Origin of the sequence: Agrobacterium burrii (assembly GCF_017313405.1) — a bacterium.
In the GTDB taxonomy this organism is placed as follows: Bacteria; Pseudomonadota; Alphaproteobacteria; order Rhizobiales; family Rhizobiaceae; genus Agrobacterium; species Agrobacterium burrii.
This window is the reverse complement of sequence record NZ_JAFLNA010000004.1, coordinates 115344-173014: the sequence shown is the minus strand read 5'-3', so window position 1 is coordinate 173014 and position 57671 is coordinate 115344. Positions and strand designations below refer to the sequence as shown.

The following is a 57671-nucleotide window of genomic DNA, read 5'->3' as shown; positions in this document are numbered from 1 at the left end:
CAGATCGTACCCGGCGGACGACTTGCGGGCGCGGCGTGCCGTGCGGATTTCCTCACCATTGGCGACGACGGCGGTGACGGCCAGCACATTGTCCTTCATCGTGCCATAACGCACGGCATTGGTGCCGGAGGCGCGCGTCGAGGCCATGCCGCCGATCGAGGCATTGGCGCCCGGATCGATCGGGAAAAACAGGCCGGTATCGCGCAGGTAGACATTCAGGTCCTCACGCGTCACGCCCGGCTCCACCGTCACGTCAAGATCTTCGGCATTCACCTCAATGATGCGATTCATCCGGCTGAAATCGATGCAGATTCCGCCACTCGGCGCGTTGACCTGACCTTCCAACGAAGACCCCGTTCCGAAGGGAATGACCGGCACCTTATATTGCGCACAGGCCTTCACCACGGCTTTCACATCGTCAGCGCTTTCGGCAAAGACAACGCCATCCGGCGACTGCAGGGTCAGGTAAGTTGTGGTGTGGCCGTGCTGCTCGCGAAACGCCTGTCCAGTCTGGAGCCTTTCGCCCAGCTGCTGCTTTAGCACTGCGAGCACTGAGGCAATACCCTCTTCGTTCCGCTCACCCGCCACCACATCTTTCAGCGCCATCATCCATCTCCACAGCAACATCCGCCCGTAACGGAGCAGATCCGTCACGAAATTCCGTCAGGTGGTATGGGATAAGGTTAACCCTTTGTCCAGCATCGGAATTGCGCCGGACGCGGTTTAGCGAAAACCTCGTTCTACTCCGCAGCCAGCAGCGGCTTGTCTTCCTCCAGCGCCTTGCGGCGGGCCGCAAGTTCGAGTTCGCGGTGGAGGCGGATTTCCTCATCCGCCTGCGGTTTGGCGAAGCGGGCGATCAGCAGGTAGGAGACCGGGGTGATATAAAGCGTCACCAGCGTCGCAAAACCGAGACCGCCGACGATGACCCAGCCGAGCGCGATGCGCGCTTCCGCACCCGCCCCCTGCGCCAGCACCAGCGGCACGCCGCCGAGAATGGTGGCGATCATCGTCATCATCACGGGGCGCAGGCGGATGCTGGTGGCCTTTTCGATGGCTTCGCGCACGGTTGCGCCCTGATCGCGCAGATGGTTGGCGAATTCGACGATGAGGATGCCGTTCTTGGCCATCACGCCGACGAGCAGCACGAGACCGATCTGGCTATAGACGTTGAGGCTCGATCCGGTAACCAGCAGCGCGATGACCGCGCAGGCAAGACCGAGCGGCACCGTGGACATGATGATAACCGAACTCAGCACGCTTTCGAACTGTGCGGCGAGCACGAGGAAGATGATGGCGATGGCGAAACCGAAGGTCAGCAACATGCCGCTCGAATTTTCCTCAAGCGTCGCCGCTTCACCGAGCGGCAGCAGGCGGGCGCCGGGCGGCATTACCGATTGCGACAGCTCATTCACCTTTTGAAGGGCCTCACCAAGCGAAACGCCGTCCTTGAGGTTGGCGGTGAAGCCGACGGAGGGAAGCTGCTGCTCGCGGTTCAGCTGCGGGGCAACTGCATTTTCCTTGAGCGTGGCAATGACCGACATCGGCACGATCTTGCCGTCGCCCGTTTTCAGGAAAACGTTTTCAAGATCGGTCGGATCGTTGATCGGCCGGGTAGACGATAGCAGCCGCACCGGGATCGCATCGCCATCCACGAAGACATCGACGATCGAGCGTCCTTCCAGCAGCGACTGCATGGCGCGCGACAGGCCGGTGATATCAATACCGAGATCCGACGCGCGTTCACGGTCGATGGAGACGGAGATTTGCGCCTGATTGGGCTCGTTGTCGAAGCGCGGCGTGTCGAACAGGCCGCTTTCTTCCATGGAAAGCAGCAATTTCTGCGTCGCCGCCGTCAGCGCCGGATAATTGCTGCCGACCATAGCCATCTGCAACCCGTTGCCGGCACCGCGAATTCTGAGGCTGTTCGGCTGCATCGCATTGCCGCGCAGCGCCGGTACGCTGTTGGCAGCGGAGGTTACGTCGGTAGCGATCTGGTTCTGCGTGCGCTCACGATCGGCCCACGGGGCGAGCGTCAGCACCATGAAACCGGTATTGGACGAACCGTTCATGCCGGTGATGGAGTAGATATTGCGGATTTCGCCACTGTCGCGCAGCGGCTTCAGGTTTTCCTCGATCCGCTGCAACTGGTCGCGGGTATATTCGAGGCTGACGCCCTGCGGCGCGGTGACCCGCATCATGATCGAGGCGCGGTCCTCGCGCGGCGTCAGCTCGTTCTGGATCATGCCGAAGGCGATCCACGACAGGCCGGAAAAGATCAGCGCCACGACGATGACGATCAGCGGATTGTTGAGGCAGGCGGCAAGCGTCGTCTTATAGGTGGAGGCAAAGACATTGCCGAACCAGGCAAGCGGTCCCGTCGGTTCCTTCAACCCTTCCTTGAGCATGCGCGAGGCCAGCATCGGGCAAAGCGTCAGAGCCACAATTGAAGACAAGCCCACCGCGAAGGCCAGCACAAACCCGAATTCACGGAACAGACCTCCAAGCTGGCCCGGCAGGAAGGAAAGCGGAATGAACACGGCGGCAAGCGTCGCCGTCGTTGCGATGACCGCGAAGAAGACTTCCTGCGTGCCGAGAACGGCTGCGGCCCGCGGCCCCATCCCCTCCGTGCGGCGGCGCACGATGTTTTCCAGCACCACGATGGCGTCGTCGACAACCAGACCGGTCGCCAGAACGATGGCGAGCAGCGTCAGGATGTTGACCGAAAAGCCGACCATATAGATGGCGACAATGGTGCCGATCAGCGCCACTGGCATGGTGATCGCGGGAATGAGTGTGGCGCGCCAGTCGCGCAGGAACAGGTAAAGCACCACGACGACGATAAGCGCGGAAAGTCCGAGCGCCAGTTCGACCTCGTGCAGCGCGCCTTCGATGAAGACGGCGTCATCGCTGGTGACAACGATACGCGTGCCTTCCGGCAGATTGGCCGACATGGCATCAACAGCGGCCTTCACGCCCGTGGAAATACTGAGCGTGTTCGACTGCGCCTGCCGGATGACGCCGAGACCGACGCCCTGCACGCCGTTGGAACGCAGCGAGGTGGATTCATCATCCGCACCCAGCATGACGGTCGCGACGTCCCTCAGGCGAATATTGTTCTTGATCAAAAGATTGGAGAAATCTTCGGGCTTCGTCAGGCTGGCCGTGGCGCGCACGACAATGTCCTGCGTCGTGCTTTTTAGCGATCCCGCCGGCACGTCGAGGGCAGCACTCGCGAGCGCGTTCGAAACATCCGTGACCGTCAGCCCACGGCTGGCAAGTGCCGCCTGATTGAGATCGACGCGGAAAACCTTTTCCTGATCGCCGTAAAGCTCCACGTCCGCCACGCCGTCGACGGCGGCCAGACGGTCGATGATCTCGTCATCCACCAGCTTGGTCAGGTCTTCCATGCTGAGCGTGGTCGAGGTGACGGCAAGGCGCATGATCGGCTGGCTGTCGGAATCCGCCTTGATGATCTGCGGCTCGTCGGCATCGTCAGGCAGCTGGTTGGTGACGCGGCCGATGGCATCGCGCACGTCGTTTGCGGCAACCGGCAGATCGACATTGTCGCCGAATTCCAGTGTCACACGGCTTGTGCCGAACTGCGAATTGGAAGAGATGGATTTGACGCCACTGACACGCGCAACAGCGCCTTCGATGGTCTGCGTCACTTCCTGATCGATGGTCTCGGGTGCCGCCCCCTCATAGGTGGTCCTGACACTGATCGTCGGTCGGTCGACATCAGGTAGTTCGCGCACTTCGACGCCGACCAGCGCGGCAAGGCCGGCAACAACCAGCAAAGTGTTGAGAACCGCCGCCAGAATAGGCCGGCGGACGAACAAGGCGGTAAAGGCGATCTTGGAATCTTGACCGGCAGGCGGTTGCGTCGTCATTGGCTGGCAACCTCTTCAGGCTTCGGCTGATTGCCGACACGGACCGCGCCGCCTTCTCTCACACGCTGCAGACCTTCGATCACGACAGGCTCGCCCTCCGCCAACTCGGCCTTGACCAGAACCGCATCGGGGTTGCGCTGCACGATCTGTACCCGCACCTTGTGCGACTTGTTGTCGGCAACGCGCCAGACATAGGAGCCTTCCGCGTCCCACTGCACGGCCAGAGGATCGACCGAGGCATAGGTTTCGCCGACAAAACGCATGGTGACGCCGAAGGACATGCCGGCCCTCAGCTCATCCTTCTCATTGCCAAACTTCGCCCGGATACGGATCGTGCGGCTTGCCTCGTCAACGCGGTTATCGACGGCCTCGATCTCACCCTTGAAGGTCTCACCGGGCCGGGAAATCGACGTCGCTTCCACCGGCATGCCGACCTTGATCGCGGTTACGAAACGCTCGGGAGCCCAGAAATTGACGAGAATTTCGGAGCGGTCGTCAATGCTGACGATGGTCGATTGCGTGGTGACATTGTCACCGATGTTGGCAGCGACGATACCCGCAACGCCTTCGATCGGCGCGACGATGTCGCGACGCTTGAGGTTCAGCTCAGCAGTGCTCAGCGCAAGTTTGGCAGCCTCTTCGGCAATCTCCGCATCCAGCACGTCAAGACGGGAGACGGATTTCAGGTTCTTATAGGAACTGGATTTTTCAACCGCGCTGCGCAGCGTGACCTGCGCCTTGTCCCGTTCGATCACCTGCTCCTCATCATCGAGCCTTGCAAGGACCTGCCCCTTCACGACGCGGGCACCGGAGGAGGTGCGGATTTCCGAAACGGTGCCGGAGACCTGCGGCATGACGACGACCGACTGGATCGCCTCGCCGTTGCCAATGGCATTCAGGCGATCATTGACCGTGCCTTTTTTGACGGGAGCCATCACCACCAGAGTCGCGTTGCTGTTGCGACGCGCACCGCCGGCATTCTGGCCCGCTGGCGTGCTAGGGCTTCCGGCGCCGGATGCGGCAACCTCGATCGCACCGGCCGGCATTTTGCCAAGCCCGATAGCAGCGAGAACATTGCGGGCTTCGGGCGAATAAAAGCCCCAAAGACAGAGCCCCGCTCCCACCACGGCAACACTGACACCCACCTGTTTCCAGACCCGCATATATTTCTCCGGTTGATCCGCTCAGTAAAATGGAGTTCCAAACCGAACCCCGTTGGAACGCGCAAAGTATTCCTGCTTGCCTTAACGAAGGCAACGCACAAAACCGTTCCTTACATAATTGTAATTTGTGATGAATTTTCGTCGGAAAGCATCGCGCAACCGTTTCTGTCGCAAATCTCCGCCGATCGGTTACTCTAAAAGCCGAAAACCATTCCCGGAGGAAGCCATGAGCACCGTGACGAAAGCCGAAAACCCGCAAGCCGACCCGCGCGTCAAAGCCGTGTTCGATGATATCCGCACCACCCGCAAATCGGATTTCATCAACAATATGTGGCTCTATCTCGCCTTTGATCCTGATCTGCTGGAAAAGACCTGGGCCGAGGTCAAGGCCGTGATGGCGACACCTTCGGCGCTCGATCCCGTGGTCAAAGAAATGCTCTATATCGCCGTTTCCGTCACCAATGGCTGCTCCTATTGCGCCCATTCCCACACGGTGGCCGCAAAAGCCAAGGGCATGACCCGCGAGCAACATGCCGATCTGATGCGGGTCATCGCCCTTGCCGCCAAGACCAACCAGCTTGCCGTAGCGCTGCAATTGCCTGTTGATGCCGCTTTCGACGCCGACAGGCAGGCTTGAGACGAAGAAAATGCCTTGGAATAGGCGTTTTGACTGACGATACCGGAATAAAAGCAGAACACGGTTCTGGCCTTTATATCCCGAATCACTACATTGGGCCGCATGAGCAACAGTTTTGACGATATGCCGTTCTTCGATGAAGAACCTGAGGTGCCGCGCAAGGCGACGAACAACGCCGATGCCGGCAAGGGCGGTGGGCTTGGCATTGCCGCGCGCGCCATGGCGGCACGCGATCAGGCGCGGCCCACACCCGATTATCTTTCCGGCCTCAATCCGGAACAGCGCGAGGCAGTGGAAACGCTTGACGGGCCCGTTCTGGTGCTGGCCGGCGCCGGCACCGGCAAGACCCGCGTTCTGACGACCCGCATCGCCCATATTCTGGCGACCGGCCGCGCCTATCCCAGCCAGATCCTTGCCGTGACCTTCACCAACAAGGCCGCCCGCGAGATGAAGGAACGTATCGGCGTTCTGGTCGGCGGCGCAGTCGAGGGCATGCCGTGGCTCGGCACGTTCCATTCCATTGGTGTCAAACTGTTGCGCCGCCATGCCGAACTCATCGGCCTGAAATCGGATTTCACCATTCTCGATACCGATGACGTGGTGCGGCTTTTGAAACAGCTCATCCAGGCCGAAGGTCTTGATGACAAGCGCTGGCCGGCCAAACAATTCGCCGGCATGATCGACGGCTGGAAGAACAAGGGCCTGACGCCGCCGGATATTTCGGAGGGCGACAGCCGTGCGTTCGCCAATGGCAAGGGCCGCGAACTCTATGCCGCCTATCAGGCCCGGCTGAAAACGCTGAACGCCTGCGATTTCGGCGATCTGCTGCTGCACCCGATCAGCATCTTCCGTCGTCACACCGATATCCTGAACGAATATCACCAGAAGTTCCGTTATATTCTGGTCGACGAATATCAGGACACCAACACGTCCCAATATATGTGGCTGCGGCTGCTTGCGCAGCGCCCGAAAGGCGAACCGCAAAACGTCTGCTGCGTTGGCGACGACGACCAGTCGATCTATGGCTGGCGCGGGGCCGAAGTGGACAATATCCTGCGTTTCGACAAGGATTTCCCCGGTGCAAAGGTCATCAAGCTGGAACGCAACTACCGCTCCACCGAACATATTCTCGGCACCGCCGGCCATCTGATCGCCCACAATGAAGGACGTCTCGGCAAGACGCTGTTCACCGAGCGCAGCAGCCCTGATGACGAAAAGGTCATGGTGCATGCCGCCTGGGATTCCGAAGAGGAAGCCCGCGCCGTCGGCGAGGAGATCGAGCAGCTCCAGCGCAAGAACCATAAGCTGAACGACATGGCCATCCTCGTTCGCGCCTCCTTCCAGATGCGCGAATTCGAAGACCGTTTCGTCACGCTTGGCCTCAATTACCGCGTCATCGGCGGTCCGCGTTTTTATGAGCGCCTCGAAATTCGCGATGCCATGGCCTACTTTCGCGTTGTCTGCCAACCGGCCGATGACCTTGCATTCGAGCGCATCGTCAACACGCCCAAGCGTAGCATTGGCGAAACCACTAAAAGCGCCCTACACGCCTATGCCCGTGTCCGCGATATTCCCATGCTGGCGGCGGCAGCTGACATCATCGAAACCGACGAACTGAAGCCACAGGCGCGCAAAGCGCTGTTCGATGTGGTGCAGAATTTTCGCCGCTGGCAGGGCCTCCTGGAAAATACCGAGCACACCACGCTTGCCGAGCAGATCCTCGACGAAAGCGGCTACACCGCCATGTGGCAGGCCGACAAGACGGCGGAAGCCCCCGGACGGATGGAGAACCTGAAAGAACTTATCCGTTCGATGGAATCCTTCGAAAGCATGCGCGGATTTCTCGAACACGTCGCGCTTGTCATGGACGCGGAACAGAATGCGGAACTGGATGCCGTGTCCATCATGACGCTGCATTCCGCCAAGGGTCTGGAATTCGACACCGTCTTCCTGCCCGGCTGGGAAGAAGGCCTGTTCCCGCATCAGCGGGCGCTGGACGAAGGCGGCCGCTCCGGTCTCGAGGAAGAACGCCGTCTTGCTTATGTCGGTATCACCCGCGCCAAGAAGCTTTGCCATATCTGGTTCGTGTCGAACCGGCGTATCCATGGATTATGGCAATCCACCCTGCCCTCGCGTTTTCTGGAAGAACTGCCGCCCGCCCATGTGGATGTCGCGGCATCCGACAGCAATTACGGCGGTTATGGCGGGCGCGGCGGCTACGGTCAGTCCCGCTTCGACAAGGCGGAACCCTTCGCCAATAATTATTCCACCCCCGGCTGGAAACGGGCGCAGGCCAACAAGTCGGACGCCACCCGCGATAACTGGGGCACACGCTCCGGCCATGCGGTCGAGCGGATCGGTTATGGCGAAAGCGGCCCGCGCACCCGCACGATTGATGGCGAGCTGGTGGCCAAGTCCGTTGCCGATACCCCGTCGAAATTCTTCGTCGGCGACCGCGTTTTCCACATGAAGTTTGGCAACGGCAATATCTCCGCCATCGAGGGCAACAAGCTGACCATCGATTTCGACCGCGCCGGACAAAAGCGCGTGCTGGATGGATTTGTGGAAAAGGTTTGATTCGAACGGTTAAGACAGGTTCAAGACAGCTTTTTCCATAGCCCACGTCATGCCGTTGCAATAAAGAAATTGCTACACGACAGTGAAAACCGGGCGAGGACCGCTTTGCATATTTTACCGAAAAGCCAGCGCAAGCTTGCCGTTTTCCTGATCAACATGGATAGCGCCACCAAGCGCCTTGAGGATATGACTGCCCGGCTCGACGCGATCGGGCTGCAGGCGGTGCGTATCGCCGGCGTCAATGGCCGCGAACTGAATTATCCGATCCCGGAATTCAGCGAGATTTCCTACATGCTCATGCATGGCCGGCGCACGTCACCGCCGGAAATCGGCTGTTATCTCAGCCATGTCGCCTGCGCCAATAAATTCATGGATGGCGACGCCGATATCGCGCTCATCCTTGAAGACGACGTGGTCTTCGACAATGATTTTCTGAATGCAATCGATGAGGCGGTGCTGAACGGTGGTTACTGGGATTTGCTGCGGCTGACGACAGTCAGCAACGGTCGCAAATTCCCGTTTCGCCCGCTTTCCAATGGCCGTTCGCTGGCCATTGCCCTGACGCGGGAAAAAGGCTCAGGCGCCTATCTCGTCAACCGTCGCGCCGGAAAATGGATATCGAAACTGATCCCCATGCGGTTGGCCTATGATATCGCATTCGATCTGGAATATCTGGCAGGCCTGAAGGGGGCTTTCATCTACCCGCTCTGCGCCACGCAGGATGCGGATGGGGAGAGCCAGATTCAGAACAATCTGCGCATTTACCGCCTGCCGCGCTGGCGTTATTTTACGGTACTGCCCTATCGCGCCTATCTGGAAACCAGCCGTTTTCTTCTGCGCGGCCTCCGATTCGCCATCGCCAGGCTGAGTGTCACGCTCGAAGGCGGCAAGGGCAAGACTGCTCCCGCCGGCAATTGAACAAGCTGGATCATGCCTCGCCGGGCGTGAAGCCGACGAGATAAACCGCCGCAATCACGGCTGCGAGAATGAAAATCGAAATGACGAAAATCGTCATCCGGTTCAATGGCTTGCGTGTCGTTTTCTTCATGCTGGAATAATGCGCGGCAGGGTCACTGGTTCCGTAGCGCACAGGATAATGCCACCTGAAGCCGAGAAACGGCGCAATTCGATTCCGCTTCAGGCACATATCGGCTAAAGCTCGGATATCTCTTCAGCTTTCCCGGCACGCCACAACAGACCCGCCATGACAGATATGACGCATCCCCGCCTCAACCCGCTGCATCTTGCCGCCGCCTTCGCGAGCGGTTGTCTTTTGACCCTGATGGTGCATTTCAACGGCCAGCTAGCCCATTACGGCAGTGCGCTGTTTTCCTCGTGGACGGCGCATGGCACAGGGACGGTGGCAGCGCTCATCTATCTCGCCATCATGCGCCCGAAGAAGGACCCCGCGGCACCGGCAAAACCAAAGGCGCCGCTCTGGGCCTATTGCGGCGGGGTCGTGGGTGCGGCCATCGTCATCCTCACCTCCACCGCCGTCAATTCGCCGCTGGCGCTTTCCGGCACCATAGCGCTGGGTCTCGGCGGGCAGGTGATCTTCAGCCTGTTGGCCGATCTTTTCGGCCTCTTCGGCCTGCCGAAACGGCGTCCGGATGTGCGGGACATGGCAGCGGTAGCGCTGATCCTCTGCGGCAGCGCACTCATCATTCTGGTCGGGAGAACGGCATGATCGTCTGGATCGCGATGGCCTTTGCCGGCGGCGTCTTCGTGGCGCTGAGTCGCCAGATCAACGGCCGCTTGAGCCTGTCGAACTCACCGCTTATCGCTTCCTTCTGGAACCATATCGTTGGCTTTGCCGTGCTGACCGTCATCGGCCTCATCGTCGGCGGTCTCATTCCGCCGGGCGCGGCCGATGCACCGTGGCTCGCCTTTATCGGCGGGCCGATCGGCGTCGTCTTCATCGCCTCGGGCAGCTGGCTCATCCCGCGCATCGGCGCGGTCAATACCGCACTTCTGGTCATCAGCGGCCAGATGGTGTCAGGCGTTGTGCTCGATCTTTTCAGCGATCATCCGCCAAAAATCTGGACAAGCGCGCTTGGTATTCTTCTCATCCTCGCCGGCATGGTGCTGACGCAACGGCGCAGCCGTTGATGAAATTCAAATAAACTCAGGAATCGTTGCCGCGCGAGAACATGCTGAGCAGCGTCTTGCCGCCACTTTTACCGCCGCTGCTGGCAAGCGTCGGTCGGTTACCGTTCAGTTTCGGCACCACGATCATGCGCTTGACTTCGCCGCGCTTGAAGGCGGCCAGGAAGCGGGAATAATCCCGGAACACGACACAGCCATTTGATTCGCCGCGTTTCGCCAGCATGTAGGTATGGGCAAGAAGTCCATCGCGGCCATGCGGGTTGACGCCATTTTCCGGTGTCAGGCGAATGGCTTCGACGCCATGAAACCGCGCTTCGCGCATCGTCAGACGATAGCTGGAGGGCGGCGTAGAGCCGCGCATTCTGACGTGAACAAAGTCGGGATTGTCGCGCATCTTGCCGATGCCGGAATGCGCTTCCAGCTTCTCGCCATTCGGCATGTGAACCGTTCCGGAGGAAATATCGTAAATCGCCGTGCCATTGCCGCGATCCGGCCACGGAACCGCATCCATCTTGCTCGGCTCGCGCATCGGATTATCTGGCTTTGCAAAGGCAAGCATGGCACCGGTGCCCTGCTTCGGCTGCTGCGGCGCGCGCAGCGGAACCGGCGCATCAAAATCGGGGGCTGAAGCAACAGCAGCCTTGGAAAGGGCGGGACGCGGCGACGGCTCAACCGTCTCGGCCGCCGCCACTTCGGGCCGGAAGCTCGGAAGCGGCACATCATCAGGAAGCAGGCTGCTCGCCTCTTCCTCGATCTGCGGGCGTGCCAGCGCCACTTCGAATGCCGGATGTTGCGAGGCAGCGATTTGATAGGCCACATCAGTGGTGCGCCCAAGCGCCGAATCGACGATTGCCGAAGGCCTGAGCGCGGCAAGTTCCTTCACCGTCGCCTGCCCTTTGGCATTCGCCGCCGCGCCAAAACGCTCGCGGAATTCCTTCGCGCCGATCTCCGGCATCATGCCGGCAAAGCGAACGGCCTTCTGCGGGCCATGGCTGTGATCGCTCAGGCGGGAAAACTTGCGAACGTGAATATCCCGCCCCCGCGCGTGGCCGATCGCCGCCTCGGCGGAATCAAGCCTAGCCACCAGCGTCTTTTCAAATTGCCCAACGCCATGCGAGGCGGCCGCCATGCTATGCAGCGATGCGAAGGCTGCAAAGGCGAAAAGCCCGGCAAAGGCACCGCCGCCGAGCAGCGCGGACATTCGGCCAAGCGAAAAGGATTTGCCTTTCTTGAGGCAGGACGACCCGGCAAGACCGGCGCCATTATAGGCCGCAGCAGAAAACGCCATGATACTCGTTACTCGAACCGTTCACGCACACCCGGACAATGCCGGTGGGATTTTGGGGCATCCGAACAGCGGGTGAACACCACGCCCCTTTCGGAACTGACTGGTTCGAAGCATGACGAATTATGGTAACCAAAGTGTTTACGAGTCCCTGCAAAAATACTTCGTTAAGGTCTGCGCATGTCAGGCGAAGGCGAAACGATGACTGTACTGGAACGGCGTGCATTACATCGCTCGTCCTGAAAAATGCCCCGCGGGGCGTCATCGGCCTTTAAAGTTTCCGTCGCCGCATCGTCAGGTAAATTCCGACTTGGCCGGAAATTTGCTGAAAATGCGGCAGGACTGCGACGGGACAAGCTGTCGTCATCCACCAGTCACGTGGGCACAAAGGTTGAATGGGGACTTGATCCGCCAAAGCCGGCTTGGCATCCTGTTGGCAAAAGGGAGGCACATCATGAAGGCGCTGCTGCTCATCGACATCCAGAACGGCTTTTGCCCCGGCGGCAATCTGGCCGTTACCGAAGGCGACAGGATCGTGCCTGCCGCCAATGCCCTGATCGACAATGGCGGTTATGACCTCATCGTCGCCTCGCAGGACTGGCACCCGGAAAACCACGGCAGTTTCGCCTCCCAGCACCCCGGCAGGAAACCTTTCGACATGGGCGAACTTTCCGGCAAACCACAGATGATGTGGCCGGACCATTGCGTGCAGGGCACGCAGGATGCGGAATTCCACCCCGATCTGAAGACGGAAGCATTCGACTATATTCAGCAGAAGGGTGAAAACCCCGCCGTCGACAGCTATTCCGCCTTTCGCGACAATGACCAGTCGGCGACAACAGGCCTTGCCGATTATCTGGCCCGTCAGGGCGTGACGCAGCTCGATATATGCGGCCTCGCCACCGATTACTGCGTCAGTTTTTCGGTGCTCGATGCCATCGCCATGTTACCCGGTATCAAGGTCCGTTTCATCGAGGATGCAAGCCGCGGCATCGATCCACAGGGCATAAAGGCCGCGATTGCGGCCATGCGGGAAAAGGGCGCCGCGATCGTCAACAGCCGCGACATATTGCGCGACTGACCGCCCCTTTAACGCAACCTCGGTTTTTCCAGCACGTCGATGTCACCGGCCGCGTCCTCAAGACGCCGCAGGATTGCAGCATGTGCATCCTTCAGCCCCTGATTATAGAAAACATATCCGACCTCCTCGGCCAGAAACTCCACGAAGATTTCCGCCTCAAGAAGCCCCATCTCGGTTTCGGTCTCCCGGGCAAGGTAGTCCTTGATACGCGCGGCCAGGACCGCCTTTTCCTGCTTTTCGAGCATTGATCTTCCATGATTTCACGGTGTGGATGCACCGGCGAAACCCGATGAGGTCTTTCGTCCGGCGCTGACTGTCGGCGTTACCGTAACGGAAGCTTCAAGGGAATCAATCGATCCATTCATGCAATTCGTTTGCCAGCCGGCCGGGACGGCGATAGAGCGGCGGCAAGGAGTTTCCAGAGAATGTTCAATAAAGATTTTCGCGAGGGACTGAGGACCGGTTTTCCGATCGCCCTTTCCGCCGCCCCCTTTGGCGCGCTGTTCGGCGCGGTTGCAGTCGATAACGGCCTGAGCGTCACCGAAGCCACGATCATGAGCGGTACCGTCTATGCCGGCGCAAGCCAGCTTGTCGGCATCGAACTGTTTGGCCAGAAGGTCGCCCCATGGCTGATCGTTCTTTCCGTCTTCGCCGTCAATTTCCGCCATATCCTTTATTCGGCAGCCATCGCCCGAATGATCTCCGGCTGGTCGCTGATGCAGAAAGCTGCCGGCTTCTTTGTGCTGGTGGATCCGCAATTCGCCGAATCGGTCCGCAAATACGAGAACACCGGCACAGTCGGTTTTTCCTGGTATATGGGCTTTGCCGCGCCGGTCTATGTGCTGTGGCTGGCCATGACCATTCTCGGCGCCTCGCTCGGCAACCTCGTCGGCGATCCCAAGGCCATCGGCCTCGATGTGCTTTTGCCGATCTATTTCATGGGCATGGTCCTGAGCTTCCGCCAGCGGGAGAATTTCTACCCCGTGATGCTGGCAAGCGCAGCCGGCGCAACGGTCGCCTATCACTTCGTCGGCTCGCCCTGGCATGTCAGCCTCGGGGCGATTGCCGGCATTCTCGTTGCCGTCCTTTATCCGCCCAAACCCAACGGCGAGGCCAATCCTGAAAACAGGGTGGAAACGCCATGAGCGACATGCTCCATACCGACACGATGATCCTGATCGCGCTCGCCGCCATCGCCACCTATCTCACCCGCATCGGCGGTTATGTGCTGATGACGCGGATGAAATCCATCCCGCCGCGCATGGAAGCCGGCCTGAACGCCGTGCCCGTTGCGGTTCTGACCACGCTTGTCGCACCCGCCTTTTTCGAAGGTGGATACGAGGTGAAGATCGGCATGGTGGCAGCCCTTCTGGTCTGCCTGCGGTTTCCCGGTCTGACGATGTTGGCAATCGGCTGGGCCGTCGTCATCGCCATCAGGCATTTCGGGCTGCTTTAAGCGACCCTCTCCAGTGGCCTGGTCGCGGCAACAAGCCAGGCTTTCACCTCTTCATCGGTGATCAGCGGAGAGAGCTTCTCCAGAACGTCGGCGTGGTAGGCATTCAGCCAGTCGAGTTCCTCGTCGGTCAGGAGTGACACGACGACAAGCCTGTTGTCGATGGGGCACCAGGTCAGCGTCTCAAAGGAGAACATTGGCTGGTCGCCGCCGGCCACCTCCTGCGCCTCCCGCACATAGATCAGGTTCTCGATGCGGATGCCGAAAGCACCGGGGCGGTAATAACCCGGCTCGTTCGACAGGATCATTCCCGGCAGCAGCTCCTGCGTCGAAAGCCTCGCGATACGCTGCGGTCCCTCATGCACCGAGAGATAGGAGCCGACGCCATGGCCGGTGCCATGAGCATAATCGGCGCCTGCCTTCCACAGCGCGATGCGCGCCAGGGGATCAAGGTCGCAACCGCGCGTTCCCTTCGGAAACCGTGCGGTGCTGATGCCGATCACCCCCTTAAGCACCAGCGTGAAGAAACGCCTCTGCTCTTCCGGCACCGTGCCGATTGCGACAGTACGGGTGATGTCGGTGGTGCCGTTGACATATTGCGCACCGGAATCGACGAGGAACATCTCGCCATCGGCAAGTGTGCGATCCGTGTCGGTGGTGACACGGTAATGGATGATGGCGGCATGTTCGCCAGCGCCGGAAATCGTGTCGAAAGATACATCCTTCAACGGGTTCTGCATCGCCTGCCCCACTTTGGCCCGCGCTGCCTCCAGCGCCTTGACCGCAGCGATCTCGGTGACGCTGCCCGGCTGCTGGCGGTCCAGCCAGCTCAGATATTCGACCATGGCCGCGCCATCCTGCATGTGTGCTGCGGCAGAACCGGCAAGCTCCGCCTTGTTCTTGCAGGCGCGCGGCAGGCGGATCGGATCTGACGTCTCCACCAGTATACCGCCCGCTGCCGTGATTGCGCCCGTCAGCGCCACCGGCGTCAGATCGGCATCGACCATGACCCGGCCCTTGGCGCTGGCAATCGCATGCAGGCGGTCGGCAATTTTCGATGGCGGCAACTGCGTCGCCAGTTGCGCCAGATAGGCCTCGACCTCGATGCCGGTCTTGCGCTTGTCGAGAAAAATATCCGTCCTGCCATCGGCATAGATGATGGCGCGGGCAAGCGGATGCGGTGTGTGCGGCACGTCATTGCCGCGAATATTGAAAATCCAGGCAATGGAAGACGGATCGGTAACCAGCAGGGCATCTGCCTGCTTGGCCGAAACCGTCTCCGCCAGCAGCGCGATCTTTTCCTTCGCCAGCTTGCCCGTAAAGGCTTCCGGCTGGATAATAACGGGCTCCAGCGGCTCGGACGGACGGTCCTGCCACAGGGCATCAAGCGGATTGCGCTCCAGCAACACGACGGAGCCGCCCCTGGCCGCAAGCGCCTTTTCCAGCCGCTTCAATTCAGCGCCGGTATGCAGCCACGGATCGATCCCCAGTCGGAAGCCCTGCGCCGCATGTTCGGATAACCAGACGGAAGGCGGCGCCCCGACCAGATCACCGCCCGTGAAGACGGATTGGTCGACCTGCGACTTGAGCTGCGTCGTATACCGGCCATCGACGAAAACCATGGCCTCGCTGCGTGTTACCAACGCGATGCCGGCCGAACCGGTGAACCCCGTCAGCCAGGACAGGCGCTCGGCGCATTCCGGCACATATTCTCCCTGATATTCATCGGCGCGCGGCACCAGAAAACCGTCGATAGCCAGCGCGTCGAAACCGGCGCGCAGCGCCTCGACACGGGCCTTGCCAAATTGCGGCGCGGATTTGTTTTCGAAGGTCTGGAACATGGGCGTCTTTCGGGAACTGTCATGAGGAAAGCGGTTCATTCACGCCGTCAAATCATTGGCGCACAACGACAATGCCACGTGGGCAAACCCGGTTTCAAGCCATATATGACAGAACCGATTACGGCGATAAATTGTGCATATTTTGCGAAATAAGTAATACTAGAAAACAAGTGACATGCATTTTACGCATATCAACCGTGAAATATCCCATCTAACCAAACAAAATCACATCGCTTATATCAAGATCAACACAGCGAGAGAAACACTCTCCTGGCAAAAAGGGATTTGAAGCAATGGCAAAATCTTTCCTCCGCGCCGCCTTCGATCGCGTTGTTGAAGCACGTGAGCGTCAGGTCAGCCGCCACGTCAACGCAGCACTTTTGAACCTTGACGACAAGTCGCTCGAAGCGCTGGGCATGAACCGCGCCGATCTGCGTCGCAAGGCAAAGTCCAGCTACGTATTCTGATCAAGTCAGGCGCGGCGATCCTCCCTCCACCGCGTCTGAACAGGAATACGTCGACCCGCTTGAGCAAGCGCCTCCCATATGCTCGCGGGTTCCAGGCGGCGCGAAAGCGCCGCCTTTTCTTTTGCCCGAAAGCAAGGTCGAAAGAGCGTCAGTCTTTGCGCAGATGCAGCGTCACCCAGCCGTTGCGCCAGATGGTGCGGATGTGAGAAAGCCGAGCGCCATTATAAGCGGCGAGAACCTTCCAGCGCTGTGACGCAAGAATGCCCGACAGAATGACAGTGCCGCCGGGCGCCAGATGCGTGACAAGCTGCGGCGCCATCTTGATCAGCGGCCGTGCCAGAATATTGGCGATGATGAGATCAAATGGACCATGCTTGCGGAAAGCATCGGAGTGAAAACCGGGTGCGGTTTCCAGCGCCATTCCAGACACGATGCCGTTCAGCCGCACATTTTCCTTGGCCACCTTGACGGCAATGGGGTCGATATCCGTCGCCAGTACGGGAATGGGGCGCATCTTGCGCACGGCAATCGCCAGCACGCCGCTGCCGGTGCCGAGATCGAGCGCGTTGCGCACCGTCCGTGCCCGCAAAACATCCTCGATCATTTCAAGGCAACCCGCCGTCGTGCCGTGATGGCCGGTGCCGAAAGCCTGCCCCGCCTCGATCTCGATAGCTAGATCATGCGGCTGCACCTTGTCGCGATCATGCGCGCCATGCACGATGAAGCGCCCTGCCCTGACGGGCTTCAGCCCCTCGAGCGACTTGGCGATCCAGTCGACATCGGGAACGATCTCTTTTTCGATGACGAGACCGGGAAATGCAGGCGCAAGCAAAGCGCCGACACGCTCGCGGAACTCATCCTCCTGCTCGGCCATCAAATAGACGGAGGCTTCCCAGATGTCGCGCTTCTCATCCACCTCGGTCGTGGCGATCGCAACATCCTCCTCGCCGAAATAATCCGACATGAGATCGAGGATTTCGCCGGCCTTGATTTCGGTCGTGGTGACGTAAAGTCGGATTTCGCTCACGGCGGGCTGCTTTCTCTGGCTGAGGTTGTTGTCTTGCCTTTGCCACAAAAGCTGCGCCAGTCCAATAAGCCTGGCGCAATTATGCCGGCTCTATCAGCCCTTCAGAAGATTCTGGAGCTTCTGCTCGGCAACTTCAGGGTTTTCGCCATAAGCGATGGTGCCTGAAAAACGGCCCTTGGCATCAAGCAGGATGACGGACGCAGTATGATCCATGGTGTAATCGCCATTCGGATCCTTCTCATCCACCGGCACCTTCTTGGCATAGATGCGATAGCCTTTCAGCGTCTCGGCAATCTTGTCGGCCGGACCGGTAATGCCGGTAATCCGCTTTGAAACGTTGGAAACATATTGCTGCATGATCTCGGGCGTATCACGCTCTGGATCGACGGACACGAAATAGGCCTGCATCTTGTCGCCGGCCGGGTCCACCTTTTCCATCCAGCCGTTCAGCTCGAACAATGTCGTCGGGCAGACTTCCGGGCAATGGGTGAAACCGAAGAACAAGGCGGTCGGTTTGCCCTGAAACGCCTTTTCGGTGATCGGCTGGCCGTCCTGCGCGGTAAGCGCGAAAGGCACGCCATAAGCCGTTTCCACCATCTCCTCACGGGTCTTCGTCATTTCGATCGTCAGCCAGCTGACGACGCCGGCAAGAACGACCACCACGGCCCACAATACGATGCGAATATTTCTCATTGTCCAATCCTACCCCGAAAGCCCGCAGCATATCGCAGGCCCTGGCAGACTGATAACGAACGGCGACGGCGACGGCAAATCAACTGGCCGTATTTGCAGGGAACCGCGCTGATTTGTCACAAAGCACAGACGGCCCAAACGATCACAGGCACCAGGCGATACCGCTCTGCACGGTGGAAAGGAAAATATCCGTGCTGTGCCGCACCCAGCCGTCGAAGGCAAGAAGCACGATGGCAAGCGAAGCGACGACCGCAAGACTTGCCAGAACAAACTTCAGCGGGTTGGAAACGAGTGCGTTCATACCACCATCATAACCTTTTTGCACCGACGCGAAAACCGCCAAAATACCGGGTTTTGCGTGGGAGAGCGCGGCAATTGTTAGGGAAAGTTTAAAATCTTGCTGTGCATTATGACCATAGCGGTTTTTAAAGCCTCGACATGATGTCTCCCGGTCCATGCCGGCCACCGCATAAAGCTCAATCCTGCGTGGGCCTGTTAGAGAGCCATAAGAGGAAACCTGCCGTCATGTCCAACGCCATCAAGCAATCCGGCGCATATCTCGAAATCGTTTCCTTCCATCTGGGCGATCAGGAATTCTGCATCGACATCATGGCGATCCGCGAAATCCGCGGCTGGGCGCCGGTTACCCCGATGCCGCACACGCCGCCTTATGTTCTCGGCCTCATCAACCTGCGCGGCGCCGTCATTCCCGTCATCGACATGGCCGGCCGCCTCGGCATGAAGATGACCGAACCATCCGAACGCTCCGCCATCATCGTCACCGATATCGGCGGCAAGCTGGTGGGCCTGCTGGTAGAACAGGTCTCCGACATGATGACCATCCGCTCCGAAGACCTGCAGCCTGCGCCGGATATCATTCCGGAAGAACAGCGCAGCTTCTGCCGCGGCATCGTGGCGCTGGAAAAGAGCATGGTCTGCTTCCTCAACCTCGACACCGTCATTGCGGACGAGCTGGCACGCGAAGCGGCTTGATCGACAGCGTGGATCACTGCAAGCTGCATGCGTGAGAAATCTTACGGTTTGCAGGGGAGTGGTGATGGAGAGAAACGTGTCTCCACACACGTCGTCATCCTCGGCCTTGTGCCGAGGATCCATCAATGCATCGTCGAGTCGCTAGGTCGTGGATTCTCGGGACAAGCCCGAGAATGACGGCGAGAGATTTACCACTCCAAGCTTCATAGAAGCAATCACGGCTTGCCCTTCTGCCACGTCACCTGCTGATTATAGAGCGGCACCGTGGAAATCGCCATCTTGGCCGAACCGTCGGTCAGTTCCCGCGCATGCACCAGATAGATCAGCGTGTCATTGGCCTTGTCATAGACGCGGCTGACGACGAGCTTCTTCCAGACCAGCGACATGCCCTGCCGGAACACCTCTTCCCCGCCCTTCGACAGATCGATGTCGCCGATCTCGACCAGCCCCGTCTGGCTGCAGGAAATGGCATTGTTGGAAGGGTCTTCGAACCAGTTGCCGTTCTTCAGCCGGTCGATGACGCCACGCTCGAAATAGGTAACGTGGCAGGTGACACCCTTGATCTTGGGATCGGCGATCGCCTCGATGACGATATCATTGCCGATCCAGTCGACCCCGACCTCACCCACGACCTGCGAATGCGCCGCTGTCACTGGAAGCAATGCCAGAAAGCCCGCAAACAAACCCGACAGAGTTTTCATCGTCATCGCATCTTCTCCGTTACGCTGCTTCAAACATAGGTGGGCGACACCATTAAGCAACCCGGGCGATGGCGCGTTTTTTCATGCTGCAGGGCTGGTAGCCGGTGGAGGTGAGACGGCCGGCGACCATGCCGATCTTTTCCGGCAGATCGCGGATATGGGCGACACGCATGGCCTTCGCCGCCGCAATCGATGCGGCAGCGCAGACAACCGCATCTTCGGCGGCATTGTGGTGCACGAAGCGCAGCTGGAGATGATGGGCAATCACATTCAGCTTGTGTGATTCCAGATGTGGCCAGACATGCCGGGCGATCTTGACGCTGCACAGATAGGAAAGATCAGGATAGGACTGCCGGTATTTGTCGAAGGACGCCCGCATGACGCTGAAATCAAAGGCGGCATTATGGGCGATCATGGTGGCGCCATGGAAGTCATCGATGAACTCTTCCATCACCTCAGGAAATTCCGGCGCATCCTCGACATCAGCAGGCCGAATTCCGTGCACGGCAATGTTGAAGGACGAAAACCGCATGTCCTTCGGGCGGATAAGACGTTCCTCGACACGAACGATATTACCGTCTTCAATCCACGCAAGCCCGACGGAGCAGGCGCTGCCCCGTTCCTCATTGGCGGTCTCGAAATCGATGGCGATGGTTTTCAAGAGTGATTCCCGTTGTTTCATTCCGGCATAAACCGGATTGGCATCAAAGAGAACCGGCCTCGGCTGAACGCGCTTGCGAAAGCATCCATTCGATGAGCGTCACCAGATCGGGATTATCAAGCATGCGTCGCGGATAAACCAGAAAATAGGCAAGCGTGCTGGCCATGTCTTTCCCGAAGGGCGCCATCAACGCACCTTCCGCAAGTTCGCGGGAAACAAGCGAACGGCGGGTCAGCGCAATGCCATGCCCGGCTTTCGCCGCATCCAGCGCGCCATTGCTGTCGATGAACACCGTGCCGCCGGAGGCATCGACATCGGATGCTCCCGCAGCCTCCAGCCAGCGTCGCCATTCATTGCGGTTTTCATCATGCAGAAGCGGCACGGCTTTCAGGTCCCCCGCCTCCTGAAGCGGTCCGTATTTCTCAAGAAGCTGCGGCGAACAGACCGGCAAAGTGCTGTCATCGATGAAACGGATGCTCTCTAGCCCTTCATAGCGGCCAAAACCGTGCCGCACCGCCAGATCGACATCGTCCCGCGAAAAATCCACCAGCCGGTTGGTCACGCTGATGCGGACGTCCACATAGGGGTGTTGCTGCTGAAAGGTCGGCAATCTCGGCATCAGCCATTGTATGGCGAAAGTCGGCGTGCAGCTGAGGGTCAGAACCGTGATTTCGGAGCGTGCCGTCAGTTCCGCCGTCGCCTCGCGCATCATCCGGAAAGCGGTGCGGAGCGCGCCGTAATAACGCTCCCCCTCCCGCGTCAGCTGGATACTGCGCGGCTTGCGGAAAAACAGCTGCACGCCAAGCCGCGTCTCCAGCTCCCGGATTTGCAGGCTGACCGCGCCGGGGGTGACATTCAGCTCGTTGGAGGCAAGCGTGACGCTACGATACCGCGCCGCGGCTTCGAAGGCCTGTAGTCCTTTGAGCGATGGAAGTTCCGCTGCCATGATTTAGCTAAACTCAATTATCTGACGAGAAACAATCGTTTGAAAAAATCATAAAACAGGGAGTAAATAGACGCAATGGGACATGAAAAGCTGCAGAAAACACGCAACGCCTGCTTGAGGTAAACTCAACCCATATCGGGTGGATGACGGCGGGCCTGTCTGCGACCATGTCAATAGTCAAGCCCTGGGAGACGAAGATGGCGATACAGAAACAGATGGATGCCCGCGAATGGGCGATGCTCGTCGCGCTGTCGCTGTTATGGGGCGGATCGTTCTTTTTCATCGGCGTCGCCGTTAAGGAATTACCGCCCGTCACCATCGTCACTTTACGCGTCAGCCTTGCGGCCACGGCGCTGCTGGTCGTCTGCCGCATCATGGGCTTTCGCCTGCCGCGCGAATGGGCGGTGTGGCGTGCCTTTTTCGGCATGGGGCTGCTCAACAACATCATTCCCTTCTGCCTGATCGTCTGGGGCCAGACCCATATTGCCAGCGGGCTTGCTTCGATCCTCAATGCCACAACGCCGCTCTTCACCGTCATCGTCGCGCATTTTCTGACCGCCGATGAAAAGATGACGGGCAACAAGCTCGTCGGCGTGCTGATCGGCTTCGTCGGCGTGGCGACCATGATCGGCCCGGCAGCCTTCGGCGGATCATCCGGTCTCTGGGGCCAGATCGCCATTCTCGGCGCGGCCATCTCCTATTCCTTCGCGGGCATATTCGGTCGTCGTTTCAAGGCCATGGGCGTACCGCCGTTGATGACCGCCACCGGCCAGATATCGTCCTCGACACTGATGCTGATCCCGGCCGCCCTTCTCATCGATAAGCCATGGATGCTCGCCATGCCGAGCCTCGGCACCTGGGGCGCGCTGATCGGCATCGCCCTCCTGTCGACCGCGCTCGCCTATCTCATCTTCTTCCGCATCCTTGCCAGCGCCGGCGCCACCAACCTCGCCCTCGTCACCTTCCTCATTCCCGTCAGCGCCATCCTGCTCGGTTCGCTGCTTCTCGGTGAGCAGCTGGAAATCAAGCACTTCGCCGGCATGGCGATGATCGCCGCCGGCCTTGCGGCAATCGATGGCCGGTTGCCGGCAAAACTGAGGAACTTGTTCCGCAACGTGCCCGCTTGACAGGACCACAGGGCAAAAGCATTCTGCGCCCATGATCGCTTCGCAACAGAAGACCACCCGTCGCCATACCATCACCGGCCATCCGGCAGGGAAAGGTATGTCGTCGCCTTAAGCGATCCATTTCCACCCTGCCAGTAAGAGCAGGGTTCGGACACCTGCTCCTTATGTGCCCAAGGAGACAGGCATGCAAAATGTGAAATTTGCCGACAATGAAGATAAACAGTTCCAGTTGAGCGACGTTGTCCTGCGCGCTGCGCGTTTGGACGATACCGAAGCTTTGACCGAACTGTTTAACCTGCCAGGGGTTCGTTACGGCACCCTTCGCCAACCGTTTCAGTCACTTGAAAAGACACGACAGGCGCTGGAAAATCGCGGCCCGACCGATATCTCCATCGTCGGCGAGTGGCGCGGAAAGATCGTTGCAAATGCAGCCCTGCGCCGCAGGGCAGGAAGGCAATTTCACGTTGCCGATCTGGCGATCAGCGTCCATGACGGGTTCGCGGGCAAGGGTGTAGGCTCGCATATTCTCGCAGCGCTGATCGACACGGCCGATAACTGGCACGATATCCGCCGCATCGAGTTGAACGTGTTTACCGACAATCTCGCGGCAATCAGGCTTTACGAGAAATTCGGTTTCGAACACGAAGGCACGCTGCGCAACGATGCCTATCGTGATGGAAAATACGTCGATGCCCACGTGATGGGACGGCTTCGATAGGCGGTCAGTTTTTCAGATGATCCTCAAACACTTCCCGAATGGTCCTTCGCGACCATTCGGCCATTTTTTCGTTCCGCCCTCGCTCGGAATCCAGCACGATCAGCGCCTTCCATAACGCCCAGCCGCGCCCGCGCTGCCATGTAGCCTCATCCAGATCCACCGCCCGGCGAAAAACAGCCCGGCTTTCCGCATCAAGCACATTCCACGCGAGAATGAGATCGGACGACGGATCGCCGACGCCGGAACTGCCGAAATCGATGACGGCCGACAGGCGCCCGCCCTGCACCAGCAGATTGCCCTCGGCAATATCGCCATGCACCCACACGCCCTGCCCCTGCCAGCGGCTCGAAAGTGCAAGCTGCCATATCTCCATGGCCAGCGCCTGATCCACTTCATCGGAAAGGCGTGCCGCTGAGGCCCTCGCCTCCTCCTCATAGACCGCTAGCGATCCGCCGCGATGAAAATTATGCGCGCCCGCAGGTGGACCAGCCGAAGCATCTATACCGTGCAGGGCTTGCAAAAACGCCGCCACATCGGTGGCGATGACCGAAAGATCAACACCGTCCAAATGGCGAGCGAGAGGTTCGCCCTCCAGCCAGCAATAAATGGACCAGCAGAACGGATAATCCTCGCCCGGCTGTCCAAGCGCCAACGGCGCTGGAATCGGAACCGGCAAAAGGGGCGCAAGCGCCGGCAGCCATCGGTGTTCCTTCTCTACCTGTGCCACATAGCGCTCAGCACTCGGCATGCGGATCAGCATCTCATCGCCGAGGCGAAAGCTGCGATTGTCCCAGCCGCTCAGTTCCACCGGCTGAACATCCAGCACCGCCCATTGCGGAAACTGGCTGTCGACCAGCGCCCGGACCTGCTGAGTGGTGACGACAATGCGGTCATCCATGCTGCGTTCCCCGTTTCAGGCGCGAACCTCTAGCGGTGCAAGACAACACAGCGATGACGGCACCTCAACCGCCGATCAACGCCAGCCACTCATCCTCGTCCATGGTCTGCACGCCCAGCTCCGCCGCCTTGGCAAGCTTGGAGCCGGCCCCCGGCCCTGCCACCAGAATATCCGTCTTTTTCGAAACGGAACCGGCCACTTTCGCGCCGAGGCTTTCGGCCCGGGCCTTCGCCTCATCCCGCGTGAATTTTTCCAGCGAGCCGGTAAACACCACCGTTTTGCCCGCCACAGGGCTGCCTTCGGTGGACGGCTTTTCAGCCTCTTTCGGCTGCAACTCCCGTATCAGCCGGTCGATGACATCGAGATTGCGTGGTTCCTTGTAAAACTCGATGATGGCGCGGGCCACGACCTCGCCGATGCCGTCGATACTGTTGAGTTCCGCCCAAGCGTCACTTGCCGGATCCGCCGCGGCCTTCATGGCCTCTTCGAAATGTTCATAGGTGCCATAGGAGCGCGCCAGAAGCTTTGCCGTGGTCTCGCCGACATGACGGATGCCGAGCGCGAAGATCAGCCGATGCAGATCGATCTCGCGGCGGGCATCGATGGCATCGAACAGCTTCTTGACGCTGACCTTGCCGAAACCGTCAATATTCTCGAGCTTGGTCAGGTGGGACGCTTCCTGCCGCGCCTTCAGCGTAAAGATATCGGGCGCAGTCTTGATAGAGAGCGCTGGATCATCACTTTCGAAGAAGAAATCGATCTGCTTGGTGCCCAGCCCTTCAATATCGAAGGCATTGCGCGAAACGAAATGTTTCAGATGCTCGACCGCCTGCGCCCGGCAGACGAAACCGCCGGTGCAGCGCGTGACCGAATCGAGCTTGCCGGTCTTCTCATTGCGTTCCCGCACCGCATGGCTGCCGCAGACCGGACATTTTTCCGGGAACGCATATTTCACCGCCTCGGCCGGGCGCTTCTCCAGCAGCACATCCAGCACCTGCGGAATGACATCGCCGGCGCGCTGCACGATAACAGTGTCGCCGATGCGTATGTCGTGGTCTTCAGGGCGAATACGCTCGCCGCTATTGCCGATGCCCTCGATGTAATCGGCATTATGCAGCGTCGCATTGGTGACAACGACACCGCCGACGGTGATTGGCGTCAATCGCGCCACCGGCGTCAGTGCGCCGGTACGACCCACCTGAATTTCGATGTTTTCAACCGTGGTGAAGGCCTGTTCGGCCGGGAACTTGTGCGCCGTGGCCCAGCGCGGGCTGCGCGAGCGGAAACCCAGACGTTCCTGAAGATCAAGCCGGTCGACCTTATAGACCACACCGTCGATATCGTAGTCGAGATCAGGCCGCGCAACGCCGATTTCATTATAATGTTCAAGCAATTGCTGGGCGGAGGTGAATCGCTTCATCAGCGGATTGACCGGAAATCCCCACTCCCGGAATTTCTCGACGATGCCATATTGCGTATCGGCAAGGCGTGCGGGCTGGCCGCCATTCGAGACCTCCCCCAGCGCATAGGCAAAGAACCGCAGCTTGCGTTTCGCCGTGACATTGGCATCAAGCTGGCGCAGCGAACCGGATGCCGTGTTGCGCGGGTTCACATAGGTCTGCTTGCCTTCGGCCTCCATCTGGGCGTTGAGCGCCATGAAATCGCTCTTGGCCATATAGACTTCACCGCGCACCTCCACCACATCAGGCGCGTCCGAAGGTAATTCGTTCGGGATTTCCTTGATGGTCCTGATATTGGCGGTGACATTCTCGCCGGTCGTGCCATCGCCGCGCGTCGCCGCCGTCTTCAGCTTGCCCTTCTCATAGCGGATCGACATCGAAAGCCCGTCGATCTTCGGCTCTGCGGTAAATGCGATGGAATCGTCAGGCAGATGTCCGAGAAAACGATAAACGGAACTGACGAAATCGCGCAGGTCCTCTTCCGAAAACGTGTTGTCGAGTGACAGCATCGGGCGGGCATGCACGATGGGCGCAAAGGTCGGCAGCGGTGTGAAGCCAACTTTTTTCGATGGGCTGTCGGCCCGCACCAGCGCCGGGAACGCCGCCTCGATAGCATCGTTGCGCCGCTTCAGCGCATCATAGTCCGCATCGGAAATCTCCGGCGCGTCCTTGCCGTGGTAAAGCGCATCATGACGGGCAAGCTCGGCTGCCAGAAATGCCAGCTCGGAAGAGGCCTCAAGCTCAGTCAGGTTTTCGACGGGAATCTGGTCTTTCGACATGGCGGCCTCTTTTCAGAATTACCGAACGCTTTTAGCCGAAATAAAACAGCAATAAAATCAGTTTTGCCGCCAGTCTCACAAGACGCACAACACCGAGGCGCTCTCGTAACGCTTTCGCGAGCAATCAGTCCTTGGCAGCCAGCAGACGGGCCGCCGCAGCCCTCGCCTCGTCCGTCACCGACGCGCCGGCAAGCATCCGGGCAATCTCTTCGGTGCGGTGTTTCGGTTCCATCGTCGCCACGCGGGTGGCAATGCGCTCACTGCCATCGCCAGATGGACCTTTGGAAATGAGAAGATGGGTTGCAGCCCGTGCGGCCACCTGCGGTGCATGGGTAACGGACAAAACCTGCACGGTCTTCGACAGACGACGCAGTCGCTGGCCGATGGCGTCCGCCACAGCACCACCAACGCCGGTATCGATTTCATCGAACACCAGTGTCGGTGCCGAACCGCGATCCGCCAGCGCCACTTTCAGCGCCAGCAGGAAACGGGACAATTCACCGCCAGATGCCACTTTCATGATCGGCCCCGGCCGTGTGCCCGGATTGGTCTGAACGTGGAATTCCACCGTGTCGATGCCATCCGCCGTCGCCTGCTCGGGATCGGAGGTTACCTCGACGGTAAATCGCGCCCGCTCCAGCTTCAGCGCCGGAAGCTCGGCCATCACAGCATCGGAAAGTGCGTCCGCCGCATGGCGGCGTTTGTCGGAAAGTGACTGGGCGGCACGGTCGAAATCGGCTTTGACAACGCCGAGATTGGCTTCCAGTTTGCCGAGCTTTTCTTCTCCGGCATCGAGATCGGCGAGATCAGCCACCATTTTTTCGGCCAGCGCCGGCAGGTCAGGCACGGCGACATTATATTTACGGCCGGCGGCGCGCAGCGCAAACAGCCGCTCCTCCACCCGCTCCAGCTCACGCGGATCGAATTCGGTGCGGCGCAACGCCGCCTCCACTTCCATCTGCGCATTGGAGAGGTTGTCCAGCGCGGCATCCAGCAATTGCACGGTGTCTTCCAGCAGCCCCGGCGCTTCGTGGCTTTTGCGCTCAAGCCGGCGCATCATGGATGCAATGACAGGCACGGGCGAGGCGTTGCCGTTCAAAAACTCACTGGCTTCCGCGATATCGCCGGCGATGCGTTCGGATTTCTGCATCACCGCCCGGCGCTCGGCAAGCTCCTCCTCTTCACCATCACGTGGCGAAAGTGTCTCCAGTTCCTCGACGGAAGATCGCAGGTAATCAGCCTCGCGGGCTGCCGCTTCCACCTTGGCGCGATGGGTCTTCAACGCACGCTCGGCGTCTTTCCAGATGCGGTAGAAACCCTGCACGGCGCGAGCCTCATCGCTCAGCCCGGCAAAGGCATCCAGCAGCGTGCGGTGGGCATCGGTATCGACAAGGGCGCGGTCATCATGCTGGCCGTGAATTTCCACCAGCAATTGCCCAAGCTGGCGCATCATCTGCACGCTGATCGCCTGATCGTTGATATAGGCCTTGGTCCGTCCATCGGCGGATTGCACCCGGCGGAAAATCAGATCGCCATCGTCATCAAGACCGTTTTCGCGCAGCATCAGCCGTGTCGGGTGATTGTTCGGCACTTCGAAAGCGGCGGTAACCTGCCCCTTCTCTTCGCCGTGGCGTACCAGGCCGCCATCACCGCGGCCGCCAAGCGCAAGGGAAAGGCTGTCGAGCAGAATGGATTTGCCCGCGCCCGTCTCACCCGTCAACACGGAAAGGCCCGCCTCAAAACCGAGGTCGAGCCTTTCAATCAGGACGATATCGCGAATCGAGAGCTGGACCAGCATGGCCTATGCCCCGTCTCAGGCGCCGATAAGCTTTTTGCCGGCGCGCGAAATCCAGGACCCCTTGTTTTCACGCGGCTCCAGCCCGTTGCCTTTCAGCAGCTTGAAGGAGTCCGCATACCATTGGCTGTCGGGATAGTTGTTGCCGAGAACGGCGGCCGCGGTCTGCGCCTCTTCGGCAAGACCCATCGCATAATAGGCCTCCGTCAGACGCGCCAGCGCTTCCTCGATCTGGTTGGTGTTCTGGTACTGCTCGACGACGATGCGGAAACGCGAAACGGCGGCGAGATATTCCTTGCGCTCAAGATAATAACGGCCGACCTGCATTTCGCGGCCGGCGAGCTGGTCGCGGGCGAAACGAATCTTGGCCTGCGCATCAGCGACATATTCCGAATCGGGATAGTCGTTGACGACCTTGCTCATCGCCTCGACCGTGCGCTGTGCTGCGCGCTGGTCCTGCGTCACGTCGGAAATCTGCTTCGAATAGGCAAGGCCGATCATGTACTGAACATAAGCGGCATCCTTGGAACGCGGATATTGCCGCAGGAAGCGGCTGCCATTGGTGATGGCCACGTCATTCTTGTTGGTGCGCGTCGCAATGAACGTCTGCATGACAAGCGCCTTCTGGCCCCATTCGGTGAATGGATATTGCTTGTCGATAGCCTCGAACTTGCGCGAGGCTTCCGTCATGTTGCCGGCGTTCATGTTGGCAAGCCCCTGCTTGTACAGAACGTCAGGCGGATCGGATTCGAAGCCGAGCTTGGTAATGTCGATATCCGGATCGGACTGGCAGGCCGTGACGACGACACTTGCACCGACCAACAACAACGAAACGGCGATCCCCCGCATCGTACCCTTCATCGCACCAGACCCTACATGCTTCATTCGACAGTTCCCACTTCCCGCGCAAATACATAAGCATCGGCTTTGCACTGGCGTTTCTAGCCATAAAAGCATCCGCAGGGCAACGCAATGATGACGCATTAACGCATTTTTATGGCATCCGCGCGCGCAATCGCATGAATATCAGGCGATATGACGAAACATCCCGCCCCGCATCATAAAAAAGCCGCCCCCAAGGGGAGCGGCTTTCCTGTCAATCAATAGCCTGCGAACAAACTCAAGCCGACCAGGGCGCAAATTCCGGCATGTTGACCGGTACGAATTCGCGGGCGCGCACCATCTGGTTGCGGGCAGCCGGAGCTTCGACGATCTCATAGGCGGAACGGTCGTTCAGCAGGGCCTTCAGCGCATTGGCATTGACCTTGTGGCCACCGCGATAGGAGCGATAGCAGCCGATGAACTGCGCGCCGGCAAGCGCCAGATCGCCCACGGCGTCCAGCGTCTTGTGACGGACGAACTCGTCCTTGGCGTAACGCAGGCCTTCCATGTTGATCACGCTGTTGTCGTCGGAAATGACGACGGAATTTTCAAGCGAAGAACCAAGCGCATAACCGGCAGCCCACAGACGCTCCACGTCACGCATGAAACCGAAGGTGCGGGCGCGCGACAGTTCGTTCTTGAACGTTTCTGCCGTCAGGTCGCCCTTCCAGGACTGCTTGCCGATCAGCGGCGTGTCGAAATCGATATCGACCTCAAAGCGTGTGCCGTCATAGGGACGGAATTCCGCCCAGGAGGCACCCGAATCGATACGAACCGGCTTGGTGACGCGAATATAACGGCGCTTCGCGCCAAGGTTCTTGATGCCGACCGATTCGATCGCCTCGATGAAAGGCGCGGAACTGCCATCCATGATCGGCGCTTCCGGGCCGTCAACCTCAACGACGAGGTTGTCGAGGCCCATGGCGTAAATGGCGGCCATGACGTGCTCGATCGTCGCCACTGACTGGGATAGCGAACGGCCGAGCACGGTGCACAGGTCGGTATTGCCGACATTGGCCGAAACCGCCTTCAACTCGGTGACGTTGCCATTGTCATGAAGGCGATGGAATACGATGCCCGTCCCAGCTTCTGCGGGCTGGAACGTCATGGAGACCGGATTGCCGGAATGCACGCCAATGCCTTTAAGCTGAACAGCATGTGCGATAGTTGTCTGAAATCCGAGCAGTCCGATAGTCATGCGTATATGCCTTGTTTTGCAAACCGCGCCGTTTGGTGAAGCGCCGTTCAAGTTTTAAAGCCGGTTTTGGCGACCGGCCAAGTCCGTATTTCCCCTTACCCAGCCTCATACATACGCACATGTAGGTGCCACGACAAATCACTGTTCGTTTCGGATTGTTACACGTGTAAATTATTGAAAACGCTAATTAATTTAGTGTTAATCACGCAAAATAAACGAAACGCCCGGGTCGTGAAACCCGGGCGTTTGAAGAGGCGGATGGAATCGCCTTTAGTTGGACTGGCGGCGCAGGAAGGCCGGAATTTCCAGCTGGTCGTCGTCGTGGTGGCTGGACGCTGCAGGCGTTGCACGGCCGTGGTCGTCAAGCTGGCCACGACGCGGTGCGTAGAGGCTGGCTTCCGGCGAAAGCGGCGCGCGGCGCTGCGGCGCCATGCTCGGCGCATCCATCATGTCGGACGGAACTTCTTCCTCTTCGCGGCGACCAAGCGAGTTGGTGATGCGCTTCAGAAGACCCATCGGGCCACGCTCTTCCTGGGCGGCAGGAGCGGCGCGATCGCGATGATCCATCTCGGCCTTCACGACCGGCGGGAAGTCCTCCACCTTCGGCATGCGGACAGGCTCTGGCTGGCGGGCAACCGGAGCAGGCTCCTGGTAGACCGGTGCCTGCGGCTGCTGCATACGCGGAGCGGCAACCTGTTCGGGAGCATGATAGACCGGTGCCGGAGCAACCGGAGCGGCCTGCTGAACCGGCTGAGCCGGACGAAGAGCCGCCGGCGCTTCAGCCGGAGCGGATGCGAACAGCTTGCTCTGCGGACGGAAGTCCTGAGACGGCTGCTGGTGAGCGGCAAAACCGAGTTCGCGTTCCATTTCAGCTTCCGCCGAACGGATGGTCTGGGCGATCTGGTCTACGGTCTTTGGTGCCTGCGATACTGCATGTGCAGGCTGAACTGCGGCCGGAGCAGGAGCAACGGCCGCGGAAGGACGGATAAGCGGCTTGGCGGCAGCAGCGCGCATTTCGGCAACGTTCTGTTCACCGATGCCGGCAACACGGTCAATGCCGGTCGCCACAACGGAGACGCGGATGAGACCTTCCAGAGCTTCATCGAAGGTTGCGCCGAGGATGATGTTGGCATCCGGATCGACTTCTTCGCGAATGCGGGTCGCCGCTTCGTCGACTTCGAACAGGGTAAGGTCGCGACCGCCGGTGATGGAGATCAGCAGGCCCTGTGCGCCCTTCATCGAGGTTTCGTCGAGCAACGGGTTGGCAATCGCCGCTTCCGCAGCCTGCATTGCGCGGCCCGGACCCGAAGCCTCGCCGGTGCCCATCATCGCGCGGCCCATTTCACGCATGACCGAGCGAACATCGGCGAAGTCGAGGTTGATGAGACCTTCCTTCACCATCAGATCGGTGATGCAGGCAACGCCGGAGTAGAGAACCTGGTCGGCCATGGCGAAGGCGTCGGCAAAGGTCGTCTTGTCGTTGGCAATGCGGAAGAGGTTCTGGTTCGGAATGACGATCAGCGTATCGACGGACTTCTGCAGTTCCTCGATGCCCTGTTCGGCAAGACGCATGCGGCGGCCGCCTTCGAAGTGGAAAGGCTTGGTCACGACGCCAACCGTCAGGATACCCTTGTTGCGGGCGGCCTGTGCGACAACAGGAGCAGCACCCGTACCGGTGCCGCCGCCCATGCCGGCGGTGACGAAGCACATGTGGGTGCCGTTCAGGTGGTCGATGATCTCATCGATGCATTCTTCAGCGGCGGCGCGGCCGACTTCCGGCTGGGAACCGGCGCCGAGACCCTCGGTGACGTTGACGCCGAGCTGGATGACCCGATCTGCCTTCGTCATGGTCAGAGCCTGCGCATCCGTGTTGGCGACGACGAAGTCGACGCCCTGGAGGCCAGCCGTGATCATGTTGTTGACAGCGTTACCGCCGCCACCGCCAACACCGAAGACGGTGATGCGTGGCTTCAGTTCGGTGATATCAGGCTTTTGCAGCTGTATCGTCATTTTACCATTCCTTTTTTCTCTGGCCGCATCGCCCCGCTGGCCGATTCTTGAAAACTCAACTCTGAAACCTCCGGCTTACGCCACGAGGCCACTCAAAAACTCTCTTTCAGCCATTGCCCCACCCGGGCTATCCGGCCGCTGCCCGTACCAAACGGCGAGAACATTCCGCCTTGCGCCGCATGAATTTCGATGTCCGCCACCTGCGGATAGATCATCAGTCCGCAGGCGGTTGAAAATGCCGGTCCCTTTGCCGCCACCGGAAGACCGGATACCCCCATGGGGCGACCGATACGAACGTTGCGGGCGAGAATGCGCCGTGCCGTTTCCGGCAGCCCCGTCAGCTGGCTTGCGCCGCCGGTCAGCACAACGCGCTTGCCGACGATGGGGCTGAAGCCGGACTTCTGGATACGATCACGGATCAATTCCAGCGTCTCTTCGATACGCGCCCGCACGATGCGGGTTACAAGGGCTCTTGAAACTTGCGATGGTTGATCGCGATCATCTTCGCCAATCGGCGGGATCGAAATCATGTCGCGCTCATCCGCGCCATTCAGCAAAGCCGAACCATGCACCACCTTCAGTCTCTCCGCATCTTCGATTCGTGTCGAGAGGCCACGTGCAAGATCTGTCGTAACGTGATGGCCGCCAAGGCCGATCGCATCGGTGTGAATGAGCCGACCTTCGGCGAAAACCGAGATCGTCGTGGTGCCGCCGCCCATGTCGATGGCCGCACAGCCGAGTTCAACTTCATCGTCCACCAGCGCCGCAAGACCGCTGGCGTAAGGCGTCGCCACCATGCCTTCGACGGACAGATGGGCGCGGTTGACGCAAAGCTCGAGGTTCTTCAGCGCCGTGCGCTCAACCGTCACCACATGCATGTCGACGCCGAGAAGGTCGCCATACATCGAGAGCGGATCACGAATGCCACGCTCGCCATCCAGCGAATAACCCGTCGGCAACGAATGCAGGATCGCCCGGTCCTGACGCATGGACTGCTGGCTGGCCGCCACCAAAACCTTGCGCAGGTCGCTTGCCTCGACTTCCTGGCCGCCGAGATCGATGCTCGCGGTGTAGATATCGCTCGCCAGCCGTCCGGCAGAAACATTGACGATCAGGCTGTCGACAGTCAGGCCAGCCATGCGCTCGGCCGCATCGACCGAAAGACGGATGACGCCTTCAAGCGCGTCGAGATCGGCGATCACGCCGGATTTCACGCCGCGCGAGCGCTGGTGGCCGATGCCGATGATTTCGACCTTGTGGGTGCGGCCCGGCAGAATTTCGCTTTCCTGACGCGGCGTCAGTCGGCCGATCATGCACACGACCTTGGTCGAGCCGATGTCCAGCACCGAAACGATGTGGCTGCGCTTGGAGGAAAGCGGCTTCAGACGCGGCAGGCCGAAATGGGAAGAACCGAATAAGCTCATGTGTTCTTCTCCGCCTTCTTGAGAGCCTTGGTGCGCGCATCGACGGCGGTCTGACGACGGGCCGTCGCACCTTCGGTCAGCTGGATCGTGGTGCGGTCGGCGAGCCGGAGATCAACCGCGGCGACATCACGCGACAGAACCTTTTCCTCGAGATCGAGCCGCGCCAGCAATTGCAGCGCCTGCGGCAGATTTTCTTCGGGCAGCTTGACGACGATACCGTTGTCGAGATGCAGATCCCAGCGACGGCCGGCAATGCGGACATAAGCGCGGACACGGTTGCGGATTTCCGGCCAGTCGGCCAGTTGCCCGACGAAACCGGCGGCACCCGTTTCTGCGTCGCGTCCGACGAACAGCGGCAGTTCGGCGAATTTATTGTCACGCAGCGGCGCAATCACGCTGCCGCTTTTTTCGATCAGCGACAGTTCCGTGCCATGCTGCCAGATGCCGAAGGCCTGACGCTCCTTCAGGCGAACTTCCACCGTCTTGGGGTAAACCTTGCGGATATCCACATCTTCAACCCAGGGAAGCTGCACGAGCTTGCGGCGCGCCGCATCGATATCAAGCGCGATCAGCGACGTGCTGCCATCAAGGCCGAGAAGCTGGAAGACTTCGATTTCGGAGGTCTGCAGATTGCCGGAGACTTTCACGTCTTCAACCGCAAAGCCCGCGGCCGATGTCGTGGTCTGGGTGACGATGTTGGTGTGTCCGCCAAGCGACATGCCGTAAAGCCCGGTCACCGCGTAAAAGGCGATGGCCGAAATCGTACCGGTATGGGCGGGAATGTGAATGCGTCCGGTCGCAAGGCTGACACCGAAACGCACGAAGCGGCGCAGCGGACGCGGCAGCACCCTGCGATCGTCGGCATTGGCCGCCGCCGCATATTGCTCGCGCTTTTTCGCCGTCGATTTTTTGCCGGTCACCGCGAACACGAAGCGTCCTCCACCATCCAGCTGACAAGGTTACCAAAGGAGCGGCCCGCGTGAGCCGCCATTTCCGGCACCAGGGAGGTCGGCGTCATGCCCGGCTGTGTATTCACTTCAAGCCAGATAACTTCGCCATCTTCTGAGAAACGGTCGTCGTAACGAAAGTCTGAACGGCTTACGCCACGGCACCCGATCGCCTGATGCGCCATAACCGCCAATGTTTGAATCTTTTGGTAAATTTTCGGTGAAATTTCTGCGGGAATGACATGTTTCGAGCCACCAGCCGCGTATTTAGCGTCATAATCATAGAAATTGTGACCAAGCGGCACCACTTCAGTGACGCCCAACGCCTCGCCATCGAGCACACCACACGTCAGTTCGCGCCCATGAATATAGCGCTCTACCATGACCTGATCACCATAACGCCACTCGGACGAGGTGAGGATTTGCGGCGGATGCGACTGGTCTTCCTTGACGATCACAACGCCGAAGCTCGAGCCTTCGCGCACCGGCTTCACCACATAGGGCGGCGCAAGCGGATGTTCGCTGGTGAAATCGAAGCGGTTCATGACGCGCTCGGCAGCAACCGGGATACCAGCGGCGGCAGCAACCTTCTTGGCCTGCGCCTTGTCCATGGCAAGGGCGGAAGCCAGCACGCCGGAATGCGTATAGGGAATGGCGAGATATTCGAGAATGCCCTGAATGGTGCCGTCCTCACCGAAGGGGCCATGCAGCGCATTGAAGGCGACATCCGGGCGCAGCTCGGCGAGTACGGCTGCGACATCGCGCCCTACATCGACACGGGTGACCTGATAGCCCTCGCCTTCCAGAGCAAGCGCGCAAGCGTTGCCCGACGAGAGGCTGACCGGCCGCTCCGACGAAAACCCACCCAAAAGAACAGCTACGTGTTTGCCGCCCATCGAACCCTCTGACACCAACTCTCCGTTACGAACCACGCCCGAACCGACCGAATTTGACGGACGGTGATTCTGGCACATGACCCTTGAGATCAGTTAAACGCCATTAAGGTTAATGAATCGTTTACTTTCGTTAACCGCCGCGCCCAACATGCCGAGTTCCATTAAAGAATCAGCATCGATCCGGATTCCCTCCTTGGAATCAGAGAGTTGCACCGATTGCAACATGCAGGTTTTGAATGGTCGGAAATAAAATCCGCATACGGCACCTGTCCGCGCCCGCTAAAGGCAAGAGACAAACGTTAACGACGCGCGTTTTTCCACGGCTAAATCATCTGGCGTTTCAGCGCTTTAAATCCGGGGCCTGAATCAGTCTCTCAAACACTGAATGACGACATGCACCAAGCCAATGCGCCTGCGATCACATTATCTGCTTTATTTCTTTTTTAGCATTTCAAAAGAACGAAAATTGCGTTAACGCAGTCATCGCCTCCCAAGGGCATGACATTCCAATCATCCGAAATGGAACCAATACCATGACTGACGCGATATCTCCGATATCGCCGACAGCTGGCAATTCGAACGTTGTAAAGACAAATTCGCCTGCACGAGTTCTCACTGCCAGCCTGGTCGGCACGACCATCGAGTTTTTCGATTTTTATGTTTACGCCACGGCCGCAGTGCTCGTGTTCCCGACATTGTTCTTCCCGAACAGCGACCCGACAACGGCGCTCCTGGCGTCCTTCGCCACCTTCTCCATCGCCTTTTTCGCCCGTCCACTCGGCGCGGTGGTCTTCGGCCACTATGGTGATCGCGTCGGCCGCAAGACCACGCTTGTCGCAGCCCTTTTGACCATGGGTGTCTCGACGGTCGTCATTGGCCTGCTGCCGTCCTATGAAACGGCAGGCGTTCTTGCGCCGCTGTTACTGGCGCTGTGCCGCTTCGGTCAGGGCTTCGGCCTTGGCGGTGAATGGGGTGGCGCCGTCCTGCTCGCCACGGAAAACGCTCCGCCCGGCAAACGCAGCTGGTACGGCATGTTCCCGCAGCTTGGCGCACCCGTGGGCCTGTTCCTCTCCTCCGGCGTCTTCTGGATCCTTCTGCACTTCATGTCGCAGGAATCGCTCTTAAGCTGGGGCTGGCGCATTCCCTTCGTCGCCTCGATCATCCTGATTGCGGTCGGCATGTGGGTTCGCCTGTCGATCACCGAGACGCCTGCCTTCCAGCAGGCGATCGAAAAGGAAGAGCGTGTTGCTGTGCCGGTCGTGGAACTATTCCGCAGCCACAAGCGCAGCCTCGTGCTCGGCACCTTCGTGGCGCTGGCCACCTTCGTATTGTTCTATATTGGCACTGCCTATCTGCTGTCCTACAACGTCAAGGTTCTGAAAATTCCGTTCCTCGACGCGCTGGAAGTGCAAATCCTCGGCTCCATCGTCTTCGGTATCTTCATCCCGATCGCCGGCAAGCTTGCCGAGAAATTCGGCCGTCGTGAAATCCTGATCCTGACGACGGTGCTGATCGCCCTGTTCTCCTTCCTGCTGCCCAGCCTGATGACAGGCGGCGAAGGCTCGATCTTCATCTTCGCAACGCTTGCGATGATGCTGATGGGCATGACCTACGGTCTGATCGGCACGGCGCTCGCCGCCCCCTTTCCGACCCGCGTGCGCTACACCGGCTCGTCCATCACCTTCAACATGGCCGGCATCTTCGGCGCATCGCTTGCGCCCTACATCGCCACATGGCTGCAGGTGAATTACGGCATGGGATATGTTGGTTATTACCTCTGCGTCTCCGCCATCATCACGCTCGCCTGCATTCTTCTGTCCCGCAAGGACGAAGTCTGAGCCGCACAGATACTGACAGCAAAAAGCCCGCGAAACTCTCGTTTCGCGGGCTTTTATTTGGATACTTAGCGATCCGGATGTTTGTAGTGGTCGTAAGCCAACCAGCCCAACCCTATTGCCGAGACCAGCCAGGGAAATACGTACCAGATGAATATCTGTGAGGTCATAGTCTCAAGCCTCCAAGCACACGTCTCGCATTAAAGTGTAGTGCAACAGCGCCGATAATCTAACCTGCCATGATGGCGGCACTGAAAATATTCGCCGACGCTGGCGTCAATGACAATGCCTGACCAACTACACCCAAGGCAATAAAGGCTATAGAAAGCCGGTTAGCGCGTTGGCCATAAGCTTGCGGCGGTCGTTGGAAACAATGTCCAGCCGGCACCGTTCCCGCTCGTCCTCAACCGTTGCAGCTTCGCCGGCCATTCATCCTCAAGCCCCTAGGAAAGGCTCCACTTCCCGGCCCGGCATGAACAGGCCAAGGCGCTTGATTTCCCATTCAAGCCTTATGCCCGACTTCTCGAACACCCGCTTGCGAATGGTTTCACCCAGATATTCCAGATCGTAACCGGTCGCATGGCCGGTATTTATCATGAAATTGCAATGCAGCGATGACATCTGCGCGCCGCCGATGACCAGACCACGGCCGCCCGCCTCATCGATCAGTTCCCAGGCAGAGTGACCTTCGGGGTTCTTGAAGGTGGAACCACCGGTCTGTTCGCGGATCGGCTGTACGGTCTCGCGGTGGTGACGCACGGCATCCATATCGGCGCGGATTTTTACCTTGTCTTCCGGATAACCCTCAAACAGAGCACCGGTGAAAATCAGGCCCTTATCTGCGCCGGAGTGGCGGTAGCTGTAGCCCATATCCGCGTTGGACAGCACATGCTGGTTGCCCTGACGGTCCACCGCGTAAACTTCCACCACCCGATCGCGCGTCTCGCCGCCATTGGCGCCCGCGTTCATGCGCAGCGCCCCGCCGATGGAGCCGGGAATGCCGTAAAAGAAATGGAAACCGCCAATACCGTTATCCATGGCCATGGCGGCAATATGTTTGTCCGGGCAGATCGCGCCGGCCTTGATACGGTTCTCGCCGGCAAGTTCCACCTGGCCGAAACCCTTGGCGGACAGACGAACGACAACGCCCGGAATGCCGCCATCGCGCACCAGAAGGTTTGAGCCGACGCCGACCACGGTCAACGGCACGTCTTCCGGCAGAATTTTCAGGAAGGCAATCAGATCGTCGGTATCGTGCGGCTGGAACATGACTTCCGCCAGACCACCGGCTCTGAACCACGTCACGCGGTCCATGGGCGCATCCGGTGTCAGACGTCCCCGCAGTTCATTTACCCCTTCGCCGAGCCTCCCCAGCAATTTAACCCCATCGACCTGTCTCATTCAGACTTTCCTGATATGCTCTTCAATTCAGAGGGCAGCACCGCTGCCCATTGCGTGATGTTTCCTGCCCCCAAGAGAACCACGAAATCACCCGGTTTCGCAATGGCTGCAACCTGTGACGCAAGGTCCTCCCGCTTTTCGAGAAAACGGGCGTCGCGGTGGCCGGCAGCCTTGATGGCCGAAACCAGCGCTTCCGAACTTGCGCCTTCAATCGGATCTTCGCCCGCAGCATAGACCGGAGCAAGAATAATCGTGTCGGCATCGTTAAAGCAATGCGCGAAATCGTCAAACAGGCTGGAAAGTCGGCTGTAGCGGTGTGGCTGGTGCACGGCGACGATGCGGCCCTTGCAGGCTTCCCGCGCAGCCGCCAGAACGGCCTTGATCTCAACCGGATGATGACCGTAATCGTCGAAAACCTGCACGCCATTGGCTTCGCCCGTCAGCGTGAAGCGGCGCTTGACGCCCGCGAAGGAGGCAAGCCCCTTCTTGATATCGGCTTCCGAAATGCCGAGGCGATTGGCAACGGCAATCGCCGCCGTCGCATTCGAAACATTGTGGCGGCCGGGCATCGGCAGAACGAGATCCGTGAAAGAGAATATCTTGCCGGTGCGGCGACGACGGATTTCCACATCGAAGATCGACCGCGTGCCGTCGATACGCACATTCGAAAACCGCACGTCGGCCTGGGGGTTCTCGCCATAGGTGATGACCTTGCGGTCCTCGATCCGGCCGACCAGCGCCTGAACTTCGGGATGATCGAGGCACATGACGCCGAAACCGTAAAACGGCACGTTCTCGACGAACTGCCGGAATGCGGCGCGCACGGCGTCGAAATTGCCGTAGTGATCAAGATGTTCCGGATCGATATTTGTAATGACGGCCACATCGGCCGGAAGCTTCAGGAAAGTACCGTCGGACTCGTCGGCTTCTACCACCATCCACTCGCCCTCGCCCATGCGGGCGTTGGTGCCATAGGCATTGATGATGCCGCCATTGATGACGGTCGGATCGAGATTGCCGGCCTCCAGCAGCGTCGCGACCATGGAGGTCGTCGTGGTCTTGCCATGGGTACCGCCAATGGCGATGGCGTTACGGAAACGCATCAGCTCGGCCAGCATTTCGGCACGGCGAACGATCGGCAGGTGCTTTTCCCGCGCCGAGATCAGTTCCGGATTATTCTTCTTGATGGCGGTGGAAACGACAACGACCTCCGCATCACCGAGATTATCTGCGGTATGGCCGACGAACACCTCGATGCCCTTGTCGCGCAGGCGCTGCACATTGGCGCTGTCGGACTGGTCCGAGCCCTGCACGCGGTGGCCAAGATTATGAAGCACTTCGGCAATGCCGCTCATGCCGATCCCGCCTATGCCGATGAAATGGACAAGGCCTATGGCTTTCGGCATCTTCATGCATCAACTCCTTCAATGTTCTTTTTAAATTCTTGGACGGATCGGCCTTCGGCAATCGCCTCCACCAGATCGGCCAGCACATCCGCCGCATGCGGCTTTCCGGTCGCCTTGGCCGCCGCCGCCGTTGCGGAAAGACGGTCCGGCTCCGAAAGCGCCGATGAGAGGAGGCTGGAGAGCTTCTGCGGTGACAGTTCCGCCTGCTTGATGACGCTTGCGCCGCCCGCTGCCGAAAGTGCTGCGGCATTGGCCGCCTGATCATGATCCAGCGCATGCGGATAAGGCACGAGGATCGACGGGCGACCAATCACCGAAAGCTCCGACACCGTCGAAGCGCCCGAGCGGCTGATGACGAGATCGGCCTCAGCGATGCGCGAGGCCATGTCACCGAAGAAGGGCGAAACGTCAGCCTTCACACCGAGCTTCTGGTAGGAGGCTATCACGCTGTCCTTGTCTTCGGGTCGGGCCTGCTGGGTCACGACGACGCGCTTGCGCTGCTCGTCCTTCATCAGGCAGATCGCTGCCGGAACGGCGCTCGAAAAGAACTGCGCGCCCTGGCTGCCGCCAAAAACCACCAGCTGGAAAGGCTCCCCCGTCTGCGACGGCGTATAGGGAATTTCAGAGGCCACCAGCACCGCCGGGCGCACCGGATTGCCTGTCGCCACCGTCTTGTCGGAATATTGACCGTTGGCGGGCGGCAGGAAACCGCCGGCGATTGCCTTCACGCGGGCAGCCAGCGCCTTGTTGGCGCGGCCCATCACCGCATTCTGCTCATGAATGATTGAGGGAACGCCAAGCCCGGTGGATGCCAGAAGCGGCGGCACGGTGGGATAACCGCCGAAGCCGACCACCGCGACCGGTTTCAATTTCGTCACAAGCCGACGCGCCGCACGCAAGCCCACCCACAGCTTCCAGAGCGATCGCGCCACGGAAATCGGGTTTTTCGAGCCGATGGTGGCCGAAGGCACCACATGGATTTCATCCGCCGGGAACTTGCCGGCATAACGCTCGGCGCGGCTGTCGGTGACGAGATGCACCTGATAACCGCGCGCTTTCAGCGTATGCGCGAGCGCCTCTGCCGGAAACACATGGCCGCCGGTTCCACCGGCGGCAAGAAGAACAATACCCTTGCTCATGATCGTTTACTCCGCAGGAACGCCGGAACCGACGCGGAAGAAGCTGCGCTCCTGCGCCCGCTTTTCAGGTCTGTGGCGTGTCAGCGCCAGAAGGAAACCGGCCGTGACGCAGATCGCCATCATCGACGAACCGCCATAGGAAATCAGCGGCAGCGTCATGCCCTTGGCGGGCATAAGCTCCAGATTGACGCCGATATTGATCATCGACTGCATGCCGATCTGCAGCACGAGGCCAGCCACTGCAAAACGGCAGAAATCGTCCTTTTCCTTGAACGCATGCGAAAGGCCGCGCAGCACGATGAAGGCGAAGATCGCAACGAGGAACATGCAGAAAACGATGCCGAATTCTTCAGCAGCAACCGAGAAGATGAAGTCGGTATGGCTGTCGGGAATGATGCGCTTGACGATACCCTCGCCCGGGCCGCGTCCGAACCAGTCACCGCGAATGATCGCCTCACGTGCGGTATCCACCTGGAAGGTATCACCTTCGCCGGTCCAGAAACGGTCGATACGACCCGCAACGTGCGGCAACATCAGATAGGCGGAAATAATGCCGCCGACACCGACGCCACCGAGCATGATGATCCAGAACCACGGCACGCCCGCCATGAAGAACATGCCGCCCCAGACAACCGAGGTCAGGATCGTCTGGCCGAAGTCCGGCTGGGCGATCAGGAGTGCTGCCACGATGCCGAAGGTGATGATGGCGAAGAGATTGCCGGGAATTTCAGGATGGCGCGCCCGTTCGGCAAACAGCCAGGCGCAGACGATCACAAAGGCAGGCTTCATGAATTCCGAAGGCTGGATCGAGAAGGTGCCGATGGAAATCCACCGACGTGCACCCTTGACCTCGATGCCGAAGAACAGCGCGAAGATCATCATCAACAGCGCGGCGATCAGCATGATGACCGCAACACGCCTGACCTGACGGGGCGACAGGAAGGAAAGGCCGACCATGATCGCCAGCGACGGCACCATGAACATCGCCTGACGTTCAACGAAGAAGAAGCTGTTGAGACCGATACGCTCGGCAACCGCAGGCGACGCCGCAAAGGACAGCATCAGGCCGATGCCCATCAGTGCGACGAACGCCGCCAGAAAGAAACGGTCGATAGTCCAGAACCATTCCGCGACCGGACCGCGATCAACTCGGCTTACCATGGCCTTCAGCCCCCTTTTCCAGAGTGAACGAGCATCGTCACGCCGTCGAGCGCCGCGACCAGCGCGACAAACGAATCACCTCTGATTTCAAAGTTCTTATATTGATCGAAGCTTGCGCAAGCCGGGGATAACATCACGACATTACCGGCCGTCGCATCTTTTTCCGCATTGGCTGCCGCATGCTGCACAGCCTTGTCCAGCGTGCCGGATATTTCATAAGGCACCGCCTCGCCGAGCGTCGCGGCAAATTCCGCCGCCGCCTCACCGATCAGATAGGCCTTGGCGATGTGAGGAAACAGCGGCGACAGGCTGGTTATGCCACCCGCCTTGGGAAGACCGCCGGCGATCCAGTAAATCCGCTCATAGCTTGAAAGCGCCGGTGCCGCAGCATCGGCATTGGTCGCCTTGCTGTCATTGATGAAGGTGACGTTGCCACGCCGGCCGACTGGCTGCATGCGATGTTTGAGACCGGGGAAGGATTTGAGACCGGCACGAACCTCATCTTCCGAGACGCCAACAGCAAGGCAGGCGGCAATCGCGGCCGCCGCATTCTGCGCATTGTGGCTGCCACGAAGGGTCTGGATACCATCAAGATCAACCAGCAGCGAAAATGTGCCGCCATGCGCCCGCAGGATACGGCTGCATTCGGCATAAAGACCCTCGGACACGACATTGCGCTTGGAAATGCGCTCCACCTTCACGCCGGCGCGCTCGATGCGGTCGGCAATCAGCGTCGAATGGCTGTCATCCACGCCGACGATCGCAGTGTTACTGCCAGCGACCAGCCGTTCCTTGACGTCGGCATAATGCTGCATCGTGCCATGCCGGTCGAGATGGTCAGGCGTCAGATTGAGAAGGATACCGGCAGTGGGATTGATCGTCGGTGCCAGATCGATCTGGTAGGACGAGCATTCGACGACGTAAAAACGTTGCGCTTTCGGCGGATCGAGGCTCAGCACCGCCGTGCCTATATTGCCACCGAGCTGCGTATCGCGGCCTGAAGCCTTGAGAATATGGGCGATCAGCGCCGTCGTCGTGGACTTGCCGTTGGTGCCGGTGATGGCGATAAACGGGCAATCCGGCGCATGGGCGCGACGTTCGCGAATGAAAAGCTCGATATCGCCGATGATCTCGACGCCTGCCGCACGCGCAAGGTCAACCGACCAGTGCGGCTTCGGATGCGTCAGCGGCACGCCCGGCGCCAGCACGAAAGAGGACATCGAGGACCAGTCAATCGTGCGAAGGTCCGCCGTGGTGATGCCTTCAGCCTGCGCCTTGGCGACGCTGTCTGGATTGTCGTCGAAAGCAACAACATCCGCACCACCGGCCACCAGCGCCCGGGCCGTGACGAGACCCGAACCACCAAGCCCGAAAAGCGCGACCTTCTTACCTCTAAACGACGTGACCGGGATCATCGCTCACCTCAGCTTCAGGGTGGCGAGGCCAAGCAGTGCGAGGCCAACGGAAATGATCCAGAAACGGATAACCACCTGGCTTTCCGTCCAGCCTTTTTTCTCGAAATGATGGTGGATCGGGGCCATCAGGAAGACGCGCCTGCCGGTGCGCTTGAACCAGAAGACCTGGATGATGACAGAGAGCGTTTCCATCACGAACAGACCGCCAACGATGACCATGACGATTTCATGCTTGGTAGCGACTGCGATAGAGCCGATAAGACCACCAAGCGCCAGCGAACCCGTGTCGCCCATGAAGATGGCGGCGGGCGGCGCGTTGAACCACAGGAAACCGAGGCCCGCGCCGATGACAGCGCCGACGATGACGGCGAGTTCACCCGTGCCGGGCACGAAATTGATCTGCAGATAGTTGGCGAAAACCGCGTTGCCGGCGAGATAGGCAATCACGCCGAAGGTGGCGGCGGCGATCATGACGGGCACGATGGCCAAACCATCGAGACCATCCGTCAGGTTCACGGCATTGCCGGCGCCGACGATGACAAAAGCACCGAACAGCACGAAGAAATAGCTCAGATTGATCACGAATTCCTTGAAGAAAGGAAAGGCGATGGAGCTGCCGAGCGTGCCGCCATGCGGCGCGGAGGCGAGCGCCATCTTCATCATGAAGAACACGGCAATCGCCGCGATCAGGAATTCAAAGCCGAGACGGGCCTTGCCGGAAAAACCCTTGTCGCTCTGCTTCGTCACCTTGAGGTAATCGTCATAAAAGCCGATAGCGCCGAAACCGAGTGTCACCATCAAAACTGCGACGACATAGACATTCGACAGGTCACCCCAGAGCAGCGAACCGCCGAGAATACCGGCAAGGATCATCAGCCCGCCCATGGTCGGCGTACCGGCCTTCTTGAAATGGGTCTGCGGCCCGTCGGCGCGGATCGGCTGGCCTTTGCCCTGGCGAACGCGCAGCGAGTTGATGATTGCCGGTCCGAACAGGAAGACGATCAACGCAGAGGTGAACATTGCGGCACCCGCCCGGAAGGTGATGTACCGGAAGAGGTTGAAGACTTGAACTTTATCCGACAGTTCGACGAGCCAGATCAGCATATTTGCCCTTTCAAAAGGCTATTTCAGACTTGGCGTTCCGTCTCGGGGAATGCCGGATACTTGTCAAGCAGGGCGGCGACAATCTTGCCGAAACCAAGCCCCAGTGACGATTTTACCATGAGCGCGTCTCCCGGTTGCACCCATTGCAGGGCGAAATCGGTGAGTTCCGCCGTCGTCGGGAACCAGATGACGGTGACGCTATCAGGCAATGCGTCGCGAAGAGCGGCCATCGCCTCACCCGCCAGCCAGACATGTTCGATACCAGCCGCCAACAACGGCCCGGCCAGTTCTTCATGCAGCTGCGCGGAAAATTCACCCATCTCCAGCATGTCGCCGAGAACCGCAACACGCCGGCCGTGGCCCTGCGTTTCGGTTTCCGCCAGCACGGCAATCGCCGCCCGCATGGAGGCCGGGTTGGCATTATAGCTCTCGTCGATCAGCAGGAAGGAGCCGCCTTCGATCGTCAGGCGATGGCGCTGGCCACGCCCTTTCACCGCCTCGAGTGTTCCAAGCGCCTCAAAAGCCCGATCTAGGTTGGCGCCGGTCACAGCGACGGCACCGAGCACGGCCATGGCGTTATCGGCAATGTGACGGCCGGGAACGTTCAGGTGCAACTCGCTGGTCTCACCGTTCAGGATCGCCCAGATGGTTGAACCCGAAGGCGTGCTTTCGAAATCGGCAAGCCGGAAATCGGCCTTGGCGTGCTGCCCGAAGGTCAGAACATGTTCGATGCCTTGATCCTGTGCAACCTCTTCAAGCTGCTCGAACTGGGCGTTGTCGCGGTTGAGAATGACGGAGCCGCCGCCCTCCAGACCCTCGAATATTTCCGCCTTGGCAGCCGCGATCTCTTCGATATTCTTGAAATTGCCGAGATGGGCGGCGGCGATGGTGGTGATGATCGCCACATGCGGGCGCACCATCTTCACCAGCGGCCGGATTTCGCCGGAATGGTTCATGCCGATTTCGAACACACCGAATTCAGTATCGGCGGGCATGCGCGCCAGCGTTAGCGGTACGCCCCAATGGTTGTTGAAGGAAGCGACTGCCGCGTGAACCCGTCCCGACGGCTCCAGAGCCTGCCGCAACATTTCCTTCGTCGTCGTCTTGCCGACCGAACCGGTCACCGCGATGATGCGCGCCGACGTTCTTTCACGTGCTGCAATAGCGAGCTTGCCGAGTGCGGCGAGAACATCCTCGACCACGATCATCGGCACGGTCAGCCGACCGAGCGCCGGCAGCTTGCCTTCGGCCACCACCAGAAGGCCGGCACCATTCGCAACGGCAAAACTGGTATAATCATGGCCATCGACCCGATCACCCTTGATGGCGAAGAAGGCCTCTCCGGGTTTAACGGTCCGGCTGTCGATGGAAATGCCGGTGATTCCGGTCGGCAGGTTGCCCACCGGGCGTCCTGCCGTGATGGCGATCATGTCGGCGACTGTCCATAACCAGCTCAAATCTTCAATCCTTCCAGCGCGGAGCGCACCTGTTCATGATCGGAAAACGGCAGCGTCACCGAACCGACGATCTGCCCCTCTTCATGCCCCTTGCCCGCGACGATCAGCGTATCGCCGTTTGAAAGCAGCGATACCGCATGGTGGATAGCCTGCGACCTGTCGCCAATTTCCACTGCACCCGGTGCCGCCGCCATGACTTCGGAACGGATCGTGGCTGCGTCTTCCGAGCGCGGATTATCGTCGGTGACGATGACAATGTCGGAAAGCCGCGTCGCCACTTCACCCATGATCGGGCGTTTGCCCTTGTCACGGTCACCGCCGCAACCAAACACGGTGATGATGCGGCCCGACGTGAAAGGTCTGACCGAAGTCAGCACATTTTCCAGCGCATCCGGCTTGTGGGCATAATCCACATAGGCAAGCGCGCCGTTCTTTGTCTGGCCCACCAGCTCCAGCCGGCCGGCAGCGCCGATCAGCTTTTCAAGCGCCTTCATCGCTACAGTGGCGGAAACGCCGGTGGACATGGCAAGACCGGCCGCAACCAGCGCATTGGCCACCTGAAAATCGCCGGCGAGCGGAATATCCACCTCGTGGATCACGCCGTCATGATGCACTTCGATCATCTGCCGGTGACGGAAATGCTCCACCCGTTTCAGCGTCAGGTAATCGCCGTTGCGGCCGACCGTGCGAACATCAAGGCCCGCATCACCAGCGGCGCGGATCGCCTGCTCCGACCAGGGATCGTCGGCAAAGATCACCGCCGGCGCACCTTTTTCCATCAGCGTGTCGAACAGCCGCATCTTCGCGGCCATATAGTCCTCAACGGTCGGATGATAATCCATATGATCGCGGCCGAGATTGGTGAAACCGGCAGCCGCAAGCTTCACGCCATCGAGGCGGCGCTGGTCGAGGCCGTGGCTTGAAGCCTCCATCGCCGCATGCGTCACGCCTTCGGCGGCAAGCTCGGCCAGAAGCGCATGCAACGTCACAGGGTCGGGCGTCGTCAGCGCACCATAATCCTCGCGGCCCGGAGCGATGACGCCAGTCGTGCCGATCTGCGCGGCCGCATGGCCGGCAAAGGCCCAGATCTGCCGCACGAAGGAGGCGACGGACGTCTTTCCAGCCGTGCCGGTGACGGCAACCATGGTTTCAGGCTGTTTTCCATAAAACCGGGCGGCGGCAAGGGAGAGATAGAGGCGCGGATCGGTGACAGCGAGGACCGGCACATCGGCCTCCACCGCATGTGCGGAAACGACGGCGACCGCACCCTTGGCAACCGCGTCTTTCACATAGGCCGCGCCATCCGCCTTGGTGCCAGCGACCGCCACGAACAGGCTGCCGGGCTGAGCCTTGCGGCTGTCTGCGGTTATTCCCCCGATTTCGATCGCCCCGATCTCAGACAGGAGCAATTCTTTCAATTCCGGAAACGCGTTTCCGGATATATCTCGCAAATTCATCGACTGTGTCCGTCTTGTCCCCCCGGCGCGAATCGCCGGAACATCATAAGCTCTAACAATCAATAAGACACGAGCAAGGCCGAGCCATCCTTGCCGAACTTCGGCTTCACGCCCAGAACCGCTGCGGTGCGCGCGATAATATCGCGCACCATCGGCGCTGCGGACGTGCCGGCAAGTGCTGCGCCATTGCCCTTGTCCGTCTTCGGTTCATCGATGAAGGTCAACACCACATATTGCGGGTCGTCGATCGGAAAGGCTGACAGGAAGGCGTTGAAGTTCTTGTCACGCACATAACGGCCATTGACGACCTTGTCCGCCGTGCCGGTCTTGCCGCCAACGTTGAAACCGTCGACGCGCGCATTGCGGCCCGATCCGTTCACACCGTTCCATTCAAACAGGAAGCGCATATCCTTGCTGGTGGTGGGTTTCAGAACTTGCTTGGCCACCAGATCCGCCTGTTCGCGGGTGCGCGGCAGGAAGGTCGGCTCGATCAGTTTGCCGCCATTGACAAGGGCTGCACCTGCAACCGCCGTCTGCAGCGGCGTCGTCGAAACGCCGTGACCGAAGGAAATGGTGATGGAGTTGATCTTCTTCCATTCACGCGGCTGCGATGGCAACGCCACTTCAGGCAATTCGGTCTGCATGCGGGTTAAAAGCCCGAGCTTCGTCAAAAACTCCTTGTGGCCTTCGGTGCCGACAGTGTCGGCGATCTTGGCCGTACCGATATTGGACGAAAACTGGAAGATTTCCGGCACCGACAGAACGCGGTTCTTGCCATGGAAGTCCTTGATGGTGAAACCGCCGATCCGGATCGGATAACGGGCATCGAAACTGTCACCCAGACGCACGCGGCCAGAATCGAGGCCCATGGCGATGGTGAAGGACTTGAAGGTTGACCCCATTTCGAACGTGCCGTTCGACATGCGGTTGAGCCAGCCCTCTTTCGCGCCTTCGGCCGGGTTGTTCGGATCGTAATCCGGCACGGAGGCCATGGCGAGAACTTCACCCGTATGCACATCCAGAACGACGGCGCCGGCACCGATTGCCTGGAACTTGGCGATTGCGGAGGTTACGACCTCACGCACGATGGACTGCACGCGCAGATCGATCGAGAGCTTTACCGGTTCCAGCGGCTGGTCGCTGGTCATGCCGAGCGCTGTCAGATCGGCAAGGCCCTGATTGTCTACATAGCGCTCCATGCCCGCCACGCCGCGATTGTCGATGTTCACATGACCGACGACATGAGCGGCCGTCGGGCCACCCGGATAGAAACGGCGTTTTTCCGGACGGAATCCCACACCGGGAATGCCAAGCGCCAGAATCTGGCTCTGCTGTTTGGGCGTCAACTGACGGCGCAGCCACTGGAAACGGGAATTGGACGTGAGCTTCTGATAGGTGCCGCGCTGGTCGAGATCAGGTAGAACGGTACGCAGCTTCTCGATCGCCTCATCGATATCGACGATGCGATGCGGCTCGGCAAACAGCGAAACGGTGCGGATGTCGGTGGCGAGAACCTCGCCGTTACGGTCAAGAAGGTCGGGGCGCGACGCCATCAGCCTGTCGGCGGGCGCAATGCTTGAAACGGTTTCCTGTTCCGCGATGCCATATTGCACCAGACGACCGCCAACGACGCCGTAAAAAGCGATGAATCCGAAAATGATCAGGCCGACCCGGCTTTTCGCCTGGGCAGCGCGCCTCTTGCGGGCACCCTCGAAAGCCGCATGGTCGGCGTGAACGCCGGTGGTGCTGGCGGAAAAGTGAGCCTTGCTCTTCAAAACCATGGCGCGGGAGAGAAAAGACATCAGCGGTTCACCGATCCTGTTATCGTGTCATCCATGTCGTCGGTTTCATCACCGGCGACGACGGAGACGGCCGGAGCCGCGGTGGGACGGGAAACACGCGCCCTCGGCGTCGGAACCGGAGCGCCATTGGCAGCGATCTGGCCCGCCGGCGGCGATTTCTTTTTGGTGGCAGCGCCAAGAGTCGCGCCCGGCCTGGAACCGTTGACGGCGGCGGCAATCACATCCTCGACGCTCATGCCTTCCGGCTCAGGCGGCTGCGGCAATTGCGAACGCAGCATGGGAAGTTCGCGCGGCTGCGCCAATTGTGTCGGCAGCGTCGGCGAAAGGCCAAGCTCGTCCTGATAGGCATTGACGAGGCGGTGCAGGCGGTTCGGCTGCGTCAGCAGTGCCCAGTCGGCCCGCAACAGATCGATCGTATCCTTCTCGAGCTTGATTTCAGCCTCGAGCTTGCGGACCTCTTCCAGCTTCAGATCGGCCTTGTGCTTGATCGAATAGGTCACGACGGCCGCAGCAACCATGACCCCCATCAAGATGACATCGAAAGTGCGCAGCATATCAGCCTCCCATCTTTTCAAGGCTGGCGAGATCGGGAAGTTCGAAAATCGAGAAATCCGCCGCCCGCACCGGCGCGGTCGTGCGCAGACCCGCCCGCAATTTCGCCGAGCGCGCACGCGGATTAAGCTCCGCTTCCTCTTCGCTGGCAGCGATCATCGGCTTGCCGATATTGTCGAAAATGGCCGGCTTGTCTTCGACCATCGGCAGATGCCGGGAACCGGCAGCTTTACCCGAACGATCGGAGAAGAATTTTTTGACGATGCGGTCTTCCAGCGAATGGAACGTGACGATGACCAGCCGTCCACCGGGCTTCAAGGACCGCTCGGCAGCGAAAAGCGCCTGCGCCAGCTCGCCGAGTTCGTCATTGACGAAAACGCGAAGCGCCTGAAACACCCGTGTTGCGGGGTGGATCTTGTCTTTTGCCTTGCGCGGCGTGACGATCTCGATGAGACCGGCGAGATCACGCGTGGTGCGGAAGGGCTCTTCCGCCCTCCTCTTTTCAATGGCGCGGGCGATGCGGCCCGGCTGCTTTTCCTCACCGAGAAAACCGAAGATACGGATCAGATCACCAACCTTCGCACGATTGACGACATCCGCCGCCGACACGCCCGAAGCCGACATCCGCATATCGAGAGGGCCGTTTTTCTGGAAGGAAAATCCGCGTTCCGCCTCGTCGATCTGCATGGAGGAGACGCCGATATCGAGAACGACGCCGTCAAGGCCGCCTTCAGGCGCGTGGCTGGCCAGATCGGAAAATTGCGATTGAATAAGGGCAAGCCTGCCGCCATTGGCGGCAACCATCGCCTGACCGCCGGCAATTGCGGTCGGATCGCGGTCGAGCGCGATGACGTTGGCGCCCTGATCGAGAATGGCCTGGGTGTAGCCGCCGGCGCCGAACGTGCCGTCGAGGATGATCTTTCCGGATGCGGGCTCAAGCGCGGCAATGACTTCGCGAAGCAGGACCGGGACGTGACGCTGAGGTCCGCCATCGGCATCAGAAGATCGCCCGCCAGAATTCGCCGCCATTCCGTGTCCCCGTCCTATGCGGGGCGAGCAGCCGAAAAACCGCGCCCCGCTCTTGCTGCCGCCTGCGCGCCCAAAAACGCCTGCGGTTGCCAAAGCTGAAAATGATCCGCTCGTCCGACGAAGGTGACCTCGGTGGTTATGCCGGTGAATTCCCGCACGAAATCCGTCACCATCAACCGACCTTCCTGGTCGAGCTTCATGAAGATACCGCCGCCGTGAACCAGCAGCGACATCGCGTTCGCCTCCGGCGAGAAGGCATCCATGGATGCAATCTGCCGCTCGTAGCGTTCCAGCAAATCCGGACCGCCGACACTGATTGCCGGAAAAGCGAAATCCTGAAGGCAATAAAGCTCCTGGATACCGCGCCTCACCAGCACCGAACGAAACGGAGACGGAACCGAAACGCGCCCCTTGGCGTCGATCCTGTTCGTCACGTTCGATAAAAAGCGGTCCATTACTCAACTCGCCCAAACCGCAATCCGCCAGGCGAACCATCCGCCCCACAGACAACACCGGTACGCACGACACATCGCCAAGCGCCAGGGCAACATGCCCTGCAGCAGCCCCTTGCAGGCTCCTCACTCGTTTCAGCGATTGCGGGTCAAAAACACGACCCAGTGTGGTGTGCATTTGGGATACCATGGGACACTATGGGCGTCAATGGGAGAAGCCGGCACGATACCGACTTCGCATCGGAAATTCATAAGCCGTTAAGTTTAACGAATGGTTTACTTCGCCCAGGAAGATGCTGTTTCACGGCACACCAAGACGCAGTGAAATCACCGGTTTTCTTTTTTAAAACAATGGAATGATTTGCGAGACCCCGCTCTTGATCTCAGTCGCGAGGGTCATCATTGAAATTTCATGGCTCTTACGCATCGTTCAGCACACGGCACTGGCCAACACGACCCCGACCAAATGCGTCCAAGACGAAACCGGCGCTGGCACCCGGTGCCTCAGGAGAAAAGGCTACGGCATCTACCCGATTGAGAGCAATCTCAGCAAAGAAGTGCAGCGTTTTGCAGGGTCGCCCGATAGGCCAGAAACCAGCCCGGACTACAGTCATCACTTCACTGCGATGACGACCTTCCCTTTCGCACGACCCGTCTGGACATAATCCAATGCCTCATTGGTCTTCTCGAACGGGAAGACCCGATCCACTACCGGACGTATGCTCCCCGCCTCGGCCAGAGAGGTAATCTTTTCAAGCTGCCCGCCATTCGCTCTCATGAAGAGAAAAGAATAGCCGATCCCCCGGCGTTTCGATTTTCTCCTGATACCGGAGCTTAGCAGACGCATCACCTGCCGAAGCAGCCAGCCAAGGCCATTCTGCCGCGCGAAATCCAGATCGGGCGGACCGGAAATTGAAATCAGCTTCCCGCCCGGCTTGAGCACCGCAAGGGATTTTTCCAGCGTGTCCTTCCCGAGGCTGTTCAGCACGAGGTCGTAGCCCTGCAACACGTTCTCGAAGTCTTCCTTCTTGTAGTCGACCACGACGTCTGCCCCGAGACTTTTCACAAGCGCCACATTGGCTGTACTCGTGGTTGTCGCTACATATGCCCCGAGATGCCTGGCAAGCTGGATCGCGATAGTGCCTACGCCACCCGAGCCGGCATGGATCAGAACCTTCTGTCCCTTTTGCACATTGGCCCGCTCGACAAGCACCTGCCATGCCGTCAGGGCGACGAGTGGCATGGACGCCGCCTCCTCCATGGTCATATTGTTCGGCTTGATCGCTACATCGGCCTCATCAATGGCAATGTACTCTGCAAATGTTCCGATGCGATTCTGGTTCGGGCGGGCATAGACCTCGTCATCGGGCTTGAATTTGCGGACATTCGCGCCGACGCGGACCACAACTCCCGCCACATCGTTGCCCAGCACCAGTGGAAGGCGGTATGGCAGGATAAGCTTGAACTCTCCGTCCCTGATCTTGTTGTCCAGAAGGTTCACGCTGGCGGCTCGGATTTCGACCAGAACGTCGTTTGCGCGCAACTCAGGTTCGGGGCTATCGCTGAGCCGGAGAGCGCCGCCTTTTACATAGCGATCAATCAGGAATGATTTCATCAAACTAACTTTCGTTTCTGTGGTCAGCCGACAGCACGGGCGATAAGCTCAATCGGGAAGTCTGCTGAATTTCCGAAAGCTCTTGTCGACGAACGACTCAGGCAGGAAGCGGCGGATAAAGCGGGCCTGTCCCGCAGCTTTTCCGGCAGTATAGCGCCGTTTGGGTGACGCCGCATTGGCGGCCTGTACGATAACGTTCGCGACCACCTCGGGCGCATCGCCCTTTTCGATGATCTCGCGCATCAATTTCTCCGCATCCGCACGAACCGTATCGTAGACGGCAAGCGGCCGGTCCGGCCGCGTAATGTTCTCTTCAAAAGACGTGCGGGTTACCCCCGGCTCGACAAGTACGATGCGGATACCGTGCGTTCGCACCTCATGATCAAGAGATTCTGAATAACCTTCGATGGCGTGCTTGGTTGACGCGTAAAGTGCATTATAGGGGGCGGGGATCAGCCCGAGTATGGAGCTGAGGTTGACAATCCGGCCTCGACCCTGCCGCCTCATGAAGGGCAGGACCGCATTGGTCATTCTCATGGTGCCGAATACGTTGACGTCGAATACGACCTTCGCCTGTTCAACCGTCGATTCCTCAGCGCCGCCAAGCAGCCCGATTCCGGCATTATTAACGAGAAGATCAATCCGCCCTGCCCGGCCGATAACCTCATCGACGGCACGCTGCACGGATGCATCGTCGACAACATCGCAGATCAGCATCGCGATTCCGTCAGCAGTATCGGGCATCGGTTTTCGGCTCGTGCCGAAGACACGGTAACCATCGCGCCGCAGCGCCTGCGCCGTCACCAGCCCGATGCCGGAGGACGCGCCCGTGACCAGGGCAATGCCGCGTTCTGTCTTGCTCATCTCTTCCGCCTTCATTTTATCGTGGAACATTGATGAACATTCAGTTACTATCAAATCAGTATTAAGTCACTACTAAAAAGATATCGACATGAAAAAACTTTCTGAGCAACCCTGTCTGATCGCCCGCAGTCTGGCGCTTGTGGGAGACGCATGGAGCATGCTGATCATGCGCGACGCCCATGCGGGGCTCACCCGTTTCGACGATTTTCGCAAAAGCCTCGGTATCGCTCCGACGATGCTGACCGGGCGGCTTTCATCGTTGACGGAGGAGGGATTATTGATGAAACGCCGCTATTCCGACCGTCCGCCACGGGACGAATATGTACTGACGGAAGCTGGCCGCGACTTTTTGCCGGTGCTGTTTGCTATCGGCGCCTGGGGACGCAAACATCGCGGCGGGGGCGAGGTGACCCGGTTTTTCGATGCCGAAACCGGAACCGAGATCGACCCCGTCACCATCGATCGCGCGACCGGCGCTCCGGTCGGAACCCGCCCTATTCGGGTCGCGATGCCCGAATGATCCACCCATCGCAGACGAAAGAGCGCCGATGCTGGCGCAACATCGAAGCGGTTCTGAGCGAGCCATTTCGCAAAGGCAAATCACGAGAGCATTAAGCGCTCTCGCTCGCACCGGAAATGCTCCGGAAGAATAGAGGCACCGCACACAAGGTCGGGGGAAATTCGCCAGTTGGCCTGTAAGCCGGGTTCTGTATGGCCCCGGTTTGACCCGGAACGTGGCAGCCATTCATCTGGGACGGCATTTGCATGCCGCCTCTCGCAACCCACCCGGATGACGACCCGGAAACCGGCTGTAGACGGACTTTCGCCCATCCCGTGTCATCCCTATTCGGTCTTGCTCCCGGTGGGGTTTACCTTGCCACCGCTGTCACCAGCGGCGCGGTGGGCTCTTACCCCACCCTTTCACCCTTACCATGCAGGCATGGCGGTTTGCTCTCTGTGGCACTTTCCCTGGGGTCGCCCCCGCCGGACGTTATCCGGCACCGTATTTCCGTGGAGCCCGGACTTTCCTCACCTTACCGTCTTTCGACATTGGTAAAGCGCGGCTGCCCGGCCAACTGGCATGCGCTGCATAACCATGTTCTGGAACGAAAGCCACCGAAAAGCGCAACAAAAGATCAAAGAAATGCCGGTTTAAAATCCGTTGTGAAAGCCTCGTCGGCAATTTCACCGTCCCGCAGCAATGCGGCACCCAGCCGCCCGATCTCGTCGGAACTTTTGGCCGCCGTCCCGTTGCCGCCTGTCAGAACCGCGATATGCGGCGAAGCCGTAAAGCCGATGGCAGGATAACCGCTCCGTGTTTTGGAAACGACGCAGGCGGCCATCGAGACACGCGAGAGATCGACGGCAGGCACCAGCGCTCCGACGATGGCTGACAGATGATCACGCACGCTTTCACGCCCACCGGAACGGAACCATTCCCGGATTTCCGGGTCGCTGCCAACAGGCTTGTCGTCGGGATCACCGCCGATTTTCAGATAGAATTTGCCATCGGGATACCGCACCGGCGGCAGCAGATAGATATGTTTCGTCGTGTCGCGCGGCTCGTAGATCAGCGACGGCATGGCTGCATATTGCCCAAGATCGGTTTCATCAATCTCGAAGAAAGCGACGGTCCGCGCATAGACATCAAGCGCGACCGGCTGCGGCAGCAGATCCTTCGTGATCGAGAAACCGCCGGCCGCCACCAGCACCCGGTCTGCGGAATAAACCGCCCCCGAAGCCGTCTGAACCGATGCGCGGCCATCCTCTTCCCGCGTCGAGACGACGATATCATCGATCAGCGCAACACCCGCCTTTGCCGCCAGAATAGCCTGCGCCTTCACCAGCGCGCGTGGATTGACGTATCCGGCATTGTCCCTTTCGAAGACGCCTTCGCAGCCCGGTTCGAAGGAGAAATAGGGAAAGCGGCTTTTCAGGCTTTCGCCATCCAGCAATTCCGTCGAAACGCCGAGCCGCGCCGCAGCCTTGCGAACATCGTCGACAAACGGATTGTCGCCACCCCGCTCCGGCCCCACCATCAGGCAACCTACCGGTGCGTAAAATTCCACGCCGCTTCTAGCCGCAATATCGGCATAACGCGCAATCGAGCGGTTGGCGAGCAGCGCCCAGTCGGCGTCACCATCGATGGTGCGGGTAATGCGCGCTTCATCATAGTGACTGGCGAAAACGCCCTGGTGCGATTTGATATCGGCAGGTTCGCCGGGGCCGATTAGCGCGACGCCCTCCACCGTTTCCGCCAGATGGCGGGCGGCGGCGGCACCCATCATGCCACGACCAACGACGATATAGTTGAAATGCCCCGACATGCCGCCCTCTTCATCCACCCTGTTCAGTCGCAACCTTGTAGCCGCTTCGCGGAAGGATGTCAGACGAAAACCGGCGACATTTCGGCCGCGAATTCATCCTCGGTCAGTTGGCCGTTCGCAAGCAGCACCGCGCCCAGCCGCCCGATTTCATCCGACGACTTGGCGGAGACGAAATTACCGCCGGTCAGAACCGCAATATTGGAGGATTGCGTATAGCCGATATAGGGATAACCGCTACGGGTAATGGAGGCGACGCAGGAGCCGGAGGTCACGGGGCAGCCAGCAAGTTCCGGCATCAACGACAATGCCTTCTTCGTCAGGAATTCCACTTCACCCGGCGTGCCGTCCGAGTGGAACCACCCCACCGCCTCTGTCAGCGTCTCGAGCCTGCCCTTCTCGCTTTCACCGCCGATCTTCAGATAGACCTTGCCATCGGGATACCGCACCGGCGGCAGGATGTAGACGATGTCGTCCTCTGTCTCCGCCAGCACGATGGTTGACGGCATGGAGCCGAACATGGCCTGCCTTGCCTCATCCAGCTCGAAAAATACGATGGTGCGGCCCGTCGCCGCCATATCGACCGGCGATGGCAGCAGCTCGGCCATGTTGGTGAAACCACCCGCTGCCACGATGACCTTTTCGGCGGTGTGAACAACACCTTCCCGCGTTACCACCTCGACGCCTTGCGAGGTATCGCGAATATGCGCTGCGGTCTCGCGCACCAGCCGCGCGCCCTGTGCCTCGGCAATTGCGCATTGCGCCTTCACCAAGGCGCGCGGATTGACGTGGCCGGCATTGCGGGCCTCGAAATAACCGCTGTGATCGGCCGGGAGGGAAAACATCGAAAATCGGTCGGCAAGCCGGTCGCCACCGAGCGTTTCCACGCCGAGACCGAGACGTTCAGCCGACGAAAGCGCCCGCGACACATAGTCTCCGGCAAGCCCCTTGCCATTTCCGGTAAACAGGCAGCCCGCTTCGGTAAAAAACCGGATGCCGCTTT

At 59.6% G+C, this 57671-nt stretch carries 52 protein-coding genes and 1 other RNA gene (2 of these 53 cut by a window edge); 14 read left to right on the top strand and 39 right to left on the bottom strand.

Going from position 1 to position 57671, the window contains the following annotated elements; genetic code table 11:
* The 3 genes from JZX89_RS09685 to JZX89_RS09675 all read right to left on the bottom strand — a co-directional run.
* Positions 1–606, bottom strand: partial view of an FAD-binding oxidoreductase gene (locus JZX89_RS09685; RefSeq protein ID WP_207133943.1) — the 5' portion only. 807 nt of this gene lie to the left of the window's left edge; only the first 606 of its 1413 coding nucleotides appear in the window; the start codon lies at positions 604–606; its stop codon lies off the left edge, out of view.
* A 134-nt stretch (positions 607–740) separates the two neighbouring features.
* Positions 741–3890, bottom strand: coding sequence for an efflux RND transporter permease subunit (locus JZX89_RS09680; protein WP_207133942.1), 3150 nt, complete (start codon positions 3888–3890; stop codon positions 741–743).
* Positions 3887–5053 carry an efflux RND transporter periplasmic adaptor subunit gene (locus tag JZX89_RS09675; protein WP_149900211.1) on the bottom strand — a complete coding sequence of 389 codons (1167 nt, stop codon included), beginning with the start codon at positions 5051–5053 and terminating at the stop codon, positions 3887–3889. Before JZX89_RS09675 ends, JZX89_RS09680 begins: the two co-directional genes overlap by 4 nt.
* Positions 5054–5279: 226 nt before the next feature.
* On the opposite strand from JZX89_RS09675, the gene JZX89_RS09670 reads away from it, so the two are divergent.
* The 5 genes from JZX89_RS09670 (at position 5280) to JZX89_RS09650 (ending at position 10376) form a co-directional block, all read left to right on the top strand.
* Positions 5280–5690: a carboxymuconolactone decarboxylase family protein gene (locus tag JZX89_RS09670; protein ID WP_207133941.1), complete on the top strand. Its 411-nt coding sequence runs from the start codon at positions 5280–5282 to the stop codon at positions 5688–5690.
* Positions 5691–5792: 102 nt separating this feature from the next.
* Complete coding sequence (locus JZX89_RS09665; RefSeq protein WP_207133940.1) at positions 5793–8267, top strand: ATP-dependent helicase; 2475 nt, start codon at positions 5793–5795, stop codon at positions 8265–8267.
* A gap of 105 nt (positions 8268–8372) precedes the next feature.
* Positions 8373–9185 carry a glycosyltransferase family 25 protein gene (locus JZX89_RS09660; RefSeq protein ID WP_207133939.1) on the top strand — a complete coding sequence of 271 codons (813 nt, stop codon included), beginning with the start codon at positions 8373–8375 and terminating at the stop codon, positions 9183–9185.
* Between the two features lie 286 nt (positions 9186–9471).
* A complete protein-coding gene (locus JZX89_RS09655; protein ID WP_149900207.1) occupies positions 9472–9954 on the top strand; it encodes a DMT family transporter in 483 nt (160 codons plus the stop codon).
* Positions 9951–10376, top strand: a complete 426-nt coding sequence (locus JZX89_RS09650) for a DMT family transporter (RefSeq protein ID WP_207133938.1) — start codon at positions 9951–9953, stop codon at positions 10374–10376. Before JZX89_RS09655 ends, JZX89_RS09650 begins: the two co-directional genes overlap by 4 nt.
* 16 nt (positions 10377–10392) lie before the next feature.
* On the opposite strand, the gene JZX89_RS09645 is transcribed toward JZX89_RS09650, so the two are convergent.
* Positions 10393–11661, bottom strand: a complete 1269-nt coding sequence (locus JZX89_RS09645) for a DUF2778 domain-containing protein (protein WP_207133937.1) — start codon at positions 11659–11661, stop codon at positions 10393–10395.
* Between the two features lie 451 nt (positions 11662–12112).
* Between JZX89_RS09645 and pncA the strand changes: the two genes are divergently transcribed.
* Positions 12113–12739: a bifunctional nicotinamidase/pyrazinamidase gene (pncA, locus tag JZX89_RS09640; protein WP_149900204.1), complete on the top strand. Its 627-nt coding sequence runs from the start codon at positions 12113–12115 to the stop codon at positions 12737–12739.
* An 8-nt stretch (positions 12740–12747) separates the two neighbouring features.
* Here pncA and JZX89_RS09635 read toward each other — a convergent pair whose 3' ends face one another.
* A complete protein-coding gene (locus tag JZX89_RS09635) occupies positions 12748–12984 on the bottom strand; it encodes a DUF2164 domain-containing protein (protein ID WP_046798086.1) in 237 nt (78 codons plus the stop codon).
* 180 nt (positions 12985–13164) lie between these two features.
* On the opposite strand from JZX89_RS09635, the gene JZX89_RS09630 reads away from it, so the two are divergent.
* Positions 13165–13884, top strand: coding sequence for an AzlC family ABC transporter permease (locus JZX89_RS09630; RefSeq protein WP_142840253.1), 720 nt, complete (start codon positions 13165–13167; stop codon positions 13882–13884).
* Positions 13881–14195, top strand: coding sequence for an AzlD family protein (locus JZX89_RS09625; RefSeq protein WP_046798084.1), 315 nt, complete (start codon positions 13881–13883; stop codon positions 14193–14195). The genes JZX89_RS09630 and JZX89_RS09625 overlap by 4 nt, the downstream gene beginning before the upstream one ends.
* On the opposite strand, the gene JZX89_RS09620 is transcribed toward JZX89_RS09625, so the two are convergent.
* Positions 14192–16033, bottom strand: coding sequence for an aminopeptidase P family protein (locus JZX89_RS09620; RefSeq protein WP_207133936.1), 1842 nt, complete (start codon positions 16031–16033; stop codon positions 14192–14194). The genes JZX89_RS09625 and JZX89_RS09620 overlap by 4 nt on opposite strands.
* Before the next feature lie 293 nt (positions 16034–16326).
* Between JZX89_RS09620 and JZX89_RS09615 the strand changes: the two genes are divergently transcribed.
* The gene (locus JZX89_RS09615; RefSeq protein ID WP_193559508.1) at positions 16327–16500 is read left to right on the top strand and encodes a hypothetical protein; all 174 of its coding nucleotides are present in this window, start codon (positions 16327–16329) and stop codon (positions 16498–16500) included.
* 148 nt (positions 16501–16648) lie between these two features.
* Here the strand turns inward: JZX89_RS09615 and JZX89_RS09610 are convergent, their stop codons facing one another.
* The 3 genes from JZX89_RS09610 to JZX89_RS28535 form a co-directional block, all read right to left on the bottom strand.
* A complete protein-coding gene (locus JZX89_RS09610; RefSeq protein ID WP_065113745.1) occupies positions 16649–17527 on the bottom strand; it encodes a 50S ribosomal protein L11 methyltransferase in 879 nt (292 codons plus the stop codon).
* A gap of 93 nt (positions 17528–17620) precedes the next feature.
* The gene (gene sco / locus JZX89_RS09605) at positions 17621–18220 is read right to left on the bottom strand and encodes a cytochrome oxidase assembly protein Sco (RefSeq protein ID WP_046798081.1); all 600 of its coding nucleotides are present in this window, start codon (positions 18218–18220) and stop codon (positions 17621–17623) included.
* Between the two features lie 142 nt (positions 18221–18362).
* Positions 18363–18677 (bottom strand): hypothetical protein, encoded by a 315-nt coding sequence (locus tag JZX89_RS28535; RefSeq protein ID WP_246746686.1) that lies wholly within the window; start codon positions 18675–18677, stop codon positions 18363–18365.
* Between the two features lie 68 nt (positions 18678–18745).
* Between JZX89_RS28535 and JZX89_RS09595 the strand changes: the two genes are divergently transcribed.
* Entirely contained in the window at positions 18746–19213 is a 468-nt protein-coding gene (locus JZX89_RS09595) for a chemotaxis protein CheW (RefSeq protein ID WP_003522339.1), read from the top strand.
* Positions 19214–19428: 215 nt separating this feature from the next.
* Here JZX89_RS09595 and JZX89_RS09590 read toward each other — a convergent pair whose 3' ends face one another.
* From JZX89_RS09590 to JZX89_RS28870, 4 genes are read right to left on the bottom strand one after another with little or no spacing between them, the layout of a single operon-like run.
* Positions 19429–19920, bottom strand: a complete 492-nt coding sequence (locus JZX89_RS09590) for a CreA family protein (protein ID WP_207133935.1) — start codon at positions 19918–19920, stop codon at positions 19429–19431.
* A gap of 46 nt (positions 19921–19966) precedes the next feature.
* Complete coding sequence (locus JZX89_RS09585; protein ID WP_207133934.1) at positions 19967–20575, bottom strand: 3'-5' exonuclease; 609 nt, start codon at positions 20573–20575, stop codon at positions 19967–19969.
* A 43-nt stretch (positions 20576–20618) separates the two neighbouring features.
* Entirely contained in the window at positions 20619–21521 is a 903-nt protein-coding gene (gene gcvA / locus JZX89_RS09580; protein WP_207133933.1) for a transcriptional regulator GcvA, read from the bottom strand.
* A gap of 17 nt (positions 21522–21538) precedes the next feature.
* Positions 21539–21628: a 4Fe-4S binding protein gene (locus JZX89_RS28870; RefSeq protein WP_207133932.1), complete on the bottom strand. Its 90-nt coding sequence runs from the start codon at positions 21626–21628 to the stop codon at positions 21539–21541.
* A gap of 90 nt (positions 21629–21718) precedes the next feature.
* Between JZX89_RS28870 and JZX89_RS09570 the strand changes: the two genes are divergently transcribed.
* Together JZX89_RS09570 and JZX89_RS09565 are read left to right on the top strand one after the other, a co-directional pair.
* On the top strand, positions 21719–22648 hold the full coding sequence (locus JZX89_RS09570) for a DMT family transporter (protein WP_188356073.1): 930 nt from the start codon (positions 21719–21721) through the stop codon (positions 22646–22648).
* Positions 22649–22832: 184 nt separating this feature from the next.
* Positions 22833–23366 carry a GNAT family N-acetyltransferase gene (locus tag JZX89_RS09565; RefSeq protein WP_149900193.1) on the top strand — a complete coding sequence of 178 codons (534 nt, stop codon included), beginning with the start codon at positions 22833–22835 and terminating at the stop codon, positions 23364–23366.
* 4 nt (positions 23367–23370) lie between these two features.
* Here JZX89_RS09565 and JZX89_RS09560 read toward each other — a convergent pair whose 3' ends face one another.
* The 9 genes from JZX89_RS09560 to JZX89_RS09520 all read right to left on the bottom strand — a co-directional run bounded on the left by JZX89_RS09560 (position 23371) and on the right by JZX89_RS09520 (position 35655).
* The gene (locus JZX89_RS09560) at positions 23371–24264 is read right to left on the bottom strand and encodes an aminoglycoside phosphotransferase family protein (RefSeq protein ID WP_207133931.1); all 894 of its coding nucleotides are present in this window, start codon (positions 24262–24264) and stop codon (positions 23371–23373) included.
* 64 nt (positions 24265–24328) lie between these two features.
* The gene (gene ligA / locus JZX89_RS09555) at positions 24329–26503 is read right to left on the bottom strand and encodes an NAD-dependent DNA ligase LigA (RefSeq protein ID WP_207133930.1); all 2175 of its coding nucleotides are present in this window, start codon (positions 26501–26503) and stop codon (positions 24329–24331) included.
* Between the two features lie 124 nt (positions 26504–26627).
* Positions 26628–28301 (bottom strand): DNA repair protein RecN, encoded by a 1674-nt coding sequence (gene recN, locus JZX89_RS09550; protein ID WP_207133929.1) that lies wholly within the window; start codon positions 28299–28301, stop codon positions 26628–26630.
* 15 nt (positions 28302–28316) lie between these two features.
* Entirely contained in the window at positions 28317–29183 is an 867-nt protein-coding gene (locus JZX89_RS09545; protein ID WP_207133928.1) for an outer membrane protein assembly factor BamD, read from the bottom strand.
* Between the two features lie 235 nt (positions 29184–29418).
* Complete coding sequence (gene lpxC, locus JZX89_RS09540) at positions 29419–30378, bottom strand: UDP-3-O-acyl-N-acetylglucosamine deacetylase (protein ID WP_153515054.1); 960 nt, start codon at positions 30376–30378, stop codon at positions 29419–29421.
* A 270-nt stretch (positions 30379–30648) separates the two neighbouring features.
* The gene (gene ftsZ, locus JZX89_RS09535) at positions 30649–32388 is read right to left on the bottom strand and encodes a cell division protein FtsZ (RefSeq protein WP_153515053.1); all 1740 of its coding nucleotides are present in this window, start codon (positions 32386–32388) and stop codon (positions 30649–30651) included.
* A 92-nt stretch (positions 32389–32480) separates the two neighbouring features.
* On the bottom strand, positions 32481–33812 hold the full coding sequence (gene ftsA / locus JZX89_RS09530; protein WP_149900186.1) for a cell division protein FtsA: 1332 nt from the start codon (positions 33810–33812) through the stop codon (positions 32481–32483).
* Positions 33809–34741 carry a cell division protein FtsQ/DivIB gene (locus tag JZX89_RS09525; protein ID WP_207133927.1) on the bottom strand — a complete coding sequence of 311 codons (933 nt, stop codon included), beginning with the start codon at positions 34739–34741 and terminating at the stop codon, positions 33809–33811. The genes ftsA and JZX89_RS09525 overlap by 4 nt, the downstream gene beginning before the upstream one ends.
* Positions 34729–35655 (bottom strand): D-alanine--D-alanine ligase, encoded by a 927-nt coding sequence (locus tag JZX89_RS09520; RefSeq protein ID WP_149900184.1) that lies wholly within the window; start codon positions 35653–35655, stop codon positions 34729–34731. The genes JZX89_RS09525 and JZX89_RS09520 overlap by 13 nt, the downstream gene beginning before the upstream one ends.
* 533 nt (positions 35656–36188) lie before the next feature.
* Between JZX89_RS09520 and JZX89_RS09515 the strand changes: the two genes are divergently transcribed.
* The gene (locus tag JZX89_RS09515) at positions 36189–37493 is read left to right on the top strand and encodes an MFS transporter (protein WP_153515051.1); all 1305 of its coding nucleotides are present in this window, start codon (positions 36189–36191) and stop codon (positions 37491–37493) included.
* Between the two features lie 432 nt (positions 37494–37925).
* Here JZX89_RS09515 and murB read toward each other — a convergent pair whose 3' ends face one another.
* The 14 genes from murB to JZX89_RS09445 all read right to left on the bottom strand — a co-directional run bounded on the left by murB (position 37926) and on the right by JZX89_RS09445 (position 54344).
* Positions 37926–38891, bottom strand: coding sequence for a UDP-N-acetylmuramate dehydrogenase (gene murB / locus JZX89_RS09510; protein ID WP_207133926.1), 966 nt, complete (start codon positions 38889–38891; stop codon positions 37926–37928).
* The gene (murC, locus tag JZX89_RS09505; RefSeq protein WP_153515049.1) at positions 38888–40303 is read right to left on the bottom strand and encodes a UDP-N-acetylmuramate--L-alanine ligase; all 1416 of its coding nucleotides are present in this window, start codon (positions 40301–40303) and stop codon (positions 38888–38890) included. Before murC ends, murB begins: the two co-directional genes overlap by 4 nt.
* Positions 40300–41436, bottom strand: a complete 1137-nt coding sequence (gene murG, locus JZX89_RS09500; protein ID WP_207133925.1) for an undecaprenyldiphospho-muramoylpentapeptide beta-N-acetylglucosaminyltransferase — start codon at positions 41434–41436, stop codon at positions 40300–40302. Before murG ends, murC begins: the two co-directional genes overlap by 4 nt.
* A gap of 6 nt (positions 41437–41442) precedes the next feature.
* Positions 41443–42597, bottom strand: a complete 1155-nt coding sequence (ftsW, locus tag JZX89_RS09495) for a putative lipid II flippase FtsW (RefSeq protein WP_149900179.1) — start codon at positions 42595–42597, stop codon at positions 41443–41445.
* Between the two features lie 5 nt (positions 42598–42602).
* Positions 42603–44012, bottom strand: coding sequence for a UDP-N-acetylmuramoyl-L-alanine--D-glutamate ligase (murD, locus tag JZX89_RS09490; protein WP_153515047.1), 1410 nt, complete (start codon positions 44010–44012; stop codon positions 42603–42605).
* A 3-nt stretch (positions 44013–44015) separates the two neighbouring features.
* The gene (gene mraY / locus JZX89_RS09485) at positions 44016–45116 is read right to left on the bottom strand and encodes a phospho-N-acetylmuramoyl-pentapeptide-transferase (protein WP_149900177.1); all 1101 of its coding nucleotides are present in this window, start codon (positions 45114–45116) and stop codon (positions 44016–44018) included.
* A gap of 23 nt (positions 45117–45139) precedes the next feature.
* Positions 45140–46573: a UDP-N-acetylmuramoylalanyl-D-glutamyl-2,6-diaminopimelate--D-alanyl-D-alanine ligase gene (locus JZX89_RS09480; protein WP_207133924.1), complete on the bottom strand. Its 1434-nt coding sequence runs from the start codon at positions 46571–46573 to the stop codon at positions 45140–45142.
* Complete coding sequence (locus JZX89_RS09475; RefSeq protein ID WP_207133923.1) at positions 46570–48030, bottom strand: UDP-N-acetylmuramoyl-L-alanyl-D-glutamate--2,6-diaminopimelate ligase; 1461 nt, start codon at positions 48028–48030, stop codon at positions 46570–46572. The genes JZX89_RS09480 and JZX89_RS09475 overlap by 4 nt, the downstream gene beginning before the upstream one ends.
* A gap of 59 nt (positions 48031–48089) precedes the next feature.
* Complete coding sequence (locus JZX89_RS09470) at positions 48090–49832, bottom strand: peptidoglycan D,D-transpeptidase FtsI family protein (RefSeq protein WP_149900174.1); 1743 nt, start codon at positions 49830–49832, stop codon at positions 48090–48092.
* On the bottom strand, positions 49832–50386 hold the full coding sequence (gene ftsL, locus JZX89_RS09465) for a cell division protein FtsL (protein ID WP_207133922.1): 555 nt from the start codon (positions 50384–50386) through the stop codon (positions 49832–49834). The genes JZX89_RS09470 and ftsL overlap by 1 nt, the downstream gene beginning before the upstream one ends.
* Before the next feature lies 1 nt (position 50387).
* Positions 50388–51413, bottom strand: a complete 1026-nt coding sequence (rsmH, locus tag JZX89_RS09460; RefSeq protein WP_207133921.1) for a 16S rRNA (cytosine(1402)-N(4))-methyltransferase RsmH — start codon at positions 51411–51413, stop codon at positions 50388–50390.
* Positions 51414–51427: 14 nt separating this feature from the next.
* The gene (gene mraZ / locus JZX89_RS09455) at positions 51428–51868 is read right to left on the bottom strand and encodes a division/cell wall cluster transcriptional repressor MraZ (protein ID WP_207133920.1); all 441 of its coding nucleotides are present in this window, start codon (positions 51866–51868) and stop codon (positions 51428–51430) included.
* Positions 51869–52478: 610 nt separating this feature from the next.
* Positions 52479–53480: an NADP-dependent oxidoreductase gene (locus tag JZX89_RS09450; RefSeq protein WP_207133919.1), complete on the bottom strand. Its 1002-nt coding sequence runs from the start codon at positions 53478–53480 to the stop codon at positions 52479–52481.
* A 48-nt stretch (positions 53481–53528) separates the two neighbouring features.
* A complete protein-coding gene (locus JZX89_RS09445; protein WP_207133918.1) occupies positions 53529–54344 on the bottom strand; it encodes an oxidoreductase in 816 nt (271 codons plus the stop codon).
* 88 nt (positions 54345–54432) lie between these two features.
* Between JZX89_RS09445 and JZX89_RS09440 the strand changes: the two genes are divergently transcribed.
* Positions 54433–54864: a winged helix-turn-helix transcriptional regulator gene (locus JZX89_RS09440; RefSeq protein WP_153515044.1), complete on the top strand. Its 432-nt coding sequence runs from the start codon at positions 54433–54435 to the stop codon at positions 54862–54864.
* 160 nt (positions 54865–55024) lie between these two features.
* Here the strand turns inward: JZX89_RS09440 and rnpB are convergent.
* The 3 genes from rnpB to JZX89_RS09425 all read right to left on the bottom strand — a co-directional run.
* An RNA gene (gene rnpB / locus JZX89_RS09435) (RNase P RNA component class A) lies at positions 55025–55424 on the bottom strand.
* Between the two features lie 56 nt (positions 55425–55480).
* Positions 55481–56671 carry an NAD(P)/FAD-dependent oxidoreductase gene (locus JZX89_RS09430; protein ID WP_207133917.1) on the bottom strand — a complete coding sequence of 397 codons (1191 nt, stop codon included), beginning with the start codon at positions 56669–56671 and terminating at the stop codon, positions 55481–55483.
* Between the two features lie 59 nt (positions 56672–56730).
* Positions 56731–57671, bottom strand: partial view of an NAD(P)/FAD-dependent oxidoreductase gene (locus tag JZX89_RS09425; RefSeq protein ID WP_207133916.1) — the 3' portion only. The gene runs 247 nt beyond the window's last position; only the last 941 of its 1188 coding nucleotides appear in the window; its start codon lies off the right edge, out of view — the gene reads right to left on this strand; the stop codon is at positions 56731–56733.

What these genes read in the sequence shown, in the direction of transcription:
- JZX89_RS09680 (WP_207133942.1), bottom strand. Translation starts at nt 3,890, where the DNA reads ATGACGACGCAACCGCCTGCCGGTCAAGATTCCAAGATCGCCTTTACC.
- JZX89_RS09675 (WP_149900211.1), bottom strand. Translation starts at nt 5,053, where the DNA reads ATGCGGGTCTGGAAACAGGTGGGTGTCAGTGTTGCCGTGGTGGGAGCG.
- JZX89_RS09670 (WP_207133941.1), top strand. Translation starts at nt 5,280, where the DNA reads ATGAGCACCGTGACGAAAGCCGAAAACCCGCAAGCCGACCCGCGCGTC.
- JZX89_RS09665 (WP_207133940.1), top strand. Translation starts at nt 5,793, where the DNA reads ATGAGCAACAGTTTTGACGATATGCCGTTCTTCGATGAAGAACCTGAG.
- JZX89_RS09655 (WP_149900207.1), top strand. Translation starts at nt 9,472, where the DNA reads ATGACAGATATGACGCATCCCCGCCTCAACCCGCTGCATCTTGCCGCC.
- JZX89_RS09650 (WP_207133938.1), top strand. Translation starts at nt 9,951, where the DNA reads ATGATCGTCTGGATCGCGATGGCCTTTGCCGGCGGCGTCTTCGTGGCG.
- JZX89_RS09645 (WP_207133937.1), bottom strand. Translation starts at nt 11,661, where the DNA reads ATGGCGTTTTCTGCTGCGGCCTATAATGGCGCCGGTCTTGCCGGGTCG.
- pncA (WP_149900204.1), top strand. Translation starts at nt 12,113, where the DNA reads ATGAAGGCGCTGCTGCTCATCGACATCCAGAACGGCTTTTGCCCCGGC.
- JZX89_RS09635 (WP_046798086.1), bottom strand. Translation starts at nt 12,984, where the DNA reads ATGCTCGAAAAGCAGGAAAAGGCGGTCCTGGCCGCGCGTATCAAGGAC.
- JZX89_RS09630 (WP_142840253.1), top strand. Translation starts at nt 13,165, where the DNA reads ATGTTCAATAAAGATTTTCGCGAGGGACTGAGGACCGGTTTTCCGATC.
- JZX89_RS09625 (WP_046798084.1), top strand. Translation starts at nt 13,881, where the DNA reads ATGAGCGACATGCTCCATACCGACACGATGATCCTGATCGCGCTCGCC.
- JZX89_RS09620 (WP_207133936.1), bottom strand. Translation starts at nt 16,033, where the DNA reads ATGTTCCAGACCTTCGAAAACAAATCCGCGCCGCAATTTGGCAAGGCC.
- JZX89_RS09615 (WP_193559508.1), top strand. Translation starts at nt 16,327, where the DNA reads ATGGCAAAATCTTTCCTCCGCGCCGCCTTCGATCGCGTTGTTGAAGCA.
- sco (WP_046798081.1), bottom strand. Translation starts at nt 18,220, where the DNA reads ATGAGAAATATTCGCATCGTATTGTGGGCCGTGGTGGTCGTTCTTGCC.
- JZX89_RS28535 (WP_246746686.1), bottom strand. Translation starts at nt 18,677, where the DNA reads ATGGACCGGGAGACATCATGTCGAGGCTTTAAAAACCGCTATGGTCAT.
- JZX89_RS09595 (WP_003522339.1), top strand. Translation starts at nt 18,746, where the DNA reads ATGTCCAACGCCATCAAGCAATCCGGCGCATATCTCGAAATCGTTTCC.
- JZX89_RS09590 (WP_207133935.1), bottom strand. Translation starts at nt 19,920, where the DNA reads ATGACGATGAAAACTCTGTCGGGTTTGTTTGCGGGCTTTCTGGCATTG.
- gcvA (WP_207133933.1), bottom strand. Translation starts at nt 21,521, where the DNA reads ATGGCAGCGGAACTTCCATCGCTCAAAGGACTACAGGCCTTCGAAGCC.
- JZX89_RS09570 (WP_188356073.1), top strand. Translation starts at nt 21,719, where the DNA reads ATGGCGATACAGAAACAGATGGATGCCCGCGAATGGGCGATGCTCGTC.
- JZX89_RS09565 (WP_149900193.1), top strand. Translation starts at nt 22,833, where the DNA reads ATGCAAAATGTGAAATTTGCCGACAATGAAGATAAACAGTTCCAGTTG.
- JZX89_RS09560 (WP_207133931.1), bottom strand. Translation starts at nt 24,264, where the DNA reads ATGGATGACCGCATTGTCGTCACCACTCAGCAGGTCCGGGCGCTGGTC.
- ligA (WP_207133930.1), bottom strand. Translation starts at nt 26,503, where the DNA reads ATGTCGAAAGACCAGATTCCCGTCGAAAACCTGACTGAGCTTGAGGCC.
- recN (WP_207133929.1), bottom strand. Translation starts at nt 28,301, where the DNA reads ATGCTGGTCCAGCTCTCGATTCGCGATATCGTCCTGATTGAAAGGCTC.
- JZX89_RS09545 (WP_207133928.1), bottom strand. Translation starts at nt 29,183, where the DNA reads ATGAAGCATGTAGGGTCTGGTGCGATGAAGGGTACGATGCGGGGGATC.
- lpxC (WP_153515054.1), bottom strand. Translation starts at nt 30,378, where the DNA reads ATGACTATCGGACTGCTCGGATTTCAGACAACTATCGCACATGCTGTT.
- ftsZ (WP_153515053.1), bottom strand. Translation starts at nt 32,388, where the DNA reads ATGACGATACAGCTGCAAAAGCCTGATATCACCGAACTGAAGCCACGC.
- ftsA (WP_149900186.1), bottom strand. Translation starts at nt 33,812, where the DNA reads ATGAGCTTATTCGGTTCTTCCCATTTCGGCCTGCCGCGTCTGAAGCCG.
- JZX89_RS09520 (WP_149900184.1), bottom strand. Translation starts at nt 35,655, where the DNA reads ATGGGCGGCAAACACGTAGCTGTTCTTTTGGGTGGGTTTTCGTCGGAG.
- JZX89_RS09515 (WP_153515051.1), top strand. Translation starts at nt 36,189, where the DNA reads ATGACTGACGCGATATCTCCGATATCGCCGACAGCTGGCAATTCGAAC.
- murB (WP_207133926.1), bottom strand. Translation starts at nt 38,891, where the DNA reads ATGAGACAGGTCGATGGGGTTAAATTGCTGGGGAGGCTCGGCGAAGGG.
- murC (WP_153515049.1), bottom strand. Translation starts at nt 40,303, where the DNA reads ATGAAGATGCCGAAAGCCATAGGCCTTGTCCATTTCATCGGCATAGGC.
- murG (WP_207133925.1), bottom strand. Translation starts at nt 41,436, where the DNA reads ATGAGCAAGGGTATTGTTCTTCTTGCCGCCGGTGGAACCGGCGGCCAT.
- ftsW (WP_149900179.1), bottom strand. Translation starts at nt 42,597, where the DNA reads ATGGTAAGCCGAGTTGATCGCGGTCCGGTCGCGGAATGGTTCTGGACT.
- murD (WP_153515047.1), bottom strand. Translation starts at nt 44,012, where the DNA reads ATGATCCCGGTCACGTCGTTTAGAGGTAAGAAGGTCGCGCTTTTCGGG.
- mraY (WP_149900177.1), bottom strand. Translation starts at nt 45,116, where the DNA reads ATGCTGATCTGGCTCGTCGAACTGTCGGATAAAGTTCAAGTCTTCAAC.
- JZX89_RS09475 (WP_207133923.1), bottom strand. Translation starts at nt 48,030, where the DNA reads ATGAATTTGCGAGATATATCCGGAAACGCGTTTCCGGAATTGAAAGAA.
- JZX89_RS09470 (WP_149900174.1), bottom strand. Translation starts at nt 49,832, where the DNA reads ATGTCTTTTCTCTCCCGCGCCATGGTTTTGAAGAGCAAGGCTCACTTT.
- ftsL (WP_207133922.1), bottom strand. Translation starts at nt 50,386, where the DNA reads ATGCTGCGCACTTTCGATGTCATCTTGATGGGGGTCATGGTTGCTGCG.
- rsmH (WP_207133921.1), bottom strand. Translation starts at nt 51,413, where the DNA reads ATGGCGGCGAATTCTGGCGGGCGATCTTCTGATGCCGATGGCGGACCT.
- mraZ (WP_207133920.1), bottom strand. Translation starts at nt 51,868, where the DNA reads ATGGACCGCTTTTTATCGAACGTGACGAACAGGATCGACGCCAAGGGG.
- JZX89_RS09450 (WP_207133919.1), bottom strand. Translation starts at nt 53,480, where the DNA reads ATGAAATCATTCCTGATTGATCGCTATGTAAAAGGCGGCGCTCTCCGG.
- JZX89_RS09445 (WP_207133918.1), bottom strand. Translation starts at nt 54,344, where the DNA reads ATGAGCAAGACAGAACGCGGCATTGCCCTGGTCACGGGCGCGTCCTCC.
- JZX89_RS09440 (WP_153515044.1), top strand. Translation starts at nt 54,433, where the DNA reads ATGAAAAAACTTTCTGAGCAACCCTGTCTGATCGCCCGCAGTCTGGCG.
- JZX89_RS09430 (WP_207133917.1), bottom strand. Translation starts at nt 56,671, where the DNA reads ATGTCGGGGCATTTCAACTATATCGTCGTTGGTCGTGGCATGATGGGT.